56 protein-coding genes and 1 pseudogene (2 of these 57 only partly in view) are annotated in these 55,364 nt (G+C 63.6%); 28 read left to right on the top strand and 29 right to left on the bottom strand.

The window, feature by feature from the left end; translation table 11 throughout:
• The 3 genes from NKH37_RS13600 to NKH37_RS13590 form a co-directional block, all read left to right on the top strand.
• A protein-coding gene (locus NKH37_RS13600) for a glycosyltransferase family 2 protein (RefSeq protein ID WP_353003595.1) crosses the window boundary here: on the top strand, positions 1–143 show its 3' end. Its footprint begins 922 nt before the window's first position; 143 of the gene's 1,065 nt are visible here — the last part of the coding sequence; its start codon lies beyond the left edge, outside the window; the stop codon is at positions 141–143.
• Positions 144–296: 153 nt separating this feature from the next.
• A complete protein-coding gene (locus NKH37_RS13595) occupies positions 297–575 on the top strand; it encodes a type II toxin-antitoxin system RelE/ParE family toxin (RefSeq protein ID WP_352489936.1) in 279 nt (92 codons plus the stop codon).
• 26 nt (positions 576–601) lie between these two features.
• Positions 602–910: a HigA family addiction module antitoxin gene (locus NKH37_RS13590; protein WP_352455430.1), complete on the top strand. Its 309-nt coding sequence runs from the start codon at positions 602–604 to the stop codon at positions 908–910.
• Positions 911–1,043: 133 nt separating this feature from the next.
• On the opposite strand, the gene NKH37_RS13585 is transcribed toward NKH37_RS13590, so the two are convergent.
• The 6 genes from NKH37_RS13585 to NKH37_RS13560 all read right to left on the bottom strand — a co-directional run bounded on the left by NKH37_RS13585 (position 1,044) and on the right by NKH37_RS13560 (position 6,374).
• Positions 1,044–1,331: a DUF982 domain-containing protein gene (locus tag NKH37_RS13585; RefSeq protein ID WP_352523888.1), complete on the bottom strand. Its 288-nt coding sequence runs from the start codon at positions 1,329–1,331 to the stop codon at positions 1,044–1,046.
• Between the two features lie 89 nt (positions 1,332–1,420).
• Entirely contained in the window at positions 1,421–2,227 is an 807-nt protein-coding gene (locus NKH37_RS13580; protein ID WP_353041082.1) for an ABC transporter permease, read from the bottom strand.
• A gap of 4 nt (positions 2,228–2,231) precedes the next feature.
• Positions 2,232–3,065 carry an ABC transporter permease gene (locus tag NKH37_RS13575; RefSeq protein WP_031194462.1) on the bottom strand — a complete coding sequence of 278 codons (834 nt, stop codon included), beginning with the start codon at positions 3,063–3,065 and terminating at the stop codon, positions 2,232–2,234.
• 17 nt (positions 3,066–3,082) lie between these two features.
• Complete coding sequence (locus NKH37_RS13570) at positions 3,083–4,198, bottom strand: ABC transporter substrate-binding protein (protein ID WP_031194461.1); 1,116 nt, start codon at positions 4,196–4,198, stop codon at positions 3,083–3,085.
• A gap of 66 nt (positions 4,199–4,264) precedes the next feature.
• The gene (locus NKH37_RS13565) at positions 4,265–5,359 is read right to left on the bottom strand and encodes an ABC transporter ATP-binding protein (protein WP_352816463.1); all 1,095 of its coding nucleotides are present in this window, start codon (positions 5,357–5,359) and stop codon (positions 4,265–4,267) included.
• Positions 5,360–5,483: 124 nt separating this feature from the next.
• Positions 5,484–6,374 (bottom strand): LysR substrate-binding domain-containing protein, encoded by an 891-nt coding sequence (locus NKH37_RS13560; RefSeq protein ID WP_353003592.1) that lies wholly within the window; start codon positions 6,372–6,374, stop codon positions 5,484–5,486.
• 75 nt (positions 6,375–6,449) lie between these two features.
• On the opposite strand from NKH37_RS13560, the gene NKH37_RS13555 reads away from it, so the two are divergent.
• Entirely contained in the window at positions 6,450–8,042 is a 1,593-nt protein-coding gene (locus tag NKH37_RS13555) for a zinc-binding metallopeptidase family protein (protein WP_352481718.1), read from the top strand.
• Between the two features lie 33 nt (positions 8,043–8,075).
• Positions 8,076–9,008: a dimethylarginine dimethylaminohydrolase family protein gene (locus NKH37_RS13550; RefSeq protein WP_023720586.1), complete on the top strand. Its 933-nt coding sequence runs from the start codon at positions 8,076–8,078 to the stop codon at positions 9,006–9,008.
• 80 nt (positions 9,009–9,088) lie between these two features.
• On the opposite strand, the gene NKH37_RS13545 is transcribed toward NKH37_RS13550, so the two are convergent.
• Positions 9,089–10,096, bottom strand: coding sequence for an ornithine cyclodeaminase family protein (locus NKH37_RS13545; RefSeq protein WP_353003588.1), 1,008 nt, complete (start codon positions 10,094–10,096; stop codon positions 9,089–9,091).
• 158 nt (positions 10,097–10,254) lie between these two features.
• On the opposite strand from NKH37_RS13545, the gene NKH37_RS13540 reads away from it, so the two are divergent.
• Positions 10,255–10,716 carry an Lrp/AsnC family transcriptional regulator gene (locus NKH37_RS13540; protein ID WP_023720584.1) on the top strand — a complete coding sequence of 154 codons (462 nt, stop codon included), beginning with the start codon at positions 10,255–10,257 and terminating at the stop codon, positions 10,714–10,716.
• Between the two features lie 106 nt (positions 10,717–10,822).
• On the opposite strand, the gene NKH37_RS13535 is transcribed toward NKH37_RS13540, so the two are convergent.
• Together NKH37_RS13535 and NKH37_RS13530 are read right to left on the bottom strand one after the other, a co-directional pair.
• Entirely contained in the window at positions 10,823–11,206 is a 384-nt protein-coding gene (locus NKH37_RS13535; RefSeq protein WP_352856386.1) for a YybH family protein, read from the bottom strand.
• A gap of 160 nt (positions 11,207–11,366) precedes the next feature.
• Entirely contained in the window at positions 11,367–12,116 is a 750-nt protein-coding gene (locus NKH37_RS13530; protein WP_353003586.1) for an SDR family NAD(P)-dependent oxidoreductase, read from the bottom strand.
• Between the two features lie 97 nt (positions 12,117–12,213).
• Between NKH37_RS13530 and NKH37_RS13525 the strand changes: the two genes are divergently transcribed.
• Complete coding sequence (locus NKH37_RS13525; RefSeq protein ID WP_353003585.1) at positions 12,214–13,107, top strand: LysR family transcriptional regulator; 894 nt, start codon at positions 12,214–12,216, stop codon at positions 13,105–13,107.
• A gap of 72 nt (positions 13,108–13,179) precedes the next feature.
• On the opposite strand, the gene NKH37_RS13520 is transcribed toward NKH37_RS13525, so the two are convergent.
• A complete protein-coding gene (locus tag NKH37_RS13520) occupies positions 13,180–13,602 on the bottom strand; it encodes a VOC family protein (protein ID WP_023722388.1) in 423 nt (140 codons plus the stop codon).
• Between the two features lie 217 nt (positions 13,603–13,819).
• On the opposite strand from NKH37_RS13520, the gene NKH37_RS13515 reads away from it, so the two are divergent.
• A complete protein-coding gene (locus tag NKH37_RS13515; protein WP_023722387.1) occupies positions 13,820–15,022 on the top strand; it encodes an MFS transporter in 1,203 nt (400 codons plus the stop codon).
• 87 nt (positions 15,023–15,109) lie between these two features.
• Here the strand turns inward: NKH37_RS13515 and NKH37_RS13510 are convergent, their stop codons facing one another.
• Positions 15,110–16,012 carry a sigma-70 family RNA polymerase sigma factor gene (locus tag NKH37_RS13510; protein ID WP_352589597.1) on the bottom strand — a complete coding sequence of 301 codons (903 nt, stop codon included), beginning with the start codon at positions 16,010–16,012 and terminating at the stop codon, positions 15,110–15,112.
• A gap of 207 nt (positions 16,013–16,219) precedes the next feature.
• Here NKH37_RS13510 and NKH37_RS13505 point away from each other — a divergent pair, with 207 nt between their 5' ends.
• On the top strand, positions 16,220–17,626 hold the full coding sequence (locus NKH37_RS13505; protein ID WP_353003582.1) for a DHA2 family efflux MFS transporter permease subunit: 1,407 nt from the start codon (positions 16,220–16,222) through the stop codon (positions 17,624–17,626).
• A 56-nt stretch (positions 17,627–17,682) separates the two neighbouring features.
• Here NKH37_RS13505 and NKH37_RS13500 read toward each other — a convergent pair whose 3' ends face one another.
• Positions 17,683–17,982 (bottom strand): P-loop NTPase family protein, encoded by a 300-nt coding sequence (locus tag NKH37_RS13500; RefSeq protein WP_353003581.1) that lies wholly within the window; start codon positions 17,980–17,982, stop codon positions 17,683–17,685.
• A 205-nt stretch (positions 17,983–18,187) separates the two neighbouring features.
• On the opposite strand from NKH37_RS13500, the gene NKH37_RS13495 reads away from it, so the two are divergent.
• The 6 genes and pseudogenes from NKH37_RS13495 to NKH37_RS13470 all read left to right on the top strand — a co-directional run.
• Positions 18,188–19,381 (top strand): acyltransferase family protein, encoded by a 1,194-nt coding sequence (locus NKH37_RS13495; RefSeq protein ID WP_353003578.1) that lies wholly within the window; start codon positions 18,188–18,190, stop codon positions 19,379–19,381.
• 3 nt (positions 19,382–19,384) lie between these two features.
• Positions 19,385–20,488: a glycosyltransferase family 2 protein gene (locus NKH37_RS13490; RefSeq protein WP_023722381.1), complete on the top strand. Its 1,104-nt coding sequence runs from the start codon at positions 19,385–19,387 to the stop codon at positions 20,486–20,488.
• A 63-nt stretch (positions 20,489–20,551) separates the two neighbouring features.
• Positions 20,552–21,523, top strand: a complete 972-nt coding sequence (locus tag NKH37_RS13485) for a glycosyltransferase family 2 protein (protein WP_031195092.1) — start codon at positions 20,552–20,554, stop codon at positions 21,521–21,523.
• Positions 21,524–21,532: 9 nt separating this feature from the next.
• On the top strand, positions 21,533–23,317 hold the full coding sequence (locus tag NKH37_RS13480) for an ABC transporter ATP-binding protein (protein WP_502895814.1): 1,785 nt from the start codon (positions 21,533–21,535) through the stop codon (positions 23,315–23,317).
• Between the two features lie 1,076 nt (positions 23,318–24,393).
• On the top strand, positions 24,394–24,612 hold the full coding sequence (locus NKH37_RS13475) for a hypothetical protein (RefSeq protein ID WP_051409764.1): 219 nt from the start codon (positions 24,394–24,396) through the stop codon (positions 24,610–24,612).
• Between the two features lie 112 nt (positions 24,613–24,724).
• A pseudogene (locus NKH37_RS13470) lies at positions 24,725–24,880 on the top strand (SOS response-associated peptidase); the annotation flags it as partial.
• 326 nt (positions 24,881–25,206) lie between these two features.
• Here NKH37_RS13470 and NKH37_RS13465 read toward each other — a convergent pair.
• From NKH37_RS13465 to NKH37_RS13425, 9 genes are all read right to left on the bottom strand, one after another.
• Positions 25,207–25,356 (bottom strand): hypothetical protein, encoded by a 150-nt coding sequence (locus tag NKH37_RS13465; RefSeq protein WP_023722376.1) that lies wholly within the window; start codon positions 25,354–25,356, stop codon positions 25,207–25,209.
• Between the two features lie 3 nt (positions 25,357–25,359).
• On the bottom strand, positions 25,360–25,689 hold the full coding sequence (locus NKH37_RS13460; RefSeq protein ID WP_023722375.1) for a DUF2934 domain-containing protein: 330 nt from the start codon (positions 25,687–25,689) through the stop codon (positions 25,360–25,362).
• 149 nt (positions 25,690–25,838) lie between these two features.
• The gene (locus tag NKH37_RS13455) at positions 25,839–26,468 is read right to left on the bottom strand and encodes a BA14K family protein (RefSeq protein ID WP_023722374.1); all 630 of its coding nucleotides are present in this window, start codon (positions 26,466–26,468) and stop codon (positions 25,839–25,841) included.
• A 174-nt stretch (positions 26,469–26,642) separates the two neighbouring features.
• Positions 26,643–27,404 carry an ABC transporter ATP-binding protein gene (locus NKH37_RS13450; protein WP_023722373.1) on the bottom strand — a complete coding sequence of 254 codons (762 nt, stop codon included), beginning with the start codon at positions 27,402–27,404 and terminating at the stop codon, positions 26,643–26,645.
• A gap of 32 nt (positions 27,405–27,436) precedes the next feature.
• Entirely contained in the window at positions 27,437–28,435 is a 999-nt protein-coding gene (locus NKH37_RS13445; protein WP_023722372.1) for an ABC transporter substrate-binding protein, read from the bottom strand.
• A gap of 60 nt (positions 28,436–28,495) precedes the next feature.
• A complete protein-coding gene (locus NKH37_RS13440; protein WP_023722371.1) occupies positions 28,496–29,344 on the bottom strand; it encodes an ABC transporter permease in 849 nt (282 codons plus the stop codon).
• Between the two features lie 40 nt (positions 29,345–29,384).
• Positions 29,385–30,749 (bottom strand): LLM class flavin-dependent oxidoreductase, encoded by a 1,365-nt coding sequence (locus tag NKH37_RS13435; protein ID WP_353003576.1) that lies wholly within the window; start codon positions 30,747–30,749, stop codon positions 29,385–29,387.
• 52 nt (positions 30,750–30,801) lie between these two features.
• Positions 30,802–31,359, bottom strand: a complete 558-nt coding sequence (gene msuE / locus NKH37_RS13430; protein WP_023722369.1) for an FMN reductase — start codon at positions 31,357–31,359, stop codon at positions 30,802–30,804.
• Between the two features lie 734 nt (positions 31,360–32,093).
• Positions 32,094–33,386 (bottom strand): Nramp family divalent metal transporter, encoded by a 1,293-nt coding sequence (locus NKH37_RS13425; protein ID WP_353003574.1) that lies wholly within the window; start codon positions 33,384–33,386, stop codon positions 32,094–32,096.
• Between the two features lie 236 nt (positions 33,387–33,622).
• Here NKH37_RS13425 and NKH37_RS13420 point away from each other — a divergent pair, with 236 nt between their 5' ends.
• On the top strand, positions 33,623–33,928 hold the full coding sequence (locus NKH37_RS13420) for a hypothetical protein (RefSeq protein WP_023722367.1): 306 nt from the start codon (positions 33,623–33,625) through the stop codon (positions 33,926–33,928).
• Between the two features lie 324 nt (positions 33,929–34,252).
• Positions 34,253–36,508 (top strand): alpha/beta fold hydrolase, encoded by a 2,256-nt coding sequence (locus NKH37_RS13415; RefSeq protein WP_353041080.1) that lies wholly within the window; start codon positions 34,253–34,255, stop codon positions 36,506–36,508.
• Between the two features lie 121 nt (positions 36,509–36,629).
• Here NKH37_RS13415 and NKH37_RS13410 read toward each other — a convergent pair whose 3' ends face one another.
• The gene (locus tag NKH37_RS13410; RefSeq protein WP_353003572.1) at positions 36,630–37,484 is read right to left on the bottom strand and encodes an aldo/keto reductase; all 855 of its coding nucleotides are present in this window, start codon (positions 37,482–37,484) and stop codon (positions 36,630–36,632) included.
• Between the two features lie 229 nt (positions 37,485–37,713).
• Between NKH37_RS13410 and NKH37_RS13405 the strand changes: the two genes are divergently transcribed.
• The 4 genes from NKH37_RS13405 to NKH37_RS13390 all read left to right on the top strand — a co-directional run bounded on the left by NKH37_RS13405 (position 37,714) and on the right by NKH37_RS13390 (position 40,091).
• Entirely contained in the window at positions 37,714–38,349 is a 636-nt protein-coding gene (locus NKH37_RS13405) for an ankyrin repeat domain-containing protein (RefSeq protein ID WP_352855713.1), read from the top strand.
• 145 nt (positions 38,350–38,494) lie between these two features.
• A complete protein-coding gene (locus NKH37_RS13400; RefSeq protein WP_352481715.1) occupies positions 38,495–38,884 on the top strand; it encodes an ArsR/SmtB family transcription factor in 390 nt (129 codons plus the stop codon).
• Positions 38,881–39,414, top strand: a complete 534-nt coding sequence (locus NKH37_RS13395; RefSeq protein WP_352494420.1) for an SRPBCC family protein — start codon at positions 38,881–38,883, stop codon at positions 39,412–39,414. The genes NKH37_RS13400 and NKH37_RS13395 overlap by 4 nt, the downstream gene beginning before the upstream one ends.
• Before the next feature lie 101 nt (positions 39,415–39,515).
• Positions 39,516–40,091 carry a dihydrofolate reductase family protein gene (locus NKH37_RS13390; protein ID WP_352481678.1) on the top strand — a complete coding sequence of 192 codons (576 nt, stop codon included), beginning with the start codon at positions 39,516–39,518 and terminating at the stop codon, positions 40,089–40,091.
• A gap of 8 nt (positions 40,092–40,099) precedes the next feature.
• Here the strand turns inward: NKH37_RS13390 and NKH37_RS13385 are convergent, their stop codons facing one another.
• Together NKH37_RS13385 and NKH37_RS13380 are read right to left on the bottom strand one after the other, a co-directional pair.
• On the bottom strand, positions 40,100–40,900 hold the full coding sequence (locus NKH37_RS13385) for a class I SAM-dependent methyltransferase (RefSeq protein ID WP_353003570.1): 801 nt from the start codon (positions 40,898–40,900) through the stop codon (positions 40,100–40,102).
• 166 nt (positions 40,901–41,066) lie between these two features.
• Positions 41,067–42,050: a DUF930 domain-containing protein gene (locus tag NKH37_RS13380; protein WP_353041078.1), complete on the bottom strand. Its 984-nt coding sequence runs from the start codon at positions 42,048–42,050 to the stop codon at positions 41,067–41,069.
• Between the two features lie 202 nt (positions 42,051–42,252).
• Here NKH37_RS13380 and NKH37_RS13375 point away from each other — a divergent pair, with 202 nt between their 5' ends.
• Positions 42,253–43,686 (top strand): coiled-coil domain-containing protein, encoded by a 1,434-nt coding sequence (locus NKH37_RS13375; RefSeq protein WP_352481675.1) that lies wholly within the window; start codon positions 42,253–42,255, stop codon positions 43,684–43,686.
• A gap of 172 nt (positions 43,687–43,858) precedes the next feature.
• Positions 43,859–45,382: a serine hydrolase gene (locus NKH37_RS13370; protein WP_023722354.1), complete on the top strand. Its 1,524-nt coding sequence runs from the start codon at positions 43,859–43,861 to the stop codon at positions 45,380–45,382.
• A 30-nt stretch (positions 45,383–45,412) separates the two neighbouring features.
• Here the strand turns inward: NKH37_RS13370 and NKH37_RS13365 are convergent, their stop codons facing one another.
• A complete protein-coding gene (locus tag NKH37_RS13365; protein ID WP_023722353.1) occupies positions 45,413–46,348 on the bottom strand; it encodes a hypothetical protein in 936 nt (311 codons plus the stop codon).
• A gap of 285 nt (positions 46,349–46,633) precedes the next feature.
• Here NKH37_RS13365 and NKH37_RS13360 point away from each other — a divergent pair, with 285 nt between their 5' ends.
• Positions 46,634–47,074: a lipid-binding SYLF domain-containing protein gene (locus NKH37_RS13360; protein ID WP_023677323.1), complete on the top strand. Its 441-nt coding sequence runs from the start codon at positions 46,634–46,636 to the stop codon at positions 47,072–47,074.
• A gap of 18 nt (positions 47,075–47,092) precedes the next feature.
• Here the strand turns inward: NKH37_RS13360 and NKH37_RS13355 are convergent, their stop codons facing one another.
• A complete protein-coding gene (locus NKH37_RS13355) occupies positions 47,093–47,725 on the bottom strand; it encodes a TetR/AcrR family transcriptional regulator (protein WP_353041076.1) in 633 nt (210 codons plus the stop codon).
• 672 nt (positions 47,726–48,397) lie between these two features.
• Between NKH37_RS13355 and NKH37_RS13350 the strand changes: the two genes are divergently transcribed.
• From NKH37_RS13350 to NKH37_RS13340, 3 genes are read left to right on the top strand one after another with little or no spacing between them, the layout of a single operon-like run.
• A complete protein-coding gene (locus tag NKH37_RS13350) occupies positions 48,398–48,883 on the top strand; it encodes a (2Fe-2S)-binding protein (protein ID WP_023722351.1) in 486 nt (161 codons plus the stop codon).
• The gene (locus tag NKH37_RS13345) at positions 48,880–49,863 is read left to right on the top strand and encodes an FAD binding domain-containing protein (RefSeq protein ID WP_031195083.1); all 984 of its coding nucleotides are present in this window, start codon (positions 48,880–48,882) and stop codon (positions 49,861–49,863) included. The genes NKH37_RS13350 and NKH37_RS13345 overlap by 4 nt, the downstream gene beginning before the upstream one ends.
• Positions 49,860–52,181 carry a xanthine dehydrogenase family protein molybdopterin-binding subunit gene (locus NKH37_RS13340; RefSeq protein WP_023722349.1) on the top strand — a complete coding sequence of 774 codons (2,322 nt, stop codon included), beginning with the start codon at positions 49,860–49,862 and terminating at the stop codon, positions 52,179–52,181. The genes NKH37_RS13345 and NKH37_RS13340 overlap by 4 nt, the downstream gene beginning before the upstream one ends.
• A 229-nt stretch (positions 52,182–52,410) precedes the next feature.
• Here NKH37_RS13340 and NKH37_RS13335 read toward each other — a convergent pair whose 3' ends face one another.
• Positions 52,411–53,421, bottom strand: a complete 1,011-nt coding sequence (locus tag NKH37_RS13335) for a zinc-dependent alcohol dehydrogenase family protein (protein WP_023722348.1) — start codon at positions 53,419–53,421, stop codon at positions 52,411–52,413.
• Positions 53,422–53,527: 106 nt separating this feature from the next.
• Here NKH37_RS13335 and NKH37_RS13330 point away from each other — a divergent pair, with 106 nt between their 5' ends.
• Positions 53,528–54,457, top strand: a complete 930-nt coding sequence (locus NKH37_RS13330) for a LysR family transcriptional regulator (RefSeq protein ID WP_352549412.1) — start codon at positions 53,528–53,530, stop codon at positions 54,455–54,457.
• A gap of 41 nt (positions 54,458–54,498) precedes the next feature.
• Here the strand turns inward: NKH37_RS13330 and NKH37_RS13325 are convergent, their stop codons facing one another.
• Positions 54,499–55,257, bottom strand: coding sequence for a slipin family protein (locus NKH37_RS13325; protein WP_023722913.1), 759 nt, complete (start codon positions 55,255–55,257; stop codon positions 54,499–54,501).
• Positions 55,254–55,364: the final stretch of an NfeD family protein gene (locus NKH37_RS13320; protein WP_352856348.1), read on the bottom strand. 1,281 nt of this gene lie beyond the right edge of the window; 111 of the gene's 1,392 nt are visible here — the last part of the coding sequence; its start codon lies beyond the right edge, outside the window; the stop codon is at positions 55,254–55,256. Before NKH37_RS13320 ends, NKH37_RS13325 begins: the two co-directional genes overlap by 4 nt.

The raw sequence follows: 55,364 nt of genomic DNA, 5'->3' as shown, positions 1-55,364 counted from the left end.
CCATCCTTGCCGCCTGGTTCCTGTCGGTCGGGGTGTTGCCGCGGAAAATGGCGACCGCGGTGCTGTCGTGGAAGCTCGATGCGTCGTCGAGGCCGGCATTTTTGAGCCGCCTGTCCAAGAGAATCCGCCATGCGATGGGTTAGCGGATGATGCCGTGACATAGGTCCGCCAGGTATTCGGCTGGCCCGGCCCAGCGTCCAGCGGGCGTAGTTATTGCCTCCGATGGGCTCGGACCATTCTGTAAATCATTTGCTTACACCTGCTTGACCAGAGTAAGCAATATGCTTACATGTTGCATGATCAAGTCGTTCAAGCACAAGGCGCTGGCGGACCTCTTTCAAACCGGAAAGACCGGAAAGATCGACGCCAAGATGCATAAGCGCATCCTTGTCCGGCTTGACCGCTTGGAAGTCTCGGAAAGGCCTGATGACATGGACCTGCCCGGCTTCGACTTCCACGCTTTGAAGGGCTTTAACCCGACCCGCTACACGGTGCATGTCAACGGGCCGTGGTGCATCACATTCGAATTCGACGCCAATGATGCTGCCCGCGTCGATTTCGAACAGTACCATTGAGACGGCTTAGATTGGAGAAATCGATTATGAGCGTGTATGAGCCGATGCGTCCGATGGAGCGCTGCCCATCCCACCCTGGGGCGCTGCTCGACGACATTATCCCGGCAACCGGAAAGACCAAGGTGGAAATCGCCAATCTGCTCGGAATCTCGCGCCAGCAGCTTTACGATATTATCCGCGAAAAGAAGCCGGTGTCGCCGGCTGTCGCGGCGCGCCTTGGAAAGATGTTCGGCGACGGCGCCGCCATCTGGCTCAGGATGCAGGCCGCCTATGATGCGTGGCACGCGGAACGCGAGGTTGACGTCAGCGCCATTCCAAGGCTGCATGCTGCCTGAAACGCAATAAGTCCGCCGAACGGGAAAGCATTGTCGGCCTAGACGTCAGGTTCCGGGCCTCACATTGCCGGTAAGGAAAGGCAGGGCCGGTGACGAAAGGCAGGGAAATACCACCGACGCTCTCACAAATCGATCACGGCTCCGCCTGCCGGGACCGGTCCTCCGGTTCGACGGCTCGCTCGACCAGAACATGCGCCTCCCGCGCGGCCTCGACGAACGCGTCCCTGGCGGCTTCAGTCCAGCGGTCGTCGCTTGTGGCGCGGCGGCATGCGCGCAATGCCAACCCGTGTTTGGCGCTGCCGGCGTCACGCCAGTGGGCTGTCAGCAACTCGACAGCCTGCCGTGCGTTGGAAATATTGCGGATATCTCCCACGATGCCGACCGCAACCGCAACCGGCTTGGAAAACCATCCTTGGTTCATGGCGAAGCCTTCGACGTGTTGAACTACCTATAACGAAAATCGTAGCGCAAGGTTTCATTCGCGCCAGTCACCACGGCGTGAGGCGGCGCTTACTGCGCCCCGCGTAGCCTGACCACAACGCTGCGCGCCACAAGCACCAGCACGGTGATGACGATCAGGATCACGGAGAGTGCGGCGATCGCCGGGTCGATGTTGTCGCGCAGGCCCATCCACATCAAGCGCGGCAGCGTGATGGCGTTGACCGAGGTGATGAACAGGGTGACGCCGATCTCTTCCCAGGACAGCACGAAGGAGAGCAGTGCCGCGGTGACGATGCCGAACTTGATGTTGGCCATGATGATGCGGGTGGCGCGCTCCCACACGGTGGCGCCGAGGCCGCGCGCGGCAAGATCGATGCGGCGGTCGAGCTGGCTGAGCGACACCAGGATCAGCACCGTGGCGAAGGGCACCGTCATCACCGCATGCGCCATGGCGACACCCAGCCAGGTGTCATAGCCGAAGAACGACGAGAAACCCGAGATCGAGGTCAGCAGGAAGTAGAGCGTGATCGCCGAGACCACCGGCGGCACCACCATCGGCAACAACACGAAGCCGACGAGAGCGGCGGTGAAGCGCGGCTGGAACATCCAGACGCCGAGACTGAAGCAGAGCGCCAGCACCGTGGAAAAGGCGCTGCTGACGACGCCGATCCTGATCGAGAGCAGGATCGAATTGATCCAGCGCGGATCCTCGATCAGCGCCCGGTAATGGCGCAGCGACAATTCGCCTGACGGCATCGCCAACATGCGGCTCGGCGTCAGCGACACCGGAATGACGGCGAGCAGCGGCAGCAGTAGGAACAGCGCGACCAGGGCGGCGAGGATCAGCGAGACGGGACCGGGGCGGTAGGTCGGCATCGCGCTACACCAGTTGCTTTGGTCTGATATAGCGGAACAGCAGCGCCATCAGCGCGCCGACGAACAGCACCAGCACCACGCTGATCGCAGCGCCCAGGCCCCAGTCCGGGCTCTGGAAGATGCGGAGATAGATCAACTCGGCGATCATCACGCTGCGGCCGCCGCCGAGGATCGCCGGCGTGACGAAGAAGCCGAGCGAAAAGACGAAGACTATCAGCGCCGAGCCGATAATGCCGGAGCGGGTCATCGGCACGAACACCGACCAGAAGGTGCGCATGCGGCTGGAGCCGAGGCCGCGCGCCGCCAGCAGCACGCGGTCGTCGAGACTGCGCATCGAAGAGGCCAGCGGAAACACGGCGAAGGGGATGAGGAAATGCGTCATGCCGACGATGACGCCGAACTCGTTGCGCACCAGCGCCAGCGGCTCCGAGATGAAGCCGACCGCCTGCAGCCAGGTGTTGATCAGGCCGCGATTGGACAAAAGCGCCACCCAGCCGAAGGCGCGGGTCAGCACCGAGATCCAGAACGGCACCAGGATGCAGAATTCGGCCACGACGCGCTGCACCGGCGTGCCGCGCACCCAGACAACGGTGATGGCGTAGGCGGCGGCAACCGAAACGATCGTCACGATCGCCGCGATGCGCAGCGTGCGGATAAAGACCGACTGCACCAACTGATCCGTGAGCAGCGCATTGTACTGCCCCAGCCCCGGCGTGGGCAGCGTAAAACTCCATTTGACCACGCCGAGGAATGGCCAGGCATAGGCCAGCACAAGAAAGAGGAGCAGCGGCGCCATCAACAGCGCCGCGCCCATCCTGTCGGAGAGGTATGCTCTCATCCGGTTATCCCGGCTTGTCAGGCGGAGATGATCTTCGTGTATTCGTCGAGTGCCGCCCCATAGTTCTTGGCGTACCAATCCATGTCGAGCGGGATCTGCTTTTTCATGTTCTCGGGATCGACGGGGTTGATGCGCTTCTTGTCGGCGGGGATCAGCGCATCGGTGGCCGGATTGGCCGGACCCTGGCCGAGCTTGTCGAACATGATGAGTTCCTTCTCAGGGTCCTGGGTGCTGGCGATGAACTTCATCGCCGCGTCCTTGCCGCCGGGATTGCCCTTGAGCACGGCGAGCGCGCCGGGCGAGATCAGACCCTGGTCCCAGATGAACTTGATCTTGCCGCCGGAATCCTGCTCGATCAGCGAAGCCCGGGTCGACCAGACGATCGCCATCGACGCCTCGCCATTGAGCAGCACGCTCTGGCTTTCGGCGCCGCCACCCCAATAGGCGACGACGTTCTCCTTGAAGGCGGCGATCTTGTCATGCGCGCGCTTGAGGTCGAGCGGGTAGAGCGAGGCCGGCGCGATGCCGTCAGCAAGCAGCGCCGCTTCCCAGCTCGACACGCCCCATTTGTAGAGCGAGCGCTTGCCGGGGAATTTTGCCACGTCGAAGAAATCGGCCATGCCGGTCGGTGCCTGGCTGCCGTATTTCTCGGCATCGTAGGCGATGACATAGGAGAAGAAATAGGTCGAGGCGGCGTGTTCCCAACCGAACCCCTCGCGCATCTTCTTCTTGTCGACGATCGTATAGTCGATCGGCTCGAGCATGCCCTGCGCGCCGAGCGTGATGGCCGAGAACGGATCGACGTCGACCAGGTCCCAGGTCGGGGCGCCGCTCTTGAACTGCGCCGCGATTGCGCCTTCGGTCGGGCCGGAGCCATCCATCTTGACGACGATGCCGGTCTCCTTGGTGAAGGCCTGGCCGTAAGCCGCGTCATAGGCGGTGATGGCGTCGCCGCCCCAGTTGACCAGCACCAGTTCCTTCGCCGCGGCAAAGGCGCCGGTCGAGCGCAGCAGCATCGGCGTGCCGGCCAGCACCAGCGCGGCCAGCTGCGTGAACTGCCGGCGCGAGATCTCTCCGCGCACGGCCCTGGCGGATAGCGCCTCGATGGAATGTTTCTTGGTTTGGTTTGTCATGTCAGTTCCCCTTTTTTGTCGTTGATATTCTCGAAAGTGAGATTGGCGAATTCGCCTCGCCGATCGTCATTGTCCTCCGTCCGGAAGGAGGAAGCCTTTCTCCGCCGGCCAGGTCAGCCACACGGAATTGCCCTTGCTGAGCGCGGAAGCGGCAACCTCGTTCGGCACCGAGACTGTCACCTTGGCGCCTTGCCGCGTGGTCAGATCGAGCCGCGTTGCAGCGCCGAGATAGGTCGAGGCGACGGCAGTCGCGGCAATACCGTTTTCGCCAACGGCGGCTTCGCGGGCGATCGACATGTATTCTGGCCGGATCGCCAGGATGGCGTCGCCACGGACCTTCTCGGCCTTGCAGCGCATGCTGATCGCGCGGTCTTCGCAGAGGCCCGTCGAGCCATTGTCGGCCGGGCGCACGCCCTTCAGCGGCAGCATGTTGATCTCGCCCAGGAACTCGGCGACGAAGCGGTTGTCCGGCCGGTCGTAGACCTCGTCCGGTGCGCCGACCTGCAGCAGTTTGCCATGATTGAAGATGGCGACGCGCGACGACAACGCCAGCGCCTCGCTCTGGTCATGGGTGACGAAGACGAAGGTGGTGCCGGTTTCCTGATGCAGCCGCTTCATCTCGGCCTGCATCTGGCCGCGCAGCCCTTTGTCGAGCGCCGAAAACGGCTCATCGAGCAAAAGCACGCCCGGCTCGAACACCAGCGCACGCGCCAGCGCCACGCGCTGCTGCTGGCCGCCGGACAATTGCGACGGCAGTTTCTTCTCGTGGCCCTTGAGCCCGACGCGCTCGATCATTTCGCCGACGCGGCGTTTGATCTCGGCCGCCGGTTTCTTGCGCACCTTGAGCGGGAAGGCGATGTTGGCCTCGACGCTCATATGCGGGAACAGTGCGTAGCCTTGGAAAACCATGCCGGCGGCGCGCTGCTCGGCCGGCCGCTCGGTGATGTCGACGCCGTCGCTGTAAAGGCGGCCGTCGGTCGGCTGAATGAAGCCGGCAAGGATCATCAGGAAGGTGGTCTTGCCGGAACCGGAGGGGCCGAGCAGGGTGAGGAACTCGCCACGGCCGATATCGAGCGTCAGATCGTCCAGCGCACGGAACGAGCCGAAGCTCTTGCCGATCCCGATTGCCTTGATCTCTGCGGCCCGGCCGGGTTGCTGCATCCTGCCCTTCCCTTAGCGTAGGCGAAATCGTAGGCAGGGCGGCAGCTCACCGCAACCGAATAGTTTTCGCCTGACCGGCAAATTTGATTCATCTATGCGCCAATCTCCTCCTCGAGGGGGGAGATTAGCGCTCCTTGTTCTCGGACAGCTTCGACCTCAGCCATTTCCCAAACGCCTCCAGCACCGGATGCGCTGCCTTGGCGTGCTCGGAGACCAGAAAATACGAGCGCGGCGAATTGATCGCTATGTCGAAGGGGCGGACCAGCCGGCCTTCGCTCAGCGCCCGGCGACTGGTCAGCTCGTCGCCCATGGCGATGCCCTGGCCGGCAATTGCCGCCGAAAAGACCAGGTTCATGTCGGAAAAGAAGATGCCGCCTTCCGGGTCGGGGTTCTCGACCTTGGACAGGGCCAGCCAGCGCGCCCAGTCCTCGGTGTCACCGAGATGCAGGAGATTGGCGCGCAGCACGTCTGCCGGCTTGGAGAAGCCGCCGATCTTGTTGAGCAGCGTGGGGCTGCACAGCGGCGTGAAGGAGATTTCGCACAATGGTTCGACCACGCGGTTCGGCCAGTTGCCGACGCCGAAGGCGATGAAGGCGTCGGCCTCGGCATTGCTGACGTCGTCGAGGCGCCGCGGCGTCAGGATGCGCAGTGCGACATCGGGGTACATCTGCCGGAACTCGCCGATATGGGTGCACAGGAACAGCGAGGCGAAACCCGGCGTACAACTGACACTGAACGAGCCGCCGATGCCGGTGCCGGCATGGCGTGTCACCGCGTCGCCTAGCACCGTCAGCGCCTTGCGCACGTCGCTGGCATAGCGTTGGCCGCGTGGCGTCAGCGCCACGCCCTTGCCGATGCGCGCGAGCAGGTCGAAGCCGAGATCGCGTTCGAGCAGGCGCAATTGATGACTGACCGCACTGCGGGTCAGATGCAGTTCGTCAGCGGCGCGCCAGACGCTGCCGTGGCGGGCAAAACTGTCGAGCGCGCGCAGCGCCTGCGTCGAGGGAATTCTCAAGAGGTGAACCGAATTTGCATGAGCCGGGAAAACATATCACTTTTTGGCGAGGCGCTTCACTGCTTTCTTTCCGCCATGGAGAAACCGGTGACCTCGGCGCAAGCGACCGCGCTTGCCTGTCTGGACGACATCCAGCCGTCGCTGTCGGCGTGGACGCGGACCATCTTCGACTTCGGCGAGACCGCCTGGCGCGAATACCAGTCGGCCGCCTGGTATGTCGAGCGCCTGAAGCACGAAGGCTTTACCGTTGAAGAGGGCTCTGGCGGCATGCCGACCGCCTTCTGCGCCCACTGGACCAACGGGACCGGCCCGACAATCGGCATGTATGCCGAGTACGACGCGGTGCCTGGCAATTGCCAGGATGCGGCGACGGTGAAGCGACCGCGTCCGGGCCTCGGCGAACAGGCCGGCGGCCACACCGATCCGCATTCCGGGCTCGGCATTGCCAGCCTCGGCGGGCTGCTGGCGACCAAGGCGGCGATGCAGCGCCACGGCATATCGGGCACGCTGCGCTTCACCGGAGAGCCGGCGGAGAAGGTGAGGGGATCGAAGCCGATCCATGCCGCGAAGGGCTATTACGATGGGCTGGCGGGCATGATTTCCTTCCATCCTTTTTACATGCTGCCGCTGTGCAACACGGCGCGCTGGGACACGCATTGCGGTGCGGCCTATGCGATGATCTACCGCTTCATCTGCGACGAGCCGGAACATTGGGCGAGGGCGGCAGGCAACGCGGCGCCGATCCCGCAGGCGCATTCGGCGGTCCGGGCGCCGGGCGCCAACGACGCGCTCATGATGATGTACATGGCCTCGAAGGCGCTACGCGATTCCATGCTGCCGCATCAGGGCGGCTGGTCGATCAGCGAGGCGATCCTGACGGCGGGGCAGGCGACCGCCGACAATCTGCCGGCCGGGCTGGCCGAGATCCAGTACATGATCCGCGTGCCGACGCTGGCGATGGCCGAGCAGGTCACCGCCGTGCTTGACCGCAATGCGGAAGCCGTCGCGGTGATGGGCGGCTGCCGCTATGAGCGGCACTGGGTGTCGAAGTCGCGGCCGGGGCTCGCCAATCACGTAATGGCTGGCATTGCCTTCGACGCGCTGGCGGCGGTCGGGCCGCCGCGCTGGGACGAGACGGCTAAGGCGATCGCCCGCGAAATCCAGGTCAATGCCGGCGGGGTGGCGAGCGAGGAGCCTTTCATCGAGGAATTGGAACTGCTGATCGAACCTCGCGAGGCAGAAGCGATCCTGCGCCGCGACCTGGCGCCGTCGCAGGTGAATTCGACGTCCGACGACTACACCGACATGTCATGGCATACGCCGACGGCGCGGTTCTATGTCGCTCGCCCGGCATTGCGCTCGGAGAACGGTCACGCCTTTCCGTCCTGGGCGATGAATGCGCTGGGCGGCATTTCTGCCACCATCGACCCGATGGTCATCTGCGCCGCAAAGACGGTCGCGCTGGCAGCACTTCGCCTGTTGGAAGACGAGGCCGCGCGCGACGCGGCGATGGACGAATTCGTCGCCCGCACCGGTGGCGGCATCGGCGGCTCGAACTGGATCGCGCCGCTCTGCGACTACGAGCCGCCAATTGGATTTCGCTGGCCGGAATACATCACCTCCCCGCGCGGACGGGACTGGTGGATACCGAGCAACCAAGCCGCATGACTCAACCAAGCCGCCCCTTCACGAGGAGAACCCATGACCGTCCATGACCGCATCGTCACCGAGCCGTTTTCGCTGCAGCGCCGCAACCCGGCCGGCGGCACCAAGAAGCTGACCGCCTGGGGCTTCGCCAACGAGACCGACGTGCTGACCGACGTGCTGCTCGGCTCGCCCAATTTCCTGCGCCATCTCTCGACCAGCTCGCTATCGCGAAAACATCTGCGCGAGGCGCCTTGCAATGTCCAGATCGCGCAGGCGCAGCACAAGGACCTTGTCGCCGCCTATGAGCATTTCGGCGTCAACATCCACTGGCATGAGCCGACGCCGGAACTGCCGATGCAGGTCTATTCACGCGATTCCAGCGTGATGACGCCATATGGCGTCATCATCACCGCCATGGCCAACTGGTGGCGGCGCGGCGAGAACTACGCGGCGATCCGCACCTATGAGAAGCTCGGCATCCCGATCTATGACATGGTCACCGCCGGCACATTCGAAGGCGGCGACTTCAACGTCATCGAGGACGGCGTGGTGCTGATCGGGTGCGGCGGCGCCCGCACGCAGGAGGAGGGCGCCCGCCAGGTGCAGGCCTGGTTCGACAAGGAGGGCTGGGAGACCCGCATCGCGTTCATCGACGAATATTACGTCCATATCGACCTGATGGTGGTGCCGATCGCCGAGAAGCTGACCGCCGTCTGCCTCGCCTGCACGGAGCCGGGCATCGTCGACTGGCTGAAGGGCAAGGGCCACGAGATTATCGACGTGCCGTTCCAGGACACGATGGCGCTCGGCTGCAACTTCATGTCGCTGGGCAAGGACAGGGTGATCGCGCCGACGTCCAGCCAGGCGCTGATCGGCCAGCTCAAGGCACGCGGCTTCGAGGTCGCGGCCATCGATATGAGCGAGATCTCGAAGACCGGCGGCGGCATCCACTGCATGGCACAGGCGCTGAAGCGCGAGCCGGCCTGAGGGGCCGGCCTTTAGCCCCAACGCTCCCACGAAAGCGCCATTGTCAGCAACGTCGAACCCGCCTGGCTCGCGGCACGCGCCTACAGCACGATGAGCTTTCCCTTGCGCAGACGCTTGGCGCAACGATAGGCGAGGTCGGCGGCGACCATGTCTTCCATCGCAATGCCCATCGCCTTGTAGGTGGTGATCTGTTGATTCGAAACGCGACCCGGCGCGCGGTCGAGCAGCATGGCGCCAAGCTCGGTGCCGAAATCCGGGTCGAAGCCGGCAAGCTCGCAAGAACCGACCGGGGTCGGTTTGAACGCATCCTTGGTTTCGACAAAAAGACTGGATTTGCCGATGAGCTCGATCGGCATTTCTCCGCCGGGCGGCGCCACCCCGACCGACGAGACATGCGTGCCCGGCTGGACCCAGCCTGCGTCGATCACCGGCTGGTAGGAGTGGGTCGCCAGGCACACCACGTCCGAACTGCGCACTGCCGCCTCGAGGTCGGCGACCGCCACCACCGACGGATGCAGCCGGGCAAGCGCTGCCGCATCGTCGAAGCTCTTCGAAGCGACCCGGATTTCGGCAAAGTCGCGCACCAGCGGCAACAGATGCAGGTGCTGGTTGGCCTGCACGCCGGCGCCGATCACTGTCGCTATCCTGGCATCCCGGCGGGCAAGCGCGCGCACCGACAGCACGGCGGAGCCGGAGGTTCGCACCGCGGTTATGAAGGTGCCGTCCATGATGCAGACCGGCAGGCCGGACAGCGGATCGAACACGCTGATGGTGGCGAGATGGCTGGGCAGGTTCTTGGCCAGGTTGCCTTCGAAGACATTGACGATCTTGACGGTCAGGTTCATGTCCTCCATCCAGGCCGGCATGGCGAGGCTGTAGCCGGCTCCGGGGATGTCGAGCTGTGGTCGGGGTGGATTGACGACCTTACCTTGTGACAGCGCCTTGAAGCCGTCTTCCAGAACGTCGAGAAGCTGGCTGAGGTCGATGCACGCCATCACGTCGGCTTCGCTCAGCACCAGGATCTCGGTCGCTCCCTTGCTGATTTCCGCCGCACTCTTGCCGGCTGGGCTGCACGCTTCCTTGGTCATCCTGCACTCCTGTGTTCGTCGAAATCGGCTCACCACATCTGCTTTGAGTGGGTGAGGGAAGCGCAGGCTATTGCGAGGTTTTATGTGATGAAATACGTTGATTTTGGCATCTGTGCGTGAATTAAGCACACAAATCCCTGAGATAGAGTGGATTGTGAATGGACGATCTCGACCAGATAGACCGCAGCCTGCTCCGGCTGCTGCAGGAGGATGGGCGCCGGACGACGCTTGATCTTGCCGGGCGTGTCGGGCTGTCGCCGACCGGAACCAGCCAGCGGGTGAAGCGCCTGTTCCGCGACGGGTTCATCACCGCGGTCAGGGCTATGCTCGATCCGCGCAAGGTCGGCAGGGGAACGCTGGTGTTCATCGAGGTCAGGCTTGACCACACGGCGCCGCATGTCTTTGACCGCTTCGCCGAAGCCGTGGCGAAAGCTCCGGAGGTTCTGGAGTGCCATATGGTGGTTGGCGGTTTCGATTATCTGGTCAAGGCGCGGATCGCTGAAATGGCGGTGTTCCAGGATTTCCTGCAGCGGGTCATCCTGCCTTTGCCCGGCGTGCGCGAAACGCACACTTTCGCCTCCATCGCCGATGTCAAGCCGAACGCCCTCTTGCCGGTGTAATCAGATGGAGGAGGGGAATGCTGTTCAGGGCGACGTTGAACGCATCTTCGCCACCTTGTCGCTCCCCCTAGCGCGCCTCCTGGTGCAGAGATGCCGGAGACCGGCTCTAGCCTTGCAGGGTCAGCAGGTTAGCGTCGCGCGCGAGCCGCCACTCACCATCTGGCTCCTTGCGCAGGAGCGTCAGCGCATATCCCGATCGATGGACCGGCTCGCCATTCGGCGGGGTCGCGGTCATGTCGATGCGGCTGCGGATGAAGGCCCAATTGCCGAGAAGCTGTAGTTCCACGATATCGCTCGTGCCGTCGATATGAACGCCGGCCGTCTCCTGCGCGGCCGCCGCGAAGATCTCCTTGTCGAAGGGTTCCCGGCCGGGAACCATGAAGACCGCATCGTCCGTCATCAAGCTGAGGACAGTCGCGATGTCTCCACGCTTACTCGCATCCATCCACGTCTCGACCAGCTTTCGGATTGCTGTTTCGTCGCCCGTCATCCGTTACCTCCCTGGCATCTCGCCGTCATCGATAGCGCACGGCGCTCCTCCGTCCCTGAAACATAGGGCTTAGATCGCTGTCGTCATCGATTGCGGTGGTCCTCGACGTCGCGCGGCGTGGGGCATGGTCCGCGAAACGGCAGGTCCTGGCCCTCGATGCCTATCGCCAGCCACCCGAGGCGGTGATGCGCTCGCCGGTCAGCCATGACGCCTCGTCGGAAGCGAGGTACACCGCGACGCGGGCGACGTCATCGGGCAGGCCGAAGCGACCGAGCGGGGTCATGGCGATAATCTGCTTCTCGAATTCGCTGCCGACGATGCCGATGCGCGCGAGGCCTTCGGTATCGATGCCGCCGGGCGCGATCGCGTTGACGCGGATGTTGCGTGCGCCGAGCTCCCGCGACATCGTCAGCGTGATCGTGTCCACCGCTCCCTTGGTGGCGGCGTAGACGAGCGAGTTCGGCTGCGGATTGCGGCTGGCAACCGAGCTTATGTTGATGATGCTGCCGCCGCCCGGGCCAAAATGGCTCACTGCTGCTTGCGTGGTCAGAATGATGCCCAACACATTGGTGTCGAACTCACGGTGGAACTCGGCCTCGGTAACCGCTTCCAGCGGCTCGAACGCGAAGACGCCGGCATTGTTGACCAGGATGTCGAGCCCGCCAAACTCCGATTTCGCCGCCTCGAACAGGCGGCGCACGTCGGCCGCTTGCGACACGTCGCCCTGGACGGTGACGGCGCGGCCGCCACGGTCCTCGATCTCGGCGACGACGCGGTCGGCGCCTTCCTGTGACGAGGCGTAGTTGACGACCACCGCGGCGCCGGCCGTGGCAAGACCCTTGGCGATGGCAGCGCCGATACCCTTGGAGGCGCCGGTGACGATGGCGACCTTGCCGTTCAGCTTGCTCATCAAATCTCTCCTTTGTCGATGATGAGCGGTATTTAATGATGATCAAAAATCGTATTAGGATCATCATGATCCATTCTTTCGTGCCTGGAATTCCGGAATGACCACCATCCTCGAAAAGACCGCCGGTCTCGTCGCCTTCGTCCGCACGGTCGATGCCGGCTCGTTCCATGCCGCCAGCCGGCTGGTCGGCTCCAGCCCATCGGCGGTGTCGAAAAGTGTGGCGCGGCTCGAGCGGCGGCTGGGCGTCAGGCTGATCAAGCGCTCGACGCGCCGGATCGGGCTGACCAGTGAAGGCATCGCTTATTACGAGCGCGTGGCGCCGCTGCTCAGGGCGCTGGACGATGCCGAAGACATCGTCCAACTGGCCGATACAGCGCGCGGCCTGCTGCGCGTCACAGCGCCGGTCGAACTCGGCCGCGGCCTGATCGCGGCATGGGCGCAGGCGTTCCTTTCGCGGCATGGCGCAGTCAAACTAGAGCTCAGCGTCACCGACCGCCACGCCGACCTGATCCGCGAAGGCTATGACGTTGCGGTGCGCATGGGGCAGCTCTCGGACACCGGGCTCATCGCGCGCAAGATCGCCAATCTGCCGATCGTGCTGGTGGCCTCACCGGCCTATGTCGAGCGGCGCGGCCGTCCGGCATCGGTCGAGGATTTACCGAACCACGAATTCGTCCGCTACCAGATGGCCGGCCGGCCCTATCCCGTCACTTTTGCCGACGGTACGATGATCGTGCCGGACGGACGGCTCGATACCGATGATGGTGGTGCCATCCGCAATGCGGCACTTGCCGGCGCCGGCATCGCGCATCTGATGCGGTTTGCCGTGCAGGACGATCTCGACACGGGCCGCCTGGTCCGCATCCTGCCCGAGGTGGCGATGCCGACCATGCCGGTGTACATCGTCCATGCGTATGGGCGACAGCTACCCGTCCGGGCGCGGCTGTTCGTCGACTTCCTGGCGGGCCAGATGGCGGCGCTGATGCGATAGCGCAAGGCAGAATGACCTCCGCAGCCGATCCGACGCCGTCGCAAGCAAGATTCTTGCCCCATCACCCGATCTTCAGAACGCAATCTTCACTGACTCGGCGCTGCGGTTGGCCGGGCCGTGGTGGACGGCCTCGATATTGTTGCCGTCGGGATCGAGCAGGAAGGCGGCGTAGTAGCCGGGATGGTAGTGCTGCCGCTCGCCCGGTGCGCCATTGTCCGTGCCGCCGCCATCGAGGCCGGCCCTGTAGAAGGCGTCGACCATGGCGCGGTCCTTTGCCTGGAAGGCAAGGTGGTGGCGCCCCGTCAGCTTTCCCTGGGCTGCCGGGCTGTCGGGGCTGGAGATGAACAGCTCGTCGGCCCAGAAATAATCCTCGGCGCTGCCGCCGATCGGAATATCGAGCACCTTGAAAACCGCCTCGTAAAAGCGCCGGCTGGCCTTGAGATCCCTGACCACCAACTGGATGTGGTCGATGAGACGGCCGCGATGAAGTTCCATACCTGATAGCTCCTTATCGCCAGGCTGGAAATCTAGCTCAGCACTGTGCACGGTCAATGCAATGGAGCAATTGAGCGGCGCAATTTCTTGACTGGATAAAAAATGCAACCGGATTGTCGGATTCAAAACGTCTCCAACGTCCTTCGGACGCAAGCGGCTCGGCGAAGCTCGAAAAGGTCGTGCCGTATCAACGCTTCCGGCATGGGAGAAAAGTGAAATGAGCCTTCCCTATCGTTGGGTTATCGTCGCGGCTGGCGCGCTGATGACCTGTGTCGCCCTCGGGGCGATGTTCTCGCTGGCGATCTTCCTCGAACCGATGGCGCTCGACACACAATGGTCGCGCGCCGGCATATCGAGTGCGATGACGCTGAACTTCCTGGTAATGGGCCTCGGCGGCTTCGCCTGGGGCGCCATTTACGACCGCTTCGGCGCTCGCATCGTCGTCATGACCGGCGCCGTATTGCTTGGCCTGGCGCTGGTCCTGGCCAGCCGCACCGGCTCGCTGCTCGTTTTCCAGCTGACCTATGGCGTGCTCGTCGGCCTCGCGGCAAGCGCCTTCTTCGCGCCGATGATCGCGCTGACCTCCGCCTGGTTCGACACGAACCGCAGCCTCGCGGTCTCGCTGGTCTCGGCCGGCATGGGCGTAGCGCCAATGACCATCTCGCCCTTCGCGCGCTGGCTGATTTCGGCCTATGACTGGCGCACGGCGATGTTCGATATCGGCATAACCGCGTGGGTGCTGCTACTGCCGGCCGCGCTTCTGGTGCGCCAGCCGCCCCAGCCCGCTGCCGACGGCGCTGCCCCAACCGTTGCCGCCGAGGGTGCCGGCATGACGGTTCCGCAGGCGCTGCGCTCGCCGCAATTCATCGTGTTGGGACTGACCTTCTTTGCCTGCTGCGCAGCGCATTCGGGGCCGATCTTCCATATGGTGAGCTATGCGATGCTGTGCGGCATAGCGCCGATGGCGGCGGTCAGCATCTACAGCATCGAGGGCCTGGCAGGGCTGGGTGGCCGGCTGCTTTACGGCGTGCTTGCCGATCGGCTGGGCGTCAAGCCGGTGCTGATCACCGGGCTGGCCATACAGGCGGTGGTCATCGCCGCCTATCTGGCGGTCAGCGAGCTTGGTCAATTCTACACGCTCGCCGTCATCTTCGGCGCCACCTATGGCGGTGTCATGCCGCTCTATGCGGTGCTGGCGCGCGAATATTTCGGCCAGCGCATCCTCGGCACGGTGTTCGGTGCCGTAACCATGCTGTCCAGCCTCGGCATGGCTTTCGGCCCGCTCGCCGGCGGCATGGTGTTCGATGCCTATGCCAGCTATTCCTGGCTGTTCATCGGCTCGGCCCTTGTCGGGCTTGGCGCGATGGCGATTGCGATCGCCTTCCCGCCGCTGCCGCGCCGGGAGTTGCAACCGGCTTAAAGCCGGATCAGCAGAAAAGGGCGGCCGCTTGGATGGCAAGCGGCCGCGATCTGGCAGTGCTTGTTCGGCATTATGAAAAGCGAATTGCTATGCTCGCAGAGGCACCACCTCGGCGCCATCAAGCGTGTAGCGCGCATAGCGGAAATCGCGAATTCTCGCCAATCTGTCGCCCGTCCATTCCAGCAGGATAAAGTATCTTGGCCCTCCGGCCGAGTCATCCGGATCGATGACAAGTATGGCTGGGTGCCGATCCACCAGGCCTGGAAGCAGCCGCCAATCGTGGATACCCGCGTAATTGTGGAAGTACCGGCCCACTTTCGTGCGGCCGCTCGCCCGGAGCCGGTTGACGAGGTCAAGCCGCACGTCCTCGGCCAGCATGTCGCGGATCGTATCGAAGTCGCGGGCGTTGAACCGCTCCACATAGGCTGCCAGACGCGCCCGCTCGGGCTCGGCCAACACCGGCACAGGCCGATCGTCAGGCTCGCCGGCGACTTCGCGCAGGCGCAGACGGCCGCGATGCAGTGCGGCTTTCACCGCCGGAACGCTGCTGTCAATAATGTTGCCGATCTCTTCGATCGTATAGCCGAGCACATCCATGAGGATGACGCTGCTACGCTGCGCCGCGGGGAGGCGCATGAAGGTCTGCAGGCTTGCGGCTGCAGTGTGTCGACCCTCGGCCGACATGCCGGGGTCAGGTATCATGTCGATATCCTCGATGGCATGCGCGGCATCCACCCTGGCGCGACGGCGCAGGTGGTCGAGCGCTGCATTGTGCGCGATGCGGAACAGCCAGCCCTCGACATTGGCTATCGGTCCGGTCCCTGGGAACGCCTCGAGCGCCTTGACCGTAGCTTCCTGGACGACATCCTCGGCATCGATCACCGAACCGGTCATGCGGGCACAATAGCGGTGCAGTTTCGGCCGCAATTCGCCGAGCAGCCGGTCAAATGGCTCCCGTCCTTCTGGCGTGCCGGATGCGGATCCGGTCATCGCACAAGGATCGATTTCATTGCGTATCTCCCAGGGCAGGCGCGCCCGCCATCAGGCGCAGCGTCTTATAGACGCTCGACGATGGCAAAAGGATTCGGTCGAAAAAAACTTTCTTTAGCTGGAATCCTTTGGTGGTGCCTCCGCGTCTCTGGATCATGGGACCGCGAGACTGGTGGGCCATCTGTTCAAGCCGGAGGCGCCATAATCATGAGCAAGCAAAGTGCGGGATCAACGAAGGTCTGGGTTCTCGCCCTCACGTCGATAGGCTCCTTGATGGTCGTTCTCGATGCGATGGTCGTGGCGACCGCATTGAGCACGATGCGGGTCGAACTCGATGCCTCGCTGGAGACGCTGCAATGGACGATGAACGCCTATAATTTGAGCTTTGCCGTCCTGCTCATGACCGGGGCTGCGCTCGGTGACCGGTTCGGCCGCCGCCGTACGCTCGTTGCCGGATTGGCGTTGTTCATCGCAGCGTCGGTTGCCTGCGCGCTCGCTGGAAATGCCGGATTGCTGATTGCGGCCCGTGCGGTTCAGGGCGCGGGTGCCGCAATGGTCATGCCGCTGGCCATGGCGCTGCTGAGCGTCGCTTTTCCCCCGGAGGAACGAGGCAAGGCGCTGGGCATCTTTAGCAGCATCACCGGCCTGGCCCTGATCATCGGTCCGATGGCGGGCGGGGCGATCTCCGAAGGCCTCTCCTGGCACTGGATCTTCTGGCTCAATGTTCCGGTCGGCATCGTTCTCATCCCGCTGGTGATGCGTCGGATTCCGGAGAGTCACGGGCCGGGTACGGCAATCGATGTCCTCGGCGTCGCCCTGGTGACTGCGGCGGCATTTGGAGTGGTCTGGGGTCTGATGCGCGGCAACATCGTGGGCTGGAGCAGCTCTGAAGTGCTGTCGGCGCTGACGGCCGGGCTGCTTCTGGCCATCGCATTCGTCCTTTGGCAGCTGCGTACCCGTGAGCCCATGCTGCCTTTGCGGTTCTTTCAGGCGCGCGCATTCTCCTCGGGCGTCGGCGCGAATTTCCTGCTTTGCGCCGCCATGTACGGCCTCGTATTCCTGCTGCCGCAGTTTCTGCAGTTTGCCCAGAGCCGTGGGCCGCTCGGCGCCGGCATGGGTTTGCTGCCCTGGACCGCCACGCTTTTCGTGGTCGCACCGATCGCCGGCAGCCTGATCAACCGCGTCGGCGAGCGCTGGCTTGTCGTGGCCGGATTGATCCTGCAAGCGGCTGGAATGGCCTGGCTGGCGCAGATCGCAGCACCTGATCTGCCCTACATCCAGCTAGTCGCGCCCCTGATCATTACCGGTGCCGGCGTGTCGATGGGCATGCCTGCCGCGCAGAATGCGGTCCTCAATGCGGTCGCGCGGCCGGAGGTCGGCAAGGCTGCCGGCACGTTCAATACATTCCGCTTTCTGGGCGGCGTATCCGGGATCGCGATCGCCGGTGCGGTGTTCGCCGGCACTGGAAGCTTCTCGTCCACCGACGCGTTCAGCGATGGCTTCACCGCGGCAATCGACGTCTCCGCGCTGCTCTCGCTCGCCGGCGCGCTCGTCGGAATGGGGCTTCCGGAGCGTCGCACAGTGGCGCTCGCGAATGCCGGCAAGGAGGCGTAATTGTCGCTCGGAGGCGGGAAGCTCGCGCGAAGCGGGTCCCCGCTTCAAAACGCCTTCTACTGCCCGGCGGATGCGAGGGTGCCGCTCGCCATGAGGCCCCACAACTGGTCGGCGCTCAAGTGCCTGGCGGATCCGTCATAGGCCACGCGTCCGAGGCTGAGAACCACGATCCTGTCGGCCAGCGCCCGCACCGTGGCGAGATCGTGTGTGACGAGGCTGACGCCAGTGCCGCTGGCGGCGATCGAACGGATCAGCTTCACGCGTTCCGTGATGGCGGCGAACATGCTGCATTGCAGCACCCTGCCGCCGATATCGGCGGGCCAAGGCAGCGCGCGAAAATCGTCAAAAATGGACAATTCGGGCTGGTTCCCGCTGTTTTTTGGCTTTTATTAGCCGCGCCTCACGTTCCTGTTTCAAATATGTCAACTTTTTGTGTTGCGTTGCACAATGGTGGCGCCTTATCCTGCGTGAGGGGGGCGCTTCCGATTGGAAATGCGCCGTGAACGACGCCGCTATGTTGACCGATTGGCAGTTTCGCCGTCCCGCCGGCGCACGCCGCTAATGGGAAATGCGCGCGACACCCAATTGGACGCGCTGAGGGCCATCGCCGTGACGATGGTGCTGTACGCACACTTCTTCGCGGCCGGAGGATCCTCGTTCTGGGGCCATATCGGCGTACGTCTGTTCTTCGTGCTGAGCGGCTTTCTGATTACCCGCCTGCTGCTCGAAGCCCGCTCGGCCGCCGAATTCGAAACCGGACCGGCGCTGAGATCCTTCTATATCAGGCGGGCGCTGCGGATATTCCCGCCCTATTTCGCCGTGCTGGGTTTCGTCTGGCTTACGGACATGGAGCAGTCGAGAGGATCGCTGGCCTGGCACGCGCTCTATCTGTCGAATTTCTGGTACGCAGCGCAGAATGAATGGACGCCCTGGCTGCTCTGCCATTTCTGGAGCCTGAGCATCGAGGAGCAGTTCTATATCGCCTGGCCGTTAATCGTGCTGCTGGCGCCGCGCCGGCGCCTCGAAGCGATCTGTATCGCCGTTATCGGGCTGTCGCTGGCCTACCGGTTTTATTGGCCGATCGCGGGAACACCCGGTTTGTCGCGCGACCTGCTGCCGCCGGCGTCGATGGACGCGCTGGCGTCAGGGGCGCTGCTTGCCGCTTACCGGTCAAGATCCGCTGGCCTGCCGCAATGGCTTCGAGCTGGCTGGCCGTGGCTGGCCGCGGCGTTTTTCGTTCTGCAGTGGTTTGCGCCGGCGCCGGCAAATCCGCTGCAGGAATGGGGCCTCTGGCTGCTGTTGCAGATCCTGCCTCTCGCGCCGCTGGTGGTCATCGTTGCAAGCTGTTCGACAGGGGTTGGCGGCTATATCGGAAAACTTGTCGAACTGCCGCCGCTGCTTGGCCTTGGCCGCATCAGCTACGGCGTCTATCTCTACCATCCGATAGTGCTGTCGCTCATCGTCAAGTCGCAGCCCTGGATCCCGCTCAACGTCTCGGAGCAAGGGCCAGGGCGGTTCCTGGTGGCGGGAACGGTGACGCTCATGCTGGCGTCGGTTTCATGGCTGCTTTTCGAGAAGCCGCTCAACAGCCTAAAGCGCCACTTCCCCTATGTTGCCCGGAGAGGCCGAGCCGGCTTCCCGACAGGCATCGATACGACCAACAGCGGTTGGCTCGCGGCAGGAGCATATCCGAGCAGGCCGCTTGATGGCGCATCGCGCTTGCCACGCAAGTTGCAACGAAGCGGTCGGGGCTGACCAATGGCTGCTCCCTTAGTCTCCGTTCTGCTGCCGACCTACAATGCGGGACCTTATCTTGCCGCTGCGCTGGGTAGCATCCTGCGCCAGGATTACGATCGTCTGGAGGTCATCGCCATCGATGATGGCTCGACCGACAACTCACTGCAGATCCTACAGAAATACCGCCAGGCCGACAATCGCATCTCGATCATCTCACGCGAAAACCGTGGCCTGATTGCAACTTTGAACGAAGGCCTGGCCATGGCCCGCGGCGATCTGGTCGCCAGGATGGACGCCGACGATGTCGCCTATCCCCGGCGCCTGTCGCGACAGGTCGCGCTGTTCAACCAGCAGCCTGACCTCGCGCTGTGCGGCGCGGGTTTCGACACCTTGCTCGGCAACCGCATCGTCAGGGGTTCGCCCGATCCGATATTCCAGGACAATAGCCTGCGCATCTTGTCGATGTTCTTCACGATCTGCATGCATTCCACGGTCGTCTACAACAGGAAGGTCATCGAAGAGAGCGTTCTATTTTATAACGAAAGGTACAAGCACGCCGAAGACTTCGACCTGTTCAGGCGGCTGACCGACCGCTACCCGGCGGCCATGATCCCCGAAAGCCTGATCGCCTATCGTATCCATGACGACAGCGTGACCAACAGGCACAAGCGCGAAATGCGCAGGACGCATTTGAAGATCGTCGCCGAGAACCTCGAGCGCGAGGGGCTCGCGGAAGAGACGCAAGACCTCCGCGACATCGGTGAGGTCCTGTCGATGGGCACGGTTCGCCGTGCCGCCGAGTGGATCCTTGCGCTGGAAGAAAGGATTGCCGCGCTGCCGGCCGAGGCGAGGCCGAGCTACCAGGCCGGCACGCTGAACCTGTTCTACTTCCTCTATCAGCTCATATCGGGAGAAAGACAGCCGTTGCTGATGCACGAATTCCTGACGCGGACCGCGAAATGGAAGCTCATCCGGCGCCGCGAGCAGTACGTGTTTCGCACCGGTGCCTTCGCGCCGCGCTTCAGTCTCGCCTCGATGTCGGTCACCAGGCAGGTGGATGCCCTGTCGCGGTATCTGCAATCCGTGCCGGCCGCGGCGGTTTTGCCTTCGAACCAGTTGAGCTAGCAACGCATGTTCGTCAAATCGCACCAGCTCCAGCAGCGCGGCCACTCGACGGTGCCGGCGGCCATGTCGCCGCGGCCGCAGCATGGACCGGCGCCGGCGGTCAGCTTCATCGTCTGCACACGCGACCGCGTCGCCGTGCTCGAGCCCTGTATCAGGTCGATCCAGGCCGCGTGTCGTGCCCATGCCGACTTTGCCGCCGAGCTGGTGGTTGTCGACAACGGCTCGACCGACAGCACCGCCAAACGGCTGGCCAGCATCGCCGAACTGTCGGACATCCCGTTCACCGCTATTCGCGAACCACGACCTGGACTGGCGGCCGCGCGCAACGCCGGGCTGGAGCGGGCGCGGGGCCGCGTGCTCGTCTTCGTCGACGACGATTGCGCAGTCCACAAGGATTATCTGCACGATCTGCAACGGCACTATTCGGCCGGCGAACGGGTCATCCGTGGTGGCCGCGTCGAGATCGGCGATCCCCGCGACCTGCCGTTCACCATCAAGCGGTCGCCGGTGCGCGCGCGGCTTACGCCGGATGTCCATCCCGGTGGCTTCGTGCTTGGCTGCAACATGACGATGCACCGTGATGTTGCAGCCCGCATCGGCCGTTTCGACGAACGCTTCGGCGCCGGCGGCCCGCTGCGCTCGGCCGAGGATACGGACTATCTCGTGCGGGCGGTGCTGCTTGGGATTCCGGTCGAATATGTGCCCGACATGACGATTTACCACCATCATGGTCGGCGCGATCGCAAGGCCATAGAAAAGCTGCACCGCGACTACAGCATGGGCAATGGCGGGCTTTGCCTGAAACATATCCGGCACGCGCCGTGGCTGCTTCGCCATTTCTACTGGTCCATGAGGGCGGCCTTGCGCGAACTGAGGAAAGGCCCTCTGTTCGACCGTGAACTCAAGCTGTCGCACTGGCCGATCATCGGCATGAACTTGCTCGGCGCGGCCAAGTTCGCGGTGCTTTCGCTGGTGAAATCGCCGCAGCCGGCGCAAATGCGACAGGAGCAACAGGCAAATGCCGAGGCGAGGTGATCCGCAATCATGCGATTGATGCCGCCCAGCCTGCCGATGCTGCGCCGCGCGCTCGGGCAAAAGCAGTTGCGCCTGCTTCCGGCCGTGGTGGTGCTCGGGCTGCTCAGTGCGGCGCTTGAGGGGTTCGGCATCGGCCTGATCATCCCGTTGCTGAACATAATCATGGGGCAGGGGCAGACCGGCATGGCTGGCTTTTCCGCCGTCTTCCAGCATGTCGGATCCAGCCTGAGCGAGCGCGACCGGCTGATCGTCATATCCGTCGCCATCCTCGGCTCGATCGTGCTCAAGAACCTGTTCGCCTACGCCAATACGCTGCTGACCACCTTCATCTACGGCAAGGCAAGCCATTCGATCCGCAGCGCGCTGTCGGAGCAGCTGCTGCGGGTGGGCTACCCGTTCTTCCTGCAGCAAAGCCCTGGACGGCTGCTCAACATCATCTCCAACGAATCCTGGCGGGCCTCGGATGCCATCCAGATCACGCTGGGGGCAATCGTCAACGCATCGGCCGCGATCATCCTGCTGACCTTCCTGCTGCTCCTGTCGTGGCAGATGACGCTGCTGGTCACGCTGGGCCTGGCGCTGGTGCAGGTCGCGCACGCCATGCTGTCGGCCAATCTGAAGGCGCCGAGCCGCAGCGTCGCCTCCCGCAACAGCCAGCTCGCATCACAGATGCTGCATCTGGTGCATGCCGGACGGCTGATCCGCATCTTCGGCCAGGAGCAACGCGAGAAGGCGGCATTCGACCAGGCATCGGATGCAGTGCGCCGGGCGGCGTTCGTGCTTTTGACGCGTCAGGGAGCGTTGCCGCCGCTGACCGAGGTTCTGCACGCCATGCTGTTCCTGGCGGTGGTGATCGGCGCCTGGTTCGCCAATGTCAGCTTCCCGCTGATCGTCGCCTTCGTCATCCTGCTCTACAGGCTGCAGCCCTACATGCGGTCGCTGCAAATGGCCTGGAGCCAGTTGCAGGGCCTGAGCGGATCGCTTGAAGAGGTGACGTGGATGCTGGACCCATCCGGTAAGCCCGAGCCGCCGCAAGGTGACGCGGCGTTCCCCGGGCTCAGCCAAGGCATCAAGTTCGAGGACGTCACCTTTACCTATTCTGGTTCGGAACAGCGCGCGGTGGTGCTGCATGCGGCGAATTTCGACATCCGCAGCGGCCGCTCGACCGCGCTGATCGGCCGCTCTGGCGCCGGCAAGACGACGATCGTCAATCTCCTGTGCCGCTTCGTCGAACCGGATAGCGGCAGGATCCTCGTCGATGGATCGCCTCTGGACCGCATCGACCCCAGCCAATGGCGAAAGCACATCGCGCTCGCCAGCCAGGAGCTGGAGCTGGTCGACGGCACGATTTTCGACAACATTATCTACGGCCAGGACGCGGCCTCGGCCGATGACGCCGAGCGCGCGGCAAAACTGGCCGAAGCGCATGGCTTCATCGAGCAACTGCCGCAAGGCTACAGGACCGTCGTCGGCTACCGCGGCGTCAACCTCTCGGCGGGACAGCGGCAGCGGATCGCGCTGGCCAGAGCCCTGGTGCGCGATCCCGATATCCTCATCCTCGACGAAGCCACCAATGCGGTGGACGGGCTGTCGGAAGCGGCGATCGTCGAGACGCTGAAGTCGCGCGCCGGCCGCCGCACCACCATCGTCATCAGCCACCATCGCAGCACCATCTCGTTCTGCGACGACGTGGTGATCCTGAGCCACGGCCGCGTGAAAAAGCAGGCGCCCTTCGCGGCGCTCGCGACGCTCAGCATGGACGAGCTTTACCAGCACGAGGCGCTGGAGGGCTGAGGGCGCCCCCCGCTGCGTGCGCGCGCTGGGAGGTCGTCTCGGATGTCAAGCCAGGTCAAGCATCTCAGGGCGAGGAGCCCTCCGCCATGCCTCTCTGCAGGATTTCTGGGATGATGAGTGATCCCGAGCTTACCCGCTTTCGATCTGGAGCGTACAGAACCAAGGGTCCGCCTGCCAAATCCATCAATGGCAGGCGGACCCTAATCAGCGCTGAAGGGACTGATTCTGCGCCGATCTCTCCTCGAGGAGGTGACGCCATCAACTGAAGACGGGCGCAGTTGTTCCCGGCGCCGGCCGTACACGAGACCATTGCGCAGGCAGGTCAGACTTAGGTCCTATAAAGGGGCATCGCTGGCTGGAGTGAACATCGGGTCTGCTCGGTGGTAGCGAAACTTCGGCCGGAGGTCGACGCAGCCATTGGGTTCCGGGGCATGGCTCGGCGCTGATCATAGGCGGCGATCGATCCCCGCACGCCTGATGGAGGGGCGCTTGCATTCCTGCGGAATGCCCATCCACCGGCGCCAAGTGAAGTTCTCCAAGCGGTACGGGCTCAGCGGTCGTCAAGCTGTTGCTAATATGCAGCACAGGCAGCGCTCTATGAACAGCGTCGCTTGGAACCGCTACCTCCGACCAACCGTTAGTGTCACAATGACGAACCAAAAAGTGAGGCTGACGATGGACCCGCTGCAAAACAACACGTTGGAGATCTGGTGTCTTGCGGCTGTTCCGCTGTCACTGCTCCTTACGGTGTTATTAGCCGGATTTATTCTTTAGCTGACCCAACGAGGCCGGCTTTGCGGACCGGGCCAGGAAGATGAAAATGACGGCCACTAGGCACGGTAGGGTCGCGGACACCCCGTGGCACCAGGCCGTGGCTGCCTTTTCCAACGTGCCCCCATAATCGGCTCTTTCGAGCGGTCCGGCTCGCGGCGATTGCTCGCGGCGCCGTGGCGAGGGCGAGCATCCGAGCTCGTACGTTTTTTACACAATCTCTGATTGGTGGACTCGCCCGACGCCATCGACGTTAATTTTGCGTTAGCGACAGGAGGGGGAAGATCGCTAACGGGAGGAAGAAAATGAAAGAAAACTACGATCTGACGATCGACTACGACGACGTGCCTTACGACAACAAGCCTTACGATCTAGCCACATTCGCAAGGAAGCACGGGCTCAACATTCGAGCCGCCGAGCTTCTTCTTTTCGCCAAGGGCCCGTCTCGAGCGGCCTGCGATGCCGCGGCGAGGGCTTTTCTGGCGGCAGTCGCCGCACAAGCTATGAGACAATCGGCGCGGTAGGTCTCACAAAGCCATTGCTGACACGGCCTGCCGTGTCAGCAACCTAACGGACAGCGCTGGAAATTCCGGGCCGTTTCCAACAAGATGCCTAAGCATCCGGGAACGGCCTGAAATGTGCAATCTTTACAATATCACGACCAGCCAGGAGGCCATTCGCCAGTGGACCCGCGCCTTGCGGGATATCCTCGGCAATCTCGAACCCTCCATCGACATCTATCCCAACCAGCCAGGCCCTGTGGTGCGCAACACGCCGGACGGCGAACGCGAATTCAATTCGCCCGTGACATTTTTGTTCCCGTTTTGTTCAATTTGACCAGAAACTAGTGGAGGCATCGCCCACATTGCAAGCGAACGCTTCGTCACTGAAAGGTTTATGCCGCTTGCGCGAGGTGCATCAGGTACGGTTCTGAACAATTTGCATACCGTGCTAAAATCCGCGGGCGACCGCGATGGGCGTCGTTACCTGCTTCTGGACGCACCATGTTCTCGTAAACTGTCCGGCGCAGAGATGCGTGGCCGCCGTCTTCGCAGGCTCAGGTTCCGTCAGGCATCCGGCGCGGCTGCCTGGCAAGCGACAACACGCCCAACGCCGCCTCAATGCTTCTTGAAATACTGCACCTCACGTTCGTGCTTCTCCGCGGCCTCGCGGCTGTCAAACGTCCCGAGATTGCGGCGCTTGCCGGTCTTTTCGTCCTTCTTGCGCGAATAGAGGCGGTATTTTCCGTCTTTGAGTTTTCTGATCATCTGTCACTCCCCGAGCCGCTGCTTCCCCTTGAGGTTGCGCGCGGCTTGTTCGATCGCCGCCCGGTCGTTGCCCAGCCTGTCGATCAACTCCTGTGCCTGTTCGCCCGATATGCCGGTGCGCACCGCCAGGGCCTCCACCGTCAAGACGTCGGAACTCGCGAACTCGCGGGTTTCCGGCAGGGCATCGCCTGCCGTCAGCGGCAGGGCTGCCTCCCTGTCGATCTCGGCCTCGGCCCGGTGCCAGTGCCGCTCGGGATCGCCATGGATCCCGCCTTCGCGTTCCCAGATCTGGTATGCGCGCTCACGAATCTTGTCGTCCCGTTCGTCGCCCATCTTAATTCCTCCTTTGCCTGTCGGATGAACGCCGCGCCGATCCGAACGATCCAAAAAAATTTGCGTGATCGTTGGTTAGCCGCTCGAGGGTGGGATCGCACAAGACACCATGCCCTTCGGTCCGCTAGCCCGCCATCCGGCGCGCCAGCCTACTCGCACTGCCGACGTGGCCCGCCGGAATACGGTTGATAGCTGTTGTCCTCCGGCCGGTACGAGCGGTAGCGGCTGAAGCAGTATTGGACGTGGTCGGATGAGAACTCGGCGCCGCCGGGTTCATCCGGTGGCGGGTAGCCCTCCACTGACGACGTATCGCTCGCCTCGACGTAGCTGCCGTCATCGGCGGCGTCGAGATAGGGCGATATGCAGGGGCGCTGTTGGCCGCTGTAGGATGTGTAGCGGTTGTCGCCTGGCCTGTAGGAGCGGTAGCGGCTGGCGCACCATTCGACATGGGCGGCGGGCAGCGTCTGCTGCTCTTCCACCGCCGGCTTGATGGAGCCGGTGGTGTCGGGTGTCGAAGCTGCGGCGGTGTCGGCGGGTTTCGAGCTGCGATCAACTTCCGAGGTGCGAACGGGAACCGGGCGGGCCGGGAGGCGCTCGAGGCGCTGCGAGGCCGGGTTTACCGGGCGCGGATCCTTGGCCCACAGTTCGGCGACGCTGGAGACCGGGGCGGGCGGCCGCACCGGCTTGGCTATCAATAGCCAGGTGGCGAATGCGAGGCCGCTGGCGAATACGGCGAGCGTCAGGACGAAGCCGCCAAAGATTGCGAACAAAGCTTTCATGCCGCGCTCCTTCGCCTCCCGGTTAAGGAAATGCGGGGGCGGGGAATCCGGTTCCAGGAAAGAGCGCGGGGGGAGAGGATTTCAAAAAAGGAAGACCCCTCTCCGTCTCGGCTTCGCCGAGCCACCTCTCCCCGCTTTGCGGGGCGAGGAACCCAAGATCGCGTAGGGGGCCTTTCAGTGCAGGCCGAATTCGCGCAGCAGTTCTTCGCGGTAGCGTACGAAGCGGCTTTCGCTGCGCTCGCGCGGGCGGGGCAGGTCGATGTCGATCAGCCGCGCCGCGCCGCCTTTCTCCTTGGGCAGGATCAGCACCCTGTCGGCCAGGTAGATCGCTTCCTCGAGGTCGTGCGTCACCATCACCATGGTGACGTTCTCCTCGCTCCAAATGCGCGCCAGTTCCTCCTGCATGCCGATCTTGGTCATCGCGTCAAGCGCGCCCAGCGGCTCGTCGAGCAGCAGGATTTCGGGCTGCACGGTCAAGGCGCGGGCGATGCCGACGCGCTGCGCCATGCCGCCCGACAGCTGCCTCGGGAAAGCATCGCCGAATTCGGCGAGGCCGACGAGCGCGATATAGAAGCGCGCCCGTTCCTCGGCCTCGGCCTTCGGCACGCCGCGCACTTCGAGGCCGAAGGCGACATTGCCGAGCACGGTCAGCCAGGGCAGCAGGCGCGGTTCCTGGAAGATCACCGCGCGCTCGGCGCCGACGCCGTGCACCGGCTTGCCGTCGATGGCGACGCCGCCGCTGTCGGCGGCCTCCAGCCCGGCAAGAATGCGCAGCAGCGTGGTCTTGCCAGATCCGCTGGCGCCGACGATGACCAGGCATTCGCCCGAGCGGATGTCGAGGTTGAGGGTCCTCAGCACGGCAAGCGAGCGCCCGCCGATGCTGAACGATTTGGACAGGTCGCGTATGCTGACCTCACCGCCGCTTGTGCTGCTCATCGCGCTCGTCTCCCAGCTGCCGGTTGGCCTTGTCAGTTGGTCTTGGTTTCGCCGGGCCGGTAGAGGATGTCTGTTGCCTTCAGCTTACCCTTTGGCAGGCGACCGTCGCGCTCGAGCACGCTGACCCAGAAGTCGATGTCGCGGTCCGTCGCCTTGGCCCCCTGGCGCAGCCCGAAGCCGGTCCAGTAGCGCGCCAGCTCGCCGTTTTCGCCGCGCTTGTCGAGGATTGTCGCGAGCACCTTGCGCGCTTCGTCGGGGTTCTGCAGCGACCAGTCGGAGGCGCGCGCCGATTGCTCGACGAAATTGCGGGCGGCGTCGGGATGCGCGGCGATGAAGTCGCGCCTGAGCACGACGAAGCCGCCGGCCAGTTCGCCCAGCACGTCGGTGTCGTTGAACACGCCACGCACGCCGCCATTGTCGACCAGCGCGCCGGCAAAGGTCGCCTGCCAGTAGCCGAGCGCCGCGATGTCGACCTGGCGGGAGCGCAAGGTCTGTTCGAGTTGCGGTCCGGGCACGACGACGAGATTGGCGGCGTCCGGCGACAGGCCGACGCTGTGCAGCGCCTCGCGCACGGTGTAGTCGAGATGGGCGCCGAGCGTGTTGACGGCGATTGTCTTGCCGGCAATGTCGGCGATCGATTTGATCGGGCTGTCGTCGAGCACGTAGAAGACGCTTCGCACCTTGCCGTTGATGCCGTTGCTCGGATAGGCGGCGACGAAGTCGTTGCCGCCGGAGATCGAATTGATCACGGCGGCGGTTGCGGCCGAGCCGATATCGACGCTCCCGGAGGCCAGCGCAAACAGCGATTCCGGGCCGCCGCCGGAATAGCCGACATTCTCGACCTCGATACCGAGGCCTTTGAAATAGCCGAGCTCGCCGGCAAGCTCATGCGGAGAGATGCTGCCGCGGCTGGCGAGGGAGCGGAACTTGACGGGTGCCGCTTCGGCAAAGGCGAGGCGCGGCAGGCCGGCGGCGAGAAGGCCGGCGGCAAAGGGCGCGCCGGCAAGCAGGGAACGGCGAGTGATTTTCATGGTCCGGTCTTCCTTGGTTCTGGCCTGGCTTGGCCTGGTTGGGAGATGGCGAAGGGGTGGTCAGTCGACGGCATTGCTCCAGCGGCAGAGCCGCCGCTGCAGGCTGACCAGCGCCTGGTTGGCGATCAGGCCGAGGCCGGCGAGGATGACGATTGCCGCAAACATCAGCGGGATCTGGAAATTGTACTGCGCGTTCATCACCTGGAAGCCGATGCCCTTATTGGCGCCGATCATTTCGGAGGCGATCAACAGCAGCAGCGCCGTGGTGGCGCTGAGCCTCAGCCCAACGAAGATCGAGGGCACGGCACCGGGCAGCACGACGCGGCGGAAGACGGTGAGCTGCCTGGCGCCATAGACGCGGGCCATCTCCAGCAGTTTCGGATCGACCTGCTTGACGCCGCCGATGGTGTTGAGCAGCAGCGGGAACAGCGTCGCCCAGAAGATGACGAACACCTTGGAGGCTTCGCCGAGCCCAAGCAGCAGGATGAATACGGGATAGAGCGCCAGCGCCGAGGTCTGGCGGAAGACCTGCAGGATGGGATCGAGCGCGGTCTCGACCGCGCGCACCTGGCCCATGAACAGGCCAAGCGGGATGGCGACCAGCACGGCGGCCGCGAAGGCGAGACCGGCGCGCTGCAGGCTGATGGCGATGTCACCGAGCAGAGTGCCGCCGGCCAACCCCTTCCAAAGTGCCGCGACAATCATGTCGATCGGCGGCAGCACGGCCGTGTTGACCCACCCGGCGCTGCTCGACACTTGCCAGATTGCGAGGAAAGCGATGAGGGCGCCGTAGCGCGACAGGAAGCGGATGCCTGCCCGGCCGCCGAGGCGCAGGAAGTCCGTGCCCAGGCTTGTCGTGCCGTCACGCGTGCCGAGGCTGGCGGCCTGTTCGATGTGCTGCAAGGTCATCGTCTTGCCTCTCGCTTCGAGGGTAGTGGGCTTCTCGGGATTATTCGGCGGCCAGCACGGCCGAGCGGGCGGCGGTCCACGGGTTTTCAGGCCGCCTGAGGCCGAGGTTCTCGCGCAGCGTCCTGCCTTCATAGGCGGTGCGGAACAGGCCGCGGCGCTGCAGTTCGGGGATCACGAGCTCGACGAAGTCGTCGAGCCCGCCGGGCAGCCAGGGCGGCAGGATGTTGAAGCCGTCGGCGGCTTCGTTGCCGAACCATTCCTCCAACTGGTCGGCGACCTGCACTGCGCTGCCGATGACGGTGTAATGGCCGCGGGCCGTCGCCACCCATTGGTAGAGCTGGCGGATGGTGAAGTTGTGCTCGTCGGCAATCTGGCGGATCAGCGCCTGGCGGCTCTTCATGCCTTCGGTTTCCTTGCTCGGCGGCAGCGGGCCGTCGAGCGGATAGCCCCTGATGTCGAGCGTCTGGCCTGCCAGCCCGTTGAGCAGGGCGACGCCGTCTTCGGGCAGGATGAGATCGTTCAGCTGCTGGTATTTGGCGCGCGCTTCTTCTTCGGTACGGCCGACGAAGGGTGCTACGCCGGGCATGATCAGCACCTGCTCGGGATCGCGGCCGACGGCCGCCACGCGGGCCTTGATGTCGCGGTAGAATTCCTGCGCCGACGCCAGGTTCTGATGGGCGGTGAAGATGACTTCCGCCGAGTGGGCGGCGAGCTTGCGGCCGTCCTCCGATTGCCCCGCCTGCACCACCACCGGGTGCCCCTGCACAGGGCGCGGCACGTTGAGCGGACCCTTGACGCTGAAATGCGGGCCCTTGTGGTCGATGTCGTGGAGCTTGTCCTTGTCGTAGAAGCGCCCCGATTTCTTGTCGCGGATGAAAGCATCGTCCTCCCAGCTGTCCCACAGCGCCTTGACCGTCTCGACATGCTCATGCGCGCGGGTATAGCGCTCGGCGTGGGCAGGCTGGGTATCACGATTGAAATTGCGCGCGGTTTCGTCGCCGGCCGAGGTGACGACGTTCCAGCCGGCGCGGCCATTCGACAGATGATCGAGCGAGGCGAATTTGCGGGCGAGCGTGTAGGGCTCCTCGTAGGTGGTCGAGGCGGTGGCGATGAAGCCGAGATGCGTGGTGAGCGGCGCCAGCGCTGCAAACAGCGTCACTGGCTCGAAGCCGGCGATCTTGGCATTGCCGCCTTCGCGGGCGCCGAGCCCGACCGTCAGATTGTCGGCGAGGAAATAGGCGTCGAACAGGCCGCGCTCGGCGGTCAGGGCAAGCTGCTTGTGGAACTCGAAATTGGTGGCACCGTCGGCCGGCGCCTCGGGGTGACGCCAGGCGGCGATATGCTGTCCGCCGCCGGGCAGGAAAGCGCCCAGTTTGATCTGCCTGGATTTCTTGGATCTGGTCATCGCGGCGTGCTCCTGGATTGGTCGGGGAGGGGATCTCGGGTCAGTAGTGCGTTCAGGCGGCAAGGCCGACGCGATAGGGCACTCCGGTTACCCGGCATGCCTCGGCGACCGCCTGCCGGGCGCGGGCATGGATCGCGTCCGACACCAGCACGCCATTGGCAAAGTCCTTGTCGGAGGCGTAGATCGCGGTCGGCACGGTCAGCGCCTCGAAGAAGCCGAACAGCGGCCGCAGCTGGTGCTCGACGATCAGCGAATGGCGCTCGCCGCCGCCGGTCGCGGCGAGGATGACGGGCTTGCCCCTCAGCGATGACGGATCGAGCAGGTCGAAGAAATGCTTGAAAAGCCCGGTATAGCTGCCTTTGAAAGTCGGCGAGCCGGCCACCAGGATGTCGGCGCCTAGCAGCCGTTCGACGATGTTGCGCGCCGCCGGGTCGAGGTCGCCGAGGCGCCTTGCCTGCGGCAGTGACGCGCCGAGATCCTCGATGTCGAAGACGGCCGAGGCCGCGCCGATGCTTTCGGCGGCCTGCCCGACAATGTGGCTGACGAACGCCTTGGTCTTCGATGGCCGGGTCAAGTTGCCCGACAGCCCCACCACGAGCTTCTTCGACATTCCTGGCTCCCTCTCAAGCGCTCTATTTTAAGATCTGGGTCTGGCGATCTATTTTAAGTCTAGAGAGTTTGTAGAATTAAAAGAGCGAGAAAATTTCAAAAGCAGGGCGATGAGCGAACTGAGTTTGCGGCACATCGCCCGCAATTGGTTCATTCAACGCGCCGTAGCGCGCTGAAAGATCGCCGCAGCGCCTGCAGCCGCGATAGCGCAGCGCGTCGGACAGAGCGCATGAACAGCCGGCCGGACATATGCGGCAAGTCGCCCTCGGGCGCTCCGGCGCGACGTCGGGGAACCATGTCCTGATGCCACGATCCTGGATGGCCTGGCGGCCCTCGGAGAGGACGCGGCGCGGGCACAGGCCAAGGTGCTGGCGTGGGCTCCGCGGCATGTGGTGAGTCAGGCCAATTTGATTCAAATCCGGCTGTGGATATTTGCTTTTGGGTAAATCGAGGCGGTCATCTTGCCGGCCGGCGGGCAACAAGGAGAAGCCTATGACAAGCGACTTTGCCGCCGCACACCTCCACCTCGAACGAGCCTGCCATTATTTGAGCGGCGAGGACGAGACGAGCCGCACGGCTCGTGCGGCTCTGGATCTCCTGATCGATGCAATTGTCGCGGCACAATACAAGCGGCCCACGGGCGACGTTGTGGAATTTCCAAGACCGGCAAAGTTGGGACAATCCGCAAGCGGGAACGGGTAATCCAACCGGCAGCGTCGCTTTGCTTCCGCCGGATCACATGAACCAGGTTGCCACCAGGCCGATCGTCGCCGAGAAAATAGCGGCGGTCGTTGCCCAACCGAGTATGTTGGTGCTGCGGCTGTTCACCTGGTCGCCCATGATCCTGCGGTTGTTCGTCATCAGCATGATGAGCAGCAGCAAGGGCGGCGTCGAGAAGCCTTGAACGATGCCGGACCAGACCAGCGCCTTCATCGGATTGAAGCCAAGGAAGTTGAGGCCGGCGGCGATCGCGGTAAAAAATCCGATGGCGAGATAAAATTTGGGCGCCTCTCGAGCCCGGGCGTGCAGGCTGTTTTTCCAGCCGATGGCTTGCGCCACATCATAGGCAGCGCCGGTGGTCATGACAGGAACCGCGAGGAAACCGACGCCGATCACGCCTGCGGCGAACAGAACGCTTGCGGTCTGGCCGGCGAGCGGCCGCAGCGCCTCCGCGGCTTGCGCAGCTGTGTCGATATCGTGGTGGCCCGCCTTGTAGAGCGTAGCACCCGTCGACAGGATGATGAAATACATGATGAGATTTGAAAACATCATGCCGATGAGGATGTCCCGGCGAGAGCGACGGAGTTCGCTGTCGGTGGCGCCCTTCCTTTCCCTGAGCGTTGTCCGCCCCTGGGCAATCTCCTCCTCGACCTCCTCATTGGACTGCCACGTGTAGAGATAGGCGGACAGCGTCGTGCCGATGATGGCGACCAGGATCGACAGGAACTCACGGTTGAATTCGATCCTGGGAAGCAGTGTTCCGCGCAGCACCGCCGCGGCGTCCGGCTTGGCCAGAATGGCGGCACCGACATAGGCGAGCAGCGCCAGCGCCAGCCAGCGAAAGATGTTGCGGATCAAAGTATAGGAGCCGAAGACCTGGAGGGCGAAGATGAGGGCGGCGACGAACAGCACGATCAGCGGAATGGGAAGCGGCACGAATATGTTGATCGCCGCGGCCATTCCACCGAGATCCGCCGCTGCCTCGATGGTGTTGCCGACGAGCACACCCAAAAGCACCGACCAGAGCAGCCACCGCGGGTAAAAGTCCTTGATGACGTGGAACAATCCGCGCCCCGATACCTGGCCGAGCTTCGACGACAGGTAGACGACCGCGTACATCATCGGCAACGTCACCGGAGCCGTCCAAAGCAGGTCGGGTCCGAAACGGGCGCCGGCGCTGGCATAGGTGCCTATCGCGGAACAATCGTCGTCGGCCGCCCCTGTTATCAGGCCGAGGCCGAGCGCGCGGCCTATGCCGCCTTTACCCTCCTCCGGTGGGGTGGAACGATCGGAACCGGCCTGCCTCATTGCGATCGGACCGGGTTGGGAACGAAGGGCGCGGCCTGCCATGCAACAATGCTAACGATCGGTCGGCGCGCTGGTCTCATTTTGCTTCCTTCAACAACTTGCCCAAACCCGGCGCGCCATGACTTGTTCCGCGACGACGGGGCAGGGATTTTGCCTCAGGCAAAAAAGTTCGGGTTGACCGCTTCCGAACGCGAAGCGACTATCCGCGCGAGGCGAAGATCGCAGGAGGAAGTGCAATGGACGAGCCCGATCAGTGGCGCCACATGTCGAGCGCGCCACGGGACGGCAGCAGAATCCTTGTCACGGTTCGGCCTTCCGAACAGGGGCCGGCCGAGGTCGACATGGCTTACTGGGCCCGCGCCGATCAGTTCGGCAGCGAAGGCTGGCGCGCTTCCGATTCGTCTCCAGGACGCATCGTCGAATATGCCGAACCCGAACTGAAGTGCTGGATGCCGCTGCCGTCGGCCAATCTCAGCAAAGGCTCAATGCCGAGCCCGTGGGAAGGCGAAGATGTGCCGCTGGTGGATGGCTCGGGGATATGAAAGGGCCGAATGCCCAGGACCTCCAAGAGCCGATATCCACGGCCACCCGCATTCGTCAAAAGTGCGCGCAAGCTGACCGCGGCGGCCCGGAAATCGAACCCCTGGATCATTGACGCCCGGCGGGCCCGCTGGTTCTCAAGATAGCGCGCGAGCGCAATGTCGTGGCGCAGTGGCCCGCCGCGCGGCTGCGGGTCCTGCCTTGAATCATCATGCCAGATGGGCCATTCCGTCGGGGGTAGCACAGCGTCCTCCTGAGATACCAGTCTCCCGACACTTGTCTTCCCTGCGTCGTGAGAAACGCGGTGGAGCCAGCGTGAAGGATTCGTGAAAAACACCAGGCCGGGCGAAATGACGGTTGAAATAGAGGCAAGTACAGGAAAGGATCGCAAAGAAGCTGTGGCTGTGGCGGATCCGATGGCGCACCCTCATCTCTGTCTGTTAGGCGGCTTTGACTTTGCCGGAGGAGCGGTGGCCCCGGTTTTCAGCCGCAAGGCTCGCGCCATGCTGGCTTATCTCGCCCTGCAATCCGGACACTCCCAATCGCGCGAGAAGCTCGCCGCGCTTTTGTGGGGCGGCAACAGCCAAACCCAGGCCCGAATGAACCTTCGACAGGCCCTATCCGCCATAAGGAAAGGAATGGGCGCATCCGATGGCGAAAGGTTTCTGAGCGACGGCGACAGCATTACGCTCAATCTCGACGATCTTGATTTCGACGTCGCGCGGTTCGAGTCGCTGGCCGCCGGCTCCGACCCGGAGCAACTCGAGCAGGCGCTCGTCGTCTATCGTGGCGACCTCCTGGACGGGTTCGGCCTGAAGGAGGAGCCGTTCGAAGATTGGCTCAGAGTGGAGCGCGAGCGATTGAGGGCAATCGCAACCATCGTGCTGGAGAAGCTCGTCGCGCACTATTCGGCAACGAATGATCTTCCATCATGCCTGCGGGCGGCGGTGCGCCTGCTGGCTTTGGAGCCCTTACGGGAGGATATCCACCGAGCCCTGATGCGGACCTATGCCGCCCAGGGCCGCTTTAACCTCGCGCTGAAACAGTATGAGCGCTGCCGTGATGTGCTGCAACTGCAGCTCCGCTTGCAGCCCGAGCCGGAGACCCGGCAACTCTATGATGACCTGCGGACGCGCCGCGTGACGCCGCAAGCCGCTACCCGGATAGCCGCCTCGGTGTCGCCTTCCCAGACACCGCCAACGTCGGCAGCCCGAACAGGTGAGCGGCCGGCGTCCCGGGCCGAGCCGATGCGCCCCGCGACCCACTATGTCAAATCGGCCGGAATCAACATCGCCTATCAGGTAACCGGCGACGGGCCGGTCGACCTGATCTATGTGCCTGGGTGGGTCTCCAACCTCGACCTTGCCTGGTCATCGCCGCGGCTGGCGCATATGCTCCAGCGTCTCGGTTCCTTTGCCCGCCTGATCCGTATGGACAAGCGAGGCACCGGACTGTCCGATCGCAATGTTGGTTTGCCAACGCTGGAAGAGCGGATGGAAGACATGCGAGCGGTGTTGGATGCGGTCGGATCAAAGCGAACGGTTCTGTTCGGCAGCTCCGAAGGGGGGCCTATGTGCATGCTTTTCGCGGCGACCTATCCCGAACGAACAGCGGCTCTCGTGCTCAACGGAACCTATGCCAGCGGCCGATGGTCGCCGGATTATCCATGGGCAAGGACAAGCGAGCAGGTAGAAGAAGATCTGACCGCCGTCGAGAGACAGTGGGGGGAGCCGGCGGACATGAGCAACGCCGCGCCCAGCCTGATGAACGACAGTTTCGAGAGAGAATGGTTCGCCGCGTATCTTAGGAATTCAGCCTCGCCTGCCGACGCGGTCGCGCTCTGGCGCTGGGGCACTGAAATCGATGTTCGCGCCCTTCTCCCAACCGTTCACGTCCCGACACTGATCGTGCAGACGGCGGGCGACCGCTGGGTAAAACCGGAAGAGGGGCGCTACCTGGCAACGCATATCGAAGGCGCCAGATACATTGAGCTTGCCGGCCGTGATCACGTAATCTGGGGGGAGAATTCCGATCGTTTGGTCGACGAGATCCAGGCTTTTGTCACCGGCTCGCTGCCGGCAACGTCGAGCGAGCGCGTGCTTGTGACGGTGCTGCACATGGAAATCGTCGGGTTGCCGCCGGCTCCCGTCAACGCTGGCGACCGGGCGCGGCGCGATCTGATGCAGCGACACGACGACGAGATACGCAACGAATTGCATCTTGCTAACGGTCAGGAAATCAGCCGCACCGGAAACGGGTTTCTCGCGGTATTTCTGCGACCAACGCGGGCGATCCAATGTGCAATCGCGGTCCGTCGTCGAATGAAGAGGTTAGACCTTCAGGTTCCCGCGGCAGTCCATATTGGCGAATGCGAAAGGCGCGGAGACGACTTCACCGGTGTTGCAATTCAACTGGCATCACATCTGCTCGACGTTGCCGGACCGGGCGAGATCATCGCGTCGCGCACGGTTCGTGATCTCGCGGCCGGTTCCGGCCTGGCTTTTGAAGAGCATGGCGAGATGGAGCTTGTAGGTGTTCCCGGCAGCCTGCAGCTTTTTTCCGTCAGTGAACCGGCTGCCTGAGGTCCCGCTGGGTTGGGATATGAGCCGGAGAGTTCAATAGGCCGGCGGGACAGCGCCCCCCCTCTGTCCTGCCGGACATCTCCCCCACAAGGGGGGAGATCGGCAGCTTCACTGTCGGCCCTCAGAACAGGAATGCGGCCGTAGCGGGGTTCGGGCCGGAGCGGCCGTCGGGCGAATCCATGCCCCGAATGAGCTCGAGGTCCTTCGCTTCCAGCTCGAAATCGAAGACATCGAAATTGGCGGCGATGCGGTCCTGGTGGATCGACTTTGGAATGACGATCAGCCCTTCCTGAAGATGCCACCTGACGATCGTCTGCGCCACCGACTTGCCGTGTTTCCTGGCAATGCTTTCAAGCGTCGGATCGCTCAACAGCCGGCCGCTGCCCAGCGGGCTCCAGCTCTCGATGCGGATGTTGTGCCTGTCATGAAATTCGCGTTTGTCACGCTGCTGGAAGCGGGGGTGGAGCTCGATCTGGTTGACGGTAGGCGTGACGCCGGTCTCGCCGATGATCCGTTCGAGATGGTCCTGGTTGAAGTTCGAAACGCCGATCGACTTTATGCGGCCTGATTGCCTGAGTTCGATCAGCGTCTTCCACGCCTCGACATATCTGTCCTGGCTGGGCACCGGCCAGTGGATCAGGAACAGGTCGATCTGTTCGATGCCGAGCTTGCTCATCGTCTCGTCGAAGGCGCGCAAGGCGGCGTCGCGCTGATGGGCGCCGTTGCGCAGTTTCGAGGTAATGAACAACTCGCTTCTCGGCACGCCGGCCGAGCGGATCGCCTGCCCGACACCTTCCTCGTTCTGATAGCCTTCGGCGGTATCGATCAGCCTGTAGCCGGCCTCGATCCCCCAGCGCACCACCTTGGCCGTGATGGCTGGATCGACCTGCCATACGCCAAGGCCGATTTGCGGAATGGCGGAGCCGTCGTTCAATCTGATCTGTTCAGGTCTATTCAGGGTAATCTGTTCAGGCATGTTCACGTCCTTCTGCATCGTTCCGCCCGGCGCACGCTCTATCTAGTCTGGATGACCGCCAAAGCGAGTCAATATCAGGAGAATGTGAGGAGACGGACGTGAAGCGCTGATCTCGATGTCCGTTCGGGCCGACAGCGTTCCAGCTTTTGACCCATTGGACTCCAGTACAGGAGCCGCCATTATCGCGGATAATGTGGTATTCTATCGACTATCCGAGGAGGCGACTGCGTTGACCAACAGCTTGGAAGCCGGAGGGGCAAGAGACTGGTCGCCTCTGCTGGTCGCGGCAGAAAAAGGCGATGCGGAGGCGGTTCGATCGGAATTGGCGGCTGGCGCCGATATCAATCAGCCGGACGATGGCGGCTGGTCTGCACTTCACCTTTCAGCCCTCAATGACCGCACAGCTGTGGTGGAGGCGCTGATCGAAGACCCGGAAATCGACGTGAATTCCAGAAACAAGTGGAAGAGCACGCCCTTGAGCCTTGCGTCCGCCAAGGGACATTATGCGTGTATCTCAGCCCTGGTGAGACACCCCCAAATAGAGATCAACGCGCGAGCTGACTACTACGGCAGAACCGCTCTAATCGAGGCGGCGAAGAACGGGCATCTCGAAGTCGTCAAGTTGCTCGTGGAGAATGGCGCGGAAGTAAATCTGACCGACAAGACGGGGAGAAACAACGCGCTCATCGAGACTATCAAGGGGCGGCACTACGAGATCGCGGAGTACCTGCTGGATTCTGGGAAAGTGAGCTTTATCAACAAGGAGATGAGGCTAAACGCCCTGATCTGGGCTGGCAGCTGCCACAACCCTCAGCTTATCGAAAAGCTGGAAGCCGCGATCCACAGTTTCTTCGACGGCAAATAAGGGCCTCGCCCTTCCTGTCGCGGGGCGCGTCCGTATCTCCCGTCACGTCGACGCGCTCGATGGCGCAAACAGCCCCGCAACGCTTCACATGAATTATTCAACCAAACGGTTGACTATCTCAAAGCGTGCGTCTATATTCAACTACATGGTTGAATTAGAGACATCTCAGATGGACGCGGTTTTTCACGCCCTTGGCGACGCCACCCGCCGGCACATGCTTCGCGATCTCGCCGATGGCGAGAAAACGGTAAGCCAGCTGGCGGAACCCTTCGTGATGTCGCTCGCGGCCGCCTCCAAGCACATCAAGGCGCTGGAGAACGCAGGGCTTATTCGTCGAGAGGTGAGGGGCCGCACGCATCTGTGCCGACTAGCCCCTGGACCGCTGGCCAGCGCCCATCAGTGGCTCAGCTTCTACGAGCGCTTCTGGACCGGTCGTCTCGATGTTCTCGAACGCCTTCTTCGCGAAGAGGACGCACGCAAAGCCCAGGATGAGCCCAGGAAATCGCCCAATCCGAAAGAAGGAGACGAGCAATGAACCAGATGAGAACCATCGGCGCCTATGGCGAGCTGACCGAGCCCGCCACGTTCACCATCCAGCGCCTTTTGCCCGGCCCCATCGAGCGCGTCTGGGCCTATCTCACCGAGAGTGACTTGCGACGGCAATGGATGGCCGCAGGCCAGATGGAAATGAAGGCCGGCAGCTCGTTCGAGTTCGTCTGGCGTAACGACGAGCTGACCGACCCGCCTGGCCAGCGCCCCGCGGGCTTCCCCGAAGAGCATCGGATGGAGGGCCGGATCACCGAACTCGATCCGCCGCGCAAGCTTTCCATCACCTGGGGAAATACCGGCGGCGTCTCCTTCCTGCTGGAGGCGAAGGGTAGCGATGTGCTGCTCACCGTCGTCCATCGGCGCCTGCCGGAACGTGCAATCCAGCTCAACATCACCGCCGGCTGGCACGTGCACCTCGACCTGCTGGCCGCCCGCCTGGCGGGTAAGACACCGACCTCGTTCTGGGACGGCTGGAGCCGCCTGCGGGACGAATACGACCGCCGCCTGCCGGCCTGATGTAACTCGCGGCGGCCATCCCTGAGGTCGCCGCCAGCCACACGAAGCAACGATGATCCGACGAAACGTGCTTGCATCCCGCAAGCCTGATGGAGGAAGTCATGCGTAAATTGATCACTGGAATGAAAATTTCCGTCGACGGCAAGATGGAGGGACCCGAGGGTTACGCCGATTGGGTCGATGCGTGGTCTGAGGAATACGGCCTGACGCCGCAAATCGATGCCTGCCTGCTTGGCGGCGTCATGTATGCTGGCTACGAGCGCTACTGGAGCGCCATCCAGAACGAGCCCGACAAGCCGCTGCCGATGACCGGCAAATTGCCGAAGCCGGCCGAGCTCGAATGGGCCCGCTTCGCCGCGCAGACGCCGCATTATGTGCTGTCGAACACAATGACTTCGGCGGCCTGGCCAAAGACGCGCTTCGTGCGGAATTTCGAGGATATCGCTGCGCTGAAACAGCAGCCCGGCAAGGACATCTACCTTATGGGCGGCGCCCGAATTACCGCGAGCCTTATCGATGCCGGGCTGGTGGATGAACTCAGGCTGATCGTCTATCCGCTGCTCGCCGGTGAAGGAAAGGCGCTGTTTGGAACGGCGAAGAATCGTCGTGGGCTCGAACTGCGCAAGGTTGAGCAGTTGTCGGACGGCCGCGTCGGGTTGGTCTACGGGATCGGCTAGCGCCAACGTCAGGCAACGACACCGCGGCAGGCCCAGGCGACATTGGCAAAGGACCTCGGGCCGTCGGGCCGGCCGGCCTCATAGGCGTCGCGCATGGCGGCGTCGGTGCGCGCCCGCTCTTCTGGATCGAGCGTGGCCACATACTTGCCGAGCGGCCCTTCGCCGGCGGCAATCGGCGCCCAGTAGTCGTCGAAGTTTTGGTAGTCCATGCGGATCATCAGCTGCGTTTCCGTAACGTCCCGGAGACCCTGTTCGACAAAGGTCCGTTGCATTTCGCCCGGCTGCATCATCGGCTGGGTGCAATAGCGGGCGCGCAGCTGGCGTCCGCCTTCACTGAGCACTGCCACCGTGTCGATCATCATGCGCATTCCGGGCATGCCGCCGAGATGGTCCCATACGGTCGCCGCGACCACGCCGCCCGGCCGCACGACGCGTCGCATCTCAGCGACTGCCTTGCCGGTTTCGGGCACGAAATGGAGCACGAGCAGCGCCAGGGCACGGTCGAACGCGCCGTCCTCAAAGGGCAGAGCGCAGGCATCCGCCTGGCGGATTTTTATCCGCGGGTCGGTGTTGCGCCGGATTGCCTCCTCGACGAAAACGGCCGAAAAATCGATCGCGGCGATCTCACGGAGTTCAGCGGCCTTGACGAGCGCGAAGGTCAGGCTGCCGGTGCCACAACCGACGTCGAGGATCTTTTCGCCGTCCTTAAGGCCCGCGAAGTCGATGAACAGCGGCGCGAGCCTTTGGCTCCAGCGACCCATGAGCTGCTCATAGCCGGCAGCATGGTGAACATTGAAACTTGAAGTCATCGAACCCTCCCTTAGCATAAGCTAAACCTCGACACAGCGATTGCCAAGGCGGGCGAGCATTCGTCCCACCGTGAGGCGGCCGCTGGCGAAAGCCACCTTACGGATGCCGGGGCGCGAAGACTTCGCCGGCATCGTGGATTTGATGCGGCCGGCGAGCCGACCTCGATCAGTCTGGGCCACCTATTTGGCGGGCAGTCCGCGGCGCTGGCACTGGATCTCCAACACGGAAGGCGAACGACACGACTTTCGTCGCATCCGGATCGACCTCGCAACGAAAGCTCAGAGCGTACCACTGCCCGCCGGCGCGGAACTCGGTCCTGGAGACTTGCATGATATTGCCGGCCTTCAACCTGAAGGGACGCAAGACGTCAGGAAAGTAGGGGGGCGAAGCATGGCGCAACTGTTCGCGCACTTCCCAGAAGCAGAGCTGACCGATCCGATCGGGGCGCGGCACATTTCTCATGGCGGTTGTCGCGATCGGATCACCGGTTGCTGTTTGCGAGAACAATCTTTTCGCTTCTTCAAGCTTCAGCGGCTTTTGCACCTTGGCCGCTCGCTTGGGCTTAGGCGACGCGGATGCGCCAGGCGGCGGAGCCGGGTCTTTGCCGTCTACCGCAGTCACGTCCGGCGGCTGCGCAAGATCCTGTTTATCGGGATCTTGCGGCGCCGTCGGTTGTTCCGAACCATCCTCCGCACTGTTGCCGTCCAGAGACTTGCGAGGGCCGGCGTCCTTCTCGCCGAATTGGAAGACAGGCCTCTGAGGGCCGGCTTCCGGATGCGCCGGCGTCTCGATCTTTGCTTCCGGCGGCTTTTCGGGCTTGGGCGGTTTCGCAGGAGGCGGAGGTTTGGCTTTCTCCGATGGTTTGGGCGGCGGCACCAGATCCACCCCGATGGCCTGCTCCTTCTGCGGCTGCGGGGGCGACACCGGCAGCGCGGACAACAGAAGCGCCGCGGCGAGCAAATGCAGGACCGCGGAGGCAGGCAAGGCCCACCTGAATACCTGGCGCTGATCCCGTATCTCGTCCGTCATCGTGACCGGTGTGTGGAATGAAATATTGGCGGCATCAAGCACCGATGCCGCCAGACGTCGAAATAACCGGTTCATGTCGAGCTTCGACGGTTTTGCGGCGGCCGAGCAGATGCCGCCCAACGCGTTCGTTGGAACTGTCGCCGTCGCTACGAATCGCGCCATCGGCGACTGCCGCGAGGCGCGTCATTCAAATACACGAGGACAGTGGCCGAGCCTGTCCCTAGCGTGGCGTCGGCCAGAGCGCACGGTCAGGGGTGAACCCGTATTCGGGGGAGGCGAATGTTCGCTCCTTAACGGCGCTGCACGAGAGGGATATTCAGTCATGAATTTCAAAGGTTTGATCAAGCGTGCCGAGACTGTGGAGAGGGCGTTCAAGGAGCTCGAAACCGATTTGGCGGATGCGTTTAGCGAATGTCTCAACGTGGACGATCAGTCGCCGTTGAACGACGTCACTGTCCCGGATGAGACTGTGTCGGATGGGAATCTCGCGGCAATGGATGACAGCTCGCAACTTGAGGCCAATGCGGATGCCTTCGAGACCGCGCGACGGCTGACGCCCCACACGCAAACCCGGCTCGCTGCCTTAAGTGCGGTCGATGGGCTCTTTCACGACGCGCAGGAGTATCTTGGGGAGATCCATGCGAAACTGTCGGAGATCGCGACCTCGCATCATCTGACAGGCGAATTCCTGAAACTCCTCCACGGCGACATTCTTCGCGCCAACGAATTGGAGCTGGCAAATACCAGCTTGACCGCGCAACAAAGAGCACTATCCGAACAGCTCCACGATGCAACCAGAAAGCAGCGCGAGCGCGACAGCGCTATCGAGGCGCTGCAGCAGCATGAGGCGAGCCTGGTCGAGGACAAGGAAGCACTTCGCGGCGCGCTGGCTGCAGCAAGGCTGGAGCTCGTCGTGGCAGGCAATGCGAGCGCAAAACGCGAGGCCGAGTTCGGCGAGCTTGTCAAAACGCTCTCGGCCAGAGCGGTCGAGGCCAACAGACGCTCGCGCGAGAACGAGATGCTGCGGGAGAAACATGTTAGCCTGTCGATCGACCTCGACAAGGCGCTGAAACGGGAGGCCGAGGCCCGGCACAGGCTGGACGAACTCTCGACTGTCCACGCCAATGACGCCGCACAGGTTTCGGAACTGCTGGCCGCGCTTGGCAAGAGCGAGAAAGAGGAAATGCGGCTGCAGAAATCGCTCGACATGGCGCAGGCCAAGCTGTCGGAAATGACGGAAGCGGCCCGCATCAGGGACGGGGACAGGGAAGCCGAACTTGCACGCGGTGTCGCGGAGATGACCGGCTTGCGTTCTGAGATCGAGGATCTCCGATCGCGACTGGAAGCCGCCTCGAACCACAACAGCGAAGCCGTCAGCGAGATCGCCAGGCTCAAGGCTCAAGCGAGCGACGCGGTGGCCGAAAAGCAAATCGCCGAGGAAAAATTGTCTGCTCTCATGAAGGAGAGCGAAAGCGACAAGATGAACCTTTCCGCGGTCAGCGCGAATTTTTCGCAGCTTTCCCTGCAGCAGGCATCCGAACAGATACAGTTCGACGTCCAGCGGCAGGAATGCGAGGATCTGCGTGCCGAAGTCGCGTCGCTTCAAGCCCGGGTCAAGGAACTGTTGCCCTATGAGCGGCTCCACAAGGTCACCAACGCCAGACCGCGTGAAGACGGCGTGGTCGAGATCACCGCTGCGGTGGCGGAGAAGGCCCGCGCCAGCAGGCGGCGCCTTCGCCTGCGCGCGGCATCCTAGCTCAGGCGCGGCTGTCTGAATTTCGACTGGTGCGAAACCGACATCCGTCAATGGATGGCGGGTCGAGCGTGAGGCTGGCCTTCCCTGCGTCGGCCTGCAATAGTGCACGCCGGTGAAGCGGAGGGGGCTGAGCATGCGGCTATTCATAAAGCGGAACCACCTCCGTTGGAGGATGTTGGCCTTCATCGCTATCATGGTGCTTTTGCCGAAAGCGGCGTCGGCCGATACCATCCCACCCGACAGGATCGCCGCGGCCCTTGCGAAGCTCGAACTACTTGCCGAAGGCGTCGTCGCGGATGGTAGCGTGCCCGGTCTGGCCATCGGCGTCGTGCATGGCGACGAGGTGATCTTCCTCAAGGGGTTCGGGCATCGCGAAGCCGGAAAACCGGAGACCGTCGATGCGGACACGGTCTTCCAGATCGCCTCCCTCTCCAAGCCGGTCTCCGCCACCGTCGTGGCGGCGCTGGTCAGCAACGGGGTCGCTTCCTGGGATTCGAAGATCGCCGACCTCGATCCGGCTTTCCGGCTCGCCGAGCCCTATCCGACCAGCGAACTCACGGTCCGCGACCTGTTTGCGCACCGCAGCGGGCTTCCCGGCACGGCGGGCGACGACCTCGAGGACATTGGCTATGACCGCGGGGAGATCCTGCGCCGCCTGCGGTTCGTGTCGCCGTCGTCGAGCTTTCGTGCCGGCTATTCCTACAGTAATTTCGGACTGACCGAGGGTGCCGTCGCCGCCGCGAAGCCGACGGGCAAGCCCTGGGAAGAGGTCGCCGAAGAGAAGCTCTATCGTCCGCTTGGAATGGCCTCGACCAGTTCGCGTCATTCGGACTTCATCAAGCACGCCAACCGCGCCGAACTCCACGCCAAGATCGATGGCGCCTGGGCCGCGAAGGTCCAGCGCTATCCGGATGCGCAGGCGCCAGCAGGCGGCGTCAGTTCCACCGCACGCGATCTCTCTCAATGGATGCGCCTTGTGCTCGGCAACGGGGCCTACGCCGGCAAGAGACTCATTGCCGCCGATGCGCTGGACCAGACACATATTCCCTTGATGGTTCGCGGCAAGAACCCCGTCTCCGGAGGCGAGGCCTTCTACGGCCTCGGCTGGAATGTCGAATTCGGCCGGCACGGGCTGGTCTGGGGTCATGCGGGCGCCTTCAGCACCGGCGCACGCAGTCTGGTGATGCTCTTCCCCGAGGAGAAGCTTGGCATCGTCGTCATCGCCAACGCCTTTCCGACAGGCGTGCCGGAGGGACTGTCCGACAGCTTCGCCGATCTCGTCTTCGACGGAACGCTGGGGAAAGATAAGGTAAAGGCATGGAATGATATCTATGCAGGCATGTTCGGGCCGGTGATTGCGGCGGCCAAGGCCACCTATGCCGTGCCGCCCTCTCCGGCAAGTCCGGCCGGGCCAGCCAGTGCCTATGCCGGCCGTTACTTCAACGACTTCATCGGCGATGCTATTGTGTCGGGCGAAGGAGAGGCTCTTGTCCTCAAGGTCGGGCCCGCCGGTGCGCGGTCCTATCCACTGAAGCATTTCGACCGCGACCTCTTCGTGACCTTCCCCGATGCCGAGATGCCGGACAGGCCCTCGGCCGTCAGCTTTGTCATCGACCCCGACGGCAAGGCGTCGGCCGTGACCATCGAGTTTCTCAACGACAATCATCTCGGCACGCTGCAGCGCGAGGGTGATTAGCCGTCGCGGGGCGGGCGAGCCTTTGCCGGTTCAGGATGCCGGGCCGAACTGGAGCAATTTGAAGCAATCGCCGCTGCCCGGCGTCGCTTGCGTCAGGAAGGGTTTCGACCGGTCGATCCATTCTTGGTGCGACCTGGCATCGGCTTCGATCTCATTGGCCGGTGCAAGCTTGACGAAACCGCGCCCCTTGCTGAACAGCCAGCATGCGCGGCCGAGAAACCGCCTGCTGCGCTGGCGCAGGAGGTCGGCATCATAAAAAATGTCGAGCACCTCCTGCTTGATCTTCCGCTCCTTTTCGGGATTGGCGATCGCAACCTCGATCGCCTCGCCGCCGATCGCATCCTGCAGGTCCTTGTAATCCAGGGCGATCTGAGTGGTGGCATATTTGATGTCGCTCTCGTCCCGGACGATGTTGAACCATAGCGTTGGGTTGAGCTCGTTGACGACGAACGATGCTTCGAAATCGCGTGATAAATTCAGGGTATCGAACCCCTGAACATCGACGTCGCGTTCGACCAGAAGGATCTGCGAAACCTGCTTGGCGAGCGCCGTCCCGTGGGCGCTGACCGCGGCATTGTTGCCGCCGAGTTCCGGACTGACATAGGCGCCGCCATCATCCAGCAGCGCATCGAATTCGCCAAGGGCCTCCACGACGGCGCCGCCGCGGGCAATACGCGCCGCCAGTTTGGCGAGAACCTGCTGGAGCTCCGTTTCGCGTTTACGCTGGTCCTGATAGTTCTGCTGGAAAAAGAAGATGAACAGGGACACGCCAATGCCGATCAGGATCACGCCCAGCTGCGAAAAGATGTTGCGATAATATTCCAGCAGCTTTTCACGATGGCGTACGTCGTCACGCACACTGTGCGCCACACGGAGATTGACGATCAGCGAAACGACCAGGAGCCCGGCACCGACCAGGATCAGGCCGCCGATCAGCAGGTAGCCGTAGCCAGAGTTCAAATCCATTCTTTGCCGCGCTCCCGAAACCCCAGACAGCGCAGACTAATACCGTTCGGCTTCAACACCTACGTTTTCATAGGAGCGCCGGCGAAGGATTCCCACCATTCGGCCGCTGTTCTTACAGCCAGGTCTATGCTCGCCGTCCGCCTCGTTTCGTAGCGGTCTTCTCGCAGCCGAATTCAGGCCGCGTGCTTGGAACCAATGACGGGCGAGACTGTTCAGCTATGACTTTGATACGACGCCGATGTGCCCGGTCGGCTGGGCATGCGGCGATCTTGAGGAGTTCTCATCATGAAGATTTCGTCCAGATTTCGTTCAGTCGCGGTTGCCGTCATCGCCGCCGCGGCAGTTAGCTTTGCCAGCGTCGCGCATGCCGACAGCGGTACGATCCGCTTCGCCATCTACAAGGCGGCCTTTTTCATCGGCGGCTCCGGAGGCGAGGGCACACTGACCTTCCATGGTCGCCGATATCCCATCTCGGTCGGCGGCATCTCGGGCGGCCTCGCCTTCGGCGCCTCCAAGACCTATTTCAAAGGTACCGTGCGCCACATACGCCGCGCCCGGGATGTGACGGGGGTGTACGGTGCAGCGGGGGGTGGCGGCGCGCTTGGCAAAGGAGCCCAGGTGATCGTCATGACCAATGACAAGGGTGCCCAACTCGAACTCACAGGCAGGCAGGTAGGTCTGCAAGTCAACGCCGATCTCAGCGGTATGAGCATCTCGCTGAAATAAGGGCAGTCATTGCATTCGTCATTCCGTGGATGGGCCGGATTTGGCCGCTCCAAACCGCAGCCCATCCATCAGCAGCGACACCAATCGGCGCGAGCGGTCGCGCCAGTCCTTGGTGTCCGGGGCCGAATAGATGCCGCCCAGCGCATGCAGCACGTCGGAGGCATCGACGTCGCTGCGGATCGAGCCGTTGGCGACCGCGGCATCGATCAGCCGCCGCAAAGCCAGCGTCACCCTGCCCGAAACGTCGGAGAACAGGGTGGAGTTGGTTGTGAGCAGGATGCGCAGGCTTGTCGACAGCCCGCGCTTGGTGGCGATGTAGTCGACGAAGCGCTGCATCCATTGTTCGAGCGCGACGTCGGGCACATGATCGTGGGCGAGTTCGTCGGCCGCCTGGCACAGTCCTTCCACTTCGCGCCGATAAACCACCTCGACCAGATGCTCGCGCGTTGGGAAATGCCGGTAGAGCGTGCCGATGCCGACGCCGGCCTGACGCGCAATCTCCTCCAGCGAGGCATCGACGCCATGCGCGGCAAAGGCTTTCGCCGCGACCTCGACCAGTGCGTCGCGGTTGCGCTGCGCGTCGGCGCGCAGCGGTTTTGCAGCGGCGGCTTCGGCCTTGTCTCCAGATATGACGGGCGGCTCTGCGGCCAATTTTTTCTCCAGTGTTGATCCGAATAGGGCAGGCCCCGTTTCAACAACGGAGACGCCTCCAACTTCGTTACGCCTCCGACAAATATAATCGCAAGTAAATACAATCACAGGATCGAGTCTGGGCCGGCGTTCCGCATCTTGCCTGTCCCGGTGGATGACGACGGAGGATATTTCCTGGCGCGGCCGGCACTCCTCATCTGTTCGGCCGATGCCCTGAGGCAAAAATGAGCCGACATTGAGCACGATCCCCTCAGGATCATTGGACTGTCCTGCCCCTACAGACAGTTCAGAGAGCACCACCGGCTTGGGCCGGTGGTGCTTTTTTGTCTCCAGGCATGACGGCTGGCTGCCCTGCCAATTTTCTCCAATTTTGATCATTTTCGATCCTGGGCTTGAACAGGGCCGAGCAGGTCCTTAGGTAATAAGCGGAGGCGCCTCCGATTGTGGAGCGCCTTTCTCATGTAATCACGGGATCGGGTATGTCACGTCTTTCGACCTCGCAAGCCGCAGCCTCCCCGAGGTCGCGCCAAGTCAGGCAGACCCCCTCTGCCCTGCCGGGCATTTCCCCCAAGGGGAAGATAGCCTTCACCTAGCCATAAGCTGACCTTGCCGCTCGCCGGCCGGGCACCAGATCATCCCCTCCCGCGTCAAGCAACTGGAGCCAGACGCCCCATGACAAGCAAAACCCGAACTCCAATCCAACTTCAAATCAACGGACATCGACATGAGCTGGAGGTCGAACCGCGCGTTACCCTGCTCGACGCCTTGCGCGACCATCTCGGCCTGACCGGCACCAAGAAGGGCTGCGACCAGGGCCAGTGCGGCGCCTGCACGGTGCATATCGACGGCCAGCGCGTGCTGGCCTGCCTGACGCTTGCCACTCAGGCTGAGAGCAGGGACATCACCACCATCGAAGGGCTTGCCGGGGAGGATGGCACGCTGCATGCGGTGCAGGCCGCCTTCCTCGAACAGGATGCCTTCCAGTGCGGCTATTGCACGCCGGGCCAGATCATGTCGGCGGTCGCCTGCATTCGCGAGGGCCATGCCGGTTCCGACGAGGAGATCCGCGAATACATGGCCGGCAATCTCTGCCGCTGCGGCGCCTATCCGCATATCATCGCCGCCGTGCGCCAGGCGGCCGTGGAGGCCGCGTCATGAGGGACTTTTCGTATCTCCGCGCCGGCTCCGTCGATGCAGCCCGTGAGGCAGCAGCACTTCCCGGCGCCATGCTTTTGGCCGGCGGCACGACGCTTGTCGATCTCGCGAAATGCGGCGTTGCCGAACCCGAGACCGTGGTCGACATCACCCATCTCAAGGGACTGGACACGATTGCCGTTGATGACCGGGGCGCCACGATCGGCGCGCTGGCCAGGATGAGCCGCGTCGCCGACCATGCCGATATCAAGAGTCGGTTCCCAGCCGTCTCGGAAGCATTGTGGCAGGCCGCATCGGCGCAGTTGCGCAACATGGCGACGATCGGCGGCAATTTGATGCAGCGTACGCGCTGCCCCTATTTCCGCGATCCGGCGAATTTCCCCGCTTGCAACAAGCGCTCGCCCGGCAGCGGCTGCTCGGCGATCGGCGGCGTCACCCGTGGTCATGCCGTGCTCGGCACCAGCGAAGCCTGCATCGCCACCTATCCCGGCGACCTGGCGGTTGCGCTCGTCGCCTTCGACGCGATCCTCCATCTCGGCGACCGTCAGGTCGCCGTCGATGATTTTTTCCTGCCGCCGGGCAGCACGCCCGAACGGGAACATGCGATCGAACCCGGCGAGATGATCACCGCGATCGGCATTCCCGCTTCGGCCGCCGCCCGCCGCTCGACCTATCTCAAGGTCCGCGACCGCCAGTCCTATGAATTCGCCGCGGCAAGTGCCGCGGTCGGTATCGAGTTCGAGGCCGACGGAAGGACGATCCGCGATCTGCGCGTCGCGCTTGGCGGCGTTGCCACCAAGCCATGGCGCGCCCGCGCCGTCGAAGAGGCGCTGAAAGGCAAGGTGCTCGAGCCGGAGGTCGTCAGGCAAGCCAGCCTGCTCGCCGTCGAGGGCGCCGTCGACCATGGCGCCAACCACTACAAGATCGAACTGGCGCCGCGCGTCGTCGCCCGCGCCATCCTCAAAATGGGAGAAACGGCATGACCGTTCACGAGTTGAGAACAAGACCTGGCGATGCCAAACGCGGCGACGCTTCGGACGGCGCCGTCCTCGCGGATCAGGTCGGCGGCCGGCTGTCGCGCGTCGACGGACCGGCCAAGATCACCGGTGCCGCCAAATACGCCGTCGAGCAGCAGCTCGAGGGGCTCACCTATGCGGTGCTGGTCGAGAGTACCATTGCCGCCGGCCGGGTGCAGTCGATCGACACGGCAGCGGCCGAAGCCGCGCCGGGCGTGCTGCTGGTGCTGACGCCCGACAATTTCCTGCCGCTGAGAACCGCCACGGACTGGCTGGGCACGCCGCCGCCGGCTGTTGCCTATTGCCCGCTGGCGCGCAGCATCACCTTCAGCGGCCAGCATATCGCGGCGGTGGTGGCCGAGAGCTTCGAACAGGCGGTCGCAGCCGCGGCGCTGGTCAAGATCGCCTATGACGAGGCGCCGGCGATCGTCGACCTCAGCGATCCGAAAGCCGGCGACGGCATTGCGGTCGATGCGATGACCAAGGAGTGGGGTGAGGCGGAGACCGCGTTCGCCTCGGCTCCGGTCAGGATCTGCAACGCCTACAACACGCCGCGCGAATACCAGGCGCCGATGGAGCCGCATGGCCTGATCGCAAAGTGGCAGGACGACCAACTCACGGTCTGGGAGCCGAGCCAGTGGCTCGACGGCATGGCGCGGACCTATGCCGAATGGTTCGGCGTGCCGTTCGAGAATGTGCGACTGGTCTCGCCCTATATTGGCGGCGGCTTCGGCTCCAAGGCGTTCGCCTATGGCTACGGCGCGGTGGCGGCAGTCGCCGCGAAAATGCTGGGACGGCCGGTGAAGCTGGCGGTCAGCAGGCCGCAGACCTTCACCGCCTATGGCGGACGGGCGGCGACGCGCCAGACCGTGGCGCTCGGCGCCAACGCAGAGGGTCAGATCCAGTCGATCGTGCATCGCGGCGTCAACGAGACCTCGGTCGACGGCATGTGGGTCGAGCCGCTCGGCTCGGTCACCTCGGTCATGTACGCGACGCCGAATTTCTCGTCGCGGCAGAACGTCGTGCGGGTCAACACGGTGGTGCCGGGGGCATTGCGCGCGCCGGGCGAGAACCCGAGCGCCTTCGGCATCGAAAGCGCGATCGACGAGCTCGCCTATGAGGTCGGTATCGACCCGCTGGAAATCCGTCTCAGGAACTATGCCGAGCAGGATCCGCATGCGAAGAAGCCGTGGTCGACACGGCAGCTGCGCGAGGCGTTCGCGGCCGGCGCTGAAGCCTTTGGCTGGTCGAAGCGGACGCCCCAGCCGCGTTCGATGCGCGACGGCAACCAGTTGATCGGCTGGGGCGTCGCCGCCGGCACCTACCCGGTGCGGCGCGCCTATGGCGAGGCGGTCGTGCGCATTCTCGCCGACGGCTCGGTTGAGGTCGAAAGCTCGTCGATCGACATGGGGCAGGGCACCTACACGATCTTGGCGCAGACCGCCGCCGAGGTGCTGGGCGTGCCGGCGGAAAACGTCATCGTCAAGCTCGGCGATTCCCGCTATGCCCGTGCCGGCGTCACCGGCGGTTCGCGGCTGGCCGGGGTGATGACCGGCGCCGTCCACAAGGCGGCGAGTGCCGCGCTCGACCAGTTGGTCGGGCTCGCCATCAGTGATCCGGCTTCGCCGTTCCATACGCTGCAGGCCAACACGCTCGTCGTCGCCAATGGCCGCATTTCGTCGCCGCGCGGCAACGGCCCTGAAGTTTCCATCGCCGAACTGCTCAGCAGCGTCGGGCGCCAGCATATCGAGGCCAAGGGCGACACGATGCCGGCCAATTCGACGGTCGAGGACCGCTACAAGAACTACACCACCATAGCCATGGCGCTGCCGCACACCGAGGGCGACTATTCCCGCCACAGCTGGTGCGCGCATTTCATCGAAGTGCGCGTCGACGAGGACTTTGGCACGGTTCGTGTGTCGCGCGTGGTATCGGCGCTGGATTCGGGCCGGCTCTATAACCCCAAGCTCGCCGAAAGCCAGTGGAAGGGCGGCATCATCATGGGCATCGGCCAGGCGCTGCTCGAGGAAGGCATCGTCGACCGCCGCCACGGCCGCATCGTCAACAACAACCTCGCCGACTATCTCATCGCCACCAATGCCGACATTCCCGACATCGAGGTAATCTCAGTCGGTATTCCCGACCCGCATTCCTCGGTGCTTGGCGGCAAGGGGGTCGGCGAGCTAGGCATCGTCGGCGTGGCGCCGGCGATCGCCAACGCGGTATTCCACGCCACCGGGAAACGGGTGCGGGATCTGCCGATCACGCTGGAGAAGCTGATTTAGGCGGACGCGGTGGAACTGCCAATCTCCCCCCTCGTGGGGGAGATGCCCGGCAGGGCAGAGGGGAGCGTGAAGGATCGCCAGCGTTCAGTTCAACTTTGATGAGCTGAGAACCTTACGTGGGTGCGCGAACTGCTTGATAGGCTGGAGGGACAGCGCCCCTCTCTGTCCTGCCGGACATCTCCCCCACGAGGGGGGAGATCGGCAGCTTGAACGCCCTGCCTTTTCAGGCTCACCACGACAGACTGAACGCAAGCTTGCCGAAATGCCGGCCGCCGGCCGCCATGTGGGCGTAGGCCTCGGTCGCCTGGTGCTGGCTGTAGATTGTGTCGATGACCGGATCGATACGGGCGGCGCCGATAGCGCGCGCAGCGTCGCGCAGGTCGGATACCGAACCGGTGTTGTTGCCCACTACCTTGAGCGCCTTGATGATGATCGGCAGCAGGTTCGTGGTGGCCTCGGCGCCGGTGACGAAGCCGATCGCGAACACCGTGCCGCCGGGCGCCGCGGCATTGATTGAGCGGGCGAAGGTGGCCGAGCCGCCGGTCTCGACGATCAGATCGGCGCCGAGGCCGTCGGTCAGCTCGAGCACCTTGGCGTCCCAGTCCGGTGTCTCACGATAGTTGATGAGATGATCCGCACCCAAGGCCTTGGCGCGGGCCAGCTTTTCGTCCGACGACGAGGTGATGATGACCGTGGCGCCGGCTGCCTTTGCCAGCTGCAGGGTCAAGATCGACACACCGCCGGTGCCGAGCAGGACGACGACTGATCCGGGCCCGGCATCGGCGGCGCGGATCGCGTTCCAGGCGGTGGTGCCAGCGATCGGCAGCGTTGCTGCCGCTTCGAAGGACAAGTGAGCCGGCATCGGCACGACGGCATTGGCCGGCAGCACGACATATTCGGCGAGCGAGCCGGGCAGTGTCAGCCCGCGCATCTCTCTGGTCTCATAAGGCCGCGGACGGCCGCCGATCCAACGCGGTTTTGCATGGGCGATGATGCGGTCGTTGACGGCGAGCCTCGACACGCCCTCGCCGATGCCGACGATCTCGCCGGCGCCGTCGACGACGGGAATGAGCGGAAAGCTCGGGCCTGGATAGTTGCCGCTCGCGATCGCGACGTCGACAAAGTTGAGGCTTGCGGCGCGCAGGCGGATCAGCACTTCGCCGCGCTGCGGTTCAGGCGTGGGAACGGTGGCCGCGCGAAACGCGTCCAGTCTCGGGGCAGTCAGTTCGATCGCTTTCATGTCTCACTCCGGTTGATGGGCCGATTGACGGGCCGGGATTGAGTGAAACTAGCTGCTGCGCTATTGGTATATAATCCTTGGCTTTTACATTTGAGCTCTGCGCCAGATGCAGCAATCGCACGAACCGGCAGCATTGGCCGAAATGGCCGCCTTCGCGGCAATCGCCGAAGCACGCTCCTTCACCAAGGCGGCGGCTCGCATCGGCCGCGACGCAACGATCCTGTCGCGGCGCCTTGCCTCCCTGGAAGAGCGGTTGGGCGTGCGCCTGCTGCACCGGACGACGCGAAGCGTGTCGCTGACCGAGGCGGGTTCGGAGTTCCTCGTCCGCATCCGCGCTATCCTGGCCGCCGTCGACGAAGCCGAGGCTGTCGCGTCGGCGCATGCCGGCGGCGGGCCGCGCGGCGTGCTGCGGCTGGCGCTGCCCGGCTCGTTCGGGCGCATGTGGATCGGCCCCCTGCTGCCACAGTTTCTCGCCGAATTTCCCGACGTCCGTATCGAGGCCGAGTTCTCCAACCGCTTCGTCGATCTCGTCGCCGAGAATTTCGATGTTGCCGTTCGTCTCGGCGCGCTGGAGGATTCGCGGCTGGTGGCGCGCAAGGTCGCGACACGGCGGCGGCTGCTGTGCGCCGCGCCGTCCTACCTCGCCCGCCGGGGCACGCCGGCTGCGCCGGAAGCGCTGCTGGAACACAGCTGTCTCGGCTTCTCAGGCTTCCAGACCTTTCCGGCCTGGGAGATGACCGACACCACGGGCCGCCGCGTCAGTATCGAGGTCTCCGGCCCGCTGGTCACCGACGACGCCGAGGTCCTGGTCGAAGCCGCCGTGCAAGGCGTCGGGCTGATGATGAGCACGGATTGGCTGGTCGGACGCGAGCTCGCCGACGGCCGGCTGGTGCCAGTGCTGGAGGACTGGACCCTTGCCGACGAAGGGGCCGTCTATGTCGTCATGCCTTCGGCCAAGGGGCAAGCCGCCAAGACACGTGCCTTCGCCGACTGGATCGGCAAACGCTTTGCGCCGGTCCCGCCGTGGCAGAGGTGAGGGTGCTGATCTCCCCACGAGGGAGATTATGCGCTCCTCCCTCACTTCCCGCCCTGCTTGATGAAATGACCGAGCAGATCCATTGGCACCGGAAACACGACCGTCGACGAGCGCTCGCCGGCGATGTCATGGAGAGCCTCGAAATAGCGTAGCTGCATGGCTTGCGGTGCTTCGGCCAGCATCTTGCCAGCCTCGACGAGCTTTGCCGCCGCCTGTTGTTCGCCGTCGGCATTGATCACTTTCGCACGCCGCAGCCGTTCCGCCTCGGCCTGCTTGGCGATGGCGCGGACCATGTTCTCGTTGAGGTCGACATGCTTGATCTCGACATCGGAGACCTTGATGCCCCAGGCATCGGTGCGCTGGTCGAGAATCTCCTGGATATCGCTGTTGAGCTTGTCACGTTCGGCCAGCATTTCATCGAGCTCATGCTTGCCGAGCACCGAGCGCAACGTGGTCTGTGCCAACTGGTTGGTGGCGGTCATGAAGTCTTCGACCTGGATCACCGCCCGCTCGGCGTCGACGATACGAAAATACAGCACCGCGTTGACCTTCACCGAGACGTTGTCACGCGAGATCACGTCCTGCGGCGGCACGTCCTGGACCACCACTCGCAGGTCGACCTTCACCATCTGCTGCACGAACGGGATGAGGATGATAAGGCCGGGGCCCTTGACCCCGGTGAAGCGGCCGAGCGTGAAGACCACCCCGCGCTGATATTCCCTCAGGACGCGAATGGCCGCGGATAAGAACATGACCACGACGAGCGCTGCTGCCAGATAGGCCACATAACCGATGATCATTGCCTTGCTCCATCGCTTCCCACATTGCGGCGCCGTATCGTCAGCACAAGACCCCTGACATCAGCCACCTCGACGCTGTCGCCCACCGCAAGCGGTTCGTCGGCTTT

It is taken from the genome of Mesorhizobium sp. M1217, assembly GCF_040318275.1.
Lineage (GTDB): Bacteria > Pseudomonadota > Alphaproteobacteria > Rhizobiales > Rhizobiaceae > Mesorhizobium.
This window is presented reverse-complemented; position numbering and strand designations above follow the sequence as displayed.

What these genes read in the sequence shown, in the direction of transcription:
- NKH37_RS13425 (WP_353003574.1), bottom strand. Translation starts at nt 33,386, where the DNA reads ATGAGGCAGGCCGGTTCCGATCGTTCCACCCCACCGGAGGAGGGTAAA.
- NKH37_RS13495 (WP_353003578.1), top strand. Translation starts at nt 18,188, where the DNA reads ATGGGAAATGCGCGCGACACCCAATTGGACGCGCTGAGGGCCATCGCC.
- msuE (WP_023722369.1), bottom strand. Translation starts at nt 31,359, where the DNA reads ATGTCGAAGAAGCTCGTGGTGGGGCTGTCGGGCAACTTGACCCGGCCA.
- NKH37_RS13345 (WP_031195083.1), top strand. Translation starts at nt 48,880, where the DNA reads ATGAGGGACTTTTCGTATCTCCGCGCCGGCTCCGTCGATGCAGCCCGT.
- NKH37_RS13570 (WP_031194461.1), bottom strand. Translation starts at nt 4,198, where the DNA reads ATGACAAACCAAACCAAGAAACATTCCATCGAGGCGCTATCCGCCAGG.
- NKH37_RS13520 (WP_023722388.1), bottom strand. Translation starts at nt 13,602, where the DNA reads ATGGAACTTCATCGCGGCCGTCTCATCGACCACATCCAGTTGGTGGTC.
- NKH37_RS13365 (WP_023722353.1), bottom strand. Translation starts at nt 46,348, where the DNA reads ATGGATTTGAACTCTGGCTACGGCTACCTGCTGATCGGCGGCCTGATC.
- NKH37_RS13395 (WP_352494420.1), top strand. Translation starts at nt 38,881, where the DNA reads ATGAACCAGATGAGAACCATCGGCGCCTATGGCGAGCTGACCGAGCCC.
- NKH37_RS13410 (WP_353003572.1), bottom strand. Translation starts at nt 37,484, where the DNA reads ATGCCTGAACAGATTACCCTGAATAGACCTGAACAGATCAGATTGAAC.
- NKH37_RS13595 (WP_352489936.1), top strand. Translation starts at nt 297, where the DNA reads ATGATCAAGTCGTTCAAGCACAAGGCGCTGGCGGACCTCTTTCAAACC.
- NKH37_RS13440 (WP_023722371.1), bottom strand. Translation starts at nt 29,344, where the DNA reads ATGACCTTGCAGCACATCGAACAGGCCGCCAGCCTCGGCACGCGTGAC.
- NKH37_RS13480 (WP_502895814.1), top strand. Translation starts at nt 21,533, where the DNA reads ATGCGATTGATGCCGCCCAGCCTGCCGATGCTGCGCCGCGCGCTCGGG.
- NKH37_RS13525 (WP_353003585.1), top strand. Translation starts at nt 12,214, where the DNA reads ATGACCACCATCCTCGAAAAGACCGCCGGTCTCGTCGCCTTCGTCCGC.
- NKH37_RS13515 (WP_023722387.1), top strand. Translation starts at nt 13,820, where the DNA reads ATGAGCCTTCCCTATCGTTGGGTTATCGTCGCGGCTGGCGCGCTGATG.
- NKH37_RS13340 (WP_023722349.1), top strand. Translation starts at nt 49,860, where the DNA reads ATGACCGTTCACGAGTTGAGAACAAGACCTGGCGATGCCAAACGCGGC.
- NKH37_RS13360 (WP_023677323.1), top strand. Translation starts at nt 46,634, where the DNA reads ATGAAGATTTCGTCCAGATTTCGTTCAGTCGCGGTTGCCGTCATCGCC.
- NKH37_RS13565 (WP_352816463.1), bottom strand. Translation starts at nt 5,359, where the DNA reads ATGCAGCAACCCGGCCGGGCCGCAGAGATCAAGGCAATCGGGATCGGC.
- NKH37_RS13325 (WP_023722913.1), bottom strand. Translation starts at nt 55,257, where the DNA reads ATGATCATCGGTTATGTGGCCTATCTGGCAGCAGCGCTCGTCGTGGTC.
- NKH37_RS13375 (WP_352481675.1), top strand. Translation starts at nt 42,253, where the DNA reads ATGAATTTCAAAGGTTTGATCAAGCGTGCCGAGACTGTGGAGAGGGCG.
- NKH37_RS13535 (WP_352856386.1), bottom strand. Translation starts at nt 11,206, where the DNA reads ATGACGGGCGACGAAACAGCAATCCGAAAGCTGGTCGAGACGTGGATG.
- NKH37_RS13335 (WP_023722348.1), bottom strand. Translation starts at nt 53,421, where the DNA reads ATGAAAGCGATCGAACTGACTGCCCCGAGACTGGACGCGTTTCGCGCG.
- NKH37_RS13485 (WP_031195092.1), top strand. Translation starts at nt 20,552, where the DNA reads ATGTCGCCGCGGCCGCAGCATGGACCGGCGCCGGCGGTCAGCTTCATC.
- NKH37_RS13585 (WP_352523888.1), bottom strand. Translation starts at nt 1,331, where the DNA reads ATGAACCAAGGATGGTTTTCCAAGCCGGTTGCGGTTGCGGTCGGCATC.
- NKH37_RS13450 (WP_023722373.1), bottom strand. Translation starts at nt 27,404, where the DNA reads ATGAGCAGCACAAGCGGCGGTGAGGTCAGCATACGCGACCTGTCCAAA.
- NKH37_RS13385 (WP_353003570.1), bottom strand. Translation starts at nt 40,900, where the DNA reads ATGACTTCAAGTTTCAATGTTCACCATGCTGCCGGCTATGAGCAGCTC.
- NKH37_RS13400 (WP_352481715.1), top strand. Translation starts at nt 38,495, where the DNA reads ATGGTTGAATTAGAGACATCTCAGATGGACGCGGTTTTTCACGCCCTT.
- NKH37_RS13445 (WP_023722372.1), bottom strand. Translation starts at nt 28,435, where the DNA reads ATGAAAATCACTCGCCGTTCCCTGCTTGCCGGCGCGCCCTTTGCCGCC.
- NKH37_RS13475 (WP_051409764.1), top strand. Translation starts at nt 24,394, where the DNA reads ATGAAAGAAAACTACGATCTGACGATCGACTACGACGACGTGCCTTAC.
- NKH37_RS13330 (WP_352549412.1), top strand. Translation starts at nt 53,528, where the DNA reads ATGCAGCAATCGCACGAACCGGCAGCATTGGCCGAAATGGCCGCCTTC.
- NKH37_RS13575 (WP_031194462.1), bottom strand. Translation starts at nt 3,065, where the DNA reads ATGAGAGCATACCTCTCCGACAGGATGGGCGCGGCGCTGTTGATGGCG.
- NKH37_RS13540 (WP_023720584.1), top strand. Translation starts at nt 10,255, where the DNA reads ATGGACGATCTCGACCAGATAGACCGCAGCCTGCTCCGGCTGCTGCAG.
- NKH37_RS13590 (WP_352455430.1), top strand. Translation starts at nt 602, where the DNA reads ATGAGCGTGTATGAGCCGATGCGTCCGATGGAGCGCTGCCCATCCCAC.
- NKH37_RS13505 (WP_353003582.1), top strand. Translation starts at nt 16,220, where the DNA reads ATGAGCAAGCAAAGTGCGGGATCAACGAAGGTCTGGGTTCTCGCCCTC.
- NKH37_RS13390 (WP_352481678.1), top strand. Translation starts at nt 39,516, where the DNA reads ATGCGTAAATTGATCACTGGAATGAAAATTTCCGTCGACGGCAAGATG.
- NKH37_RS13370 (WP_023722354.1), top strand. Translation starts at nt 43,859, where the DNA reads ATGTTGGCCTTCATCGCTATCATGGTGCTTTTGCCGAAAGCGGCGTCG.
- NKH37_RS13510 (WP_352589597.1), bottom strand. Translation starts at nt 16,012, where the DNA reads ATGACCGGATCCGCATCCGGCACGCCAGAAGGACGGGAGCCATTTGAC.
- NKH37_RS13465 (WP_023722376.1), bottom strand. Translation starts at nt 25,356, where the DNA reads ATGATCAGAAAACTCAAAGACGGAAAATACCGCCTCTATTCGCGCAAG.
- NKH37_RS13420 (WP_023722367.1), top strand. Translation starts at nt 33,623, where the DNA reads ATGGACGAGCCCGATCAGTGGCGCCACATGTCGAGCGCGCCACGGGAC.
- NKH37_RS13490 (WP_023722381.1), top strand. Translation starts at nt 19,385, where the DNA reads ATGGCTGCTCCCTTAGTCTCCGTTCTGCTGCCGACCTACAATGCGGGA.
- NKH37_RS13455 (WP_023722374.1), bottom strand. Translation starts at nt 26,468, where the DNA reads ATGAAAGCTTTGTTCGCAATCTTTGGCGGCTTCGTCCTGACGCTCGCC.
- NKH37_RS13550 (WP_023720586.1), top strand. Translation starts at nt 8,076, where the DNA reads ATGACCGTCCATGACCGCATCGTCACCGAGCCGTTTTCGCTGCAGCGC.
- NKH37_RS13545 (WP_353003588.1), bottom strand. Translation starts at nt 10,096, where the DNA reads ATGACCAAGGAAGCGTGCAGCCCAGCCGGCAAGAGTGCGGCGGAAATC.
- NKH37_RS13555 (WP_352481718.1), top strand. Translation starts at nt 6,450, where the DNA reads ATGGAGAAACCGGTGACCTCGGCGCAAGCGACCGCGCTTGCCTGTCTG.
- NKH37_RS13350 (WP_023722351.1), top strand. Translation starts at nt 48,398, where the DNA reads ATGACAAGCAAAACCCGAACTCCAATCCAACTTCAAATCAACGGACAT.
- NKH37_RS13580 (WP_353041082.1), bottom strand. Translation starts at nt 2,227, where the DNA reads ATGCCGACCTACCGCCCCGGTCCCGTCTCGCTGATCCTCGCCGCCCTG.
- NKH37_RS13530 (WP_353003586.1), bottom strand. Translation starts at nt 12,116, where the DNA reads ATGAGCAAGCTGAACGGCAAGGTCGCCATCGTCACCGGCGCCTCCAAG.
- NKH37_RS13460 (WP_023722375.1), bottom strand. Translation starts at nt 25,689, where the DNA reads ATGGGCGACGAACGGGACGACAAGATTCGTGAGCGCGCATACCAGATC.
- NKH37_RS13435 (WP_353003576.1), bottom strand. Translation starts at nt 30,749, where the DNA reads ATGACCAGATCCAAGAAATCCAGGCAGATCAAACTGGGCGCTTTCCTG.